At 64.7% G+C, this 51,987-nt stretch carries 55 protein-coding genes and 2 pseudogenes; 19 read left to right on the plus strand and 38 right to left on the minus strand.

The annotated features are described in order from the left end of the window. A partial coding sequence (locus AC1DOX_RS27280; protein ID WP_477112564.1) for a hypothetical protein occupies positions 1–485 on the minus strand: 485 nt, incomplete at its 3' end. 427 nt (positions 486–912) lie between these two features. Here AC1DOX_RS27280 and AC1DOX_RS27285 point away from each other — a divergent pair. Together AC1DOX_RS27285 and AC1DOX_RS27290 are read left to right on the plus strand one after the other, a co-directional pair. Continuing rightward, the gene (locus AC1DOX_RS27285; RefSeq protein ID WP_441622887.1) at positions 913–1,773 is read left to right on the plus strand and encodes a transglutaminase-like domain-containing protein; all 861 of its coding nucleotides are present in this window, start codon (positions 913–915) and stop codon (positions 1,771–1,773) included. A 79-nt stretch (positions 1,774–1,852) separates the two neighbouring features. Next, positions 1,853–2,104 carry a DUF1488 family protein gene (locus tag AC1DOX_RS27290; RefSeq protein ID WP_441622889.1) on the plus strand — a complete coding sequence of 84 codons (252 nt, stop codon included), beginning with the start codon at positions 1,853–1,855 and terminating at the stop codon, positions 2,102–2,104. A 7-nt stretch (positions 2,105–2,111) separates the two neighbouring features. On the opposite strand, the gene AC1DOX_RS27295 is transcribed toward AC1DOX_RS27290, so the two are convergent. From AC1DOX_RS27295 to AC1DOX_RS27305, 3 genes are all read right to left on the minus strand, one after another. Beyond that, entirely contained in the window at positions 2,112–7,619 is a 5,508-nt protein-coding gene (locus AC1DOX_RS27295; RefSeq protein ID WP_441622977.1) for a trifunctional serine/threonine-protein kinase/ATP-binding protein/sensor histidine kinase, read from the minus strand. A gap of 335 nt (positions 7,620–7,954) precedes the next feature. Continuing rightward, positions 7,955–8,131, minus strand: coding sequence for a hypothetical protein (locus AC1DOX_RS27300; RefSeq protein WP_441622891.1), 177 nt, complete (start codon positions 8,129–8,131; stop codon positions 7,955–7,957). Continuing rightward, on the minus strand, positions 8,128–9,165 hold the full coding sequence (locus tag AC1DOX_RS27305) for a LysR family transcriptional regulator (protein WP_441622893.1): 1,038 nt from the start codon (positions 9,163–9,165) through the stop codon (positions 8,128–8,130). The genes AC1DOX_RS27300 and AC1DOX_RS27305 overlap by 4 nt, the downstream gene beginning before the upstream one ends. 445 nt (positions 9,166–9,610) lie before the next feature. Here AC1DOX_RS27305 and AC1DOX_RS27310 point away from each other — a divergent pair, with 445 nt between their 5' ends. After that, positions 9,611–9,982, plus strand: a complete 372-nt coding sequence (locus AC1DOX_RS27310; protein WP_441622979.1) for a response regulator transcription factor — start codon at positions 9,611–9,613, stop codon at positions 9,980–9,982. Positions 9,983–10,027: 45 nt separating this feature from the next. On the opposite strand, the gene AC1DOX_RS27315 is transcribed toward AC1DOX_RS27310, so the two are convergent. The 6 genes from AC1DOX_RS27315 to AC1DOX_RS27340 all read right to left on the minus strand — a co-directional run bounded on the left by AC1DOX_RS27315 (position 10,028) and on the right by AC1DOX_RS27340 (position 15,907). After that, on the minus strand, positions 10,028–10,699 hold the full coding sequence (locus tag AC1DOX_RS27315; RefSeq protein WP_441622895.1) for a response regulator transcription factor: 672 nt from the start codon (positions 10,697–10,699) through the stop codon (positions 10,028–10,030). Positions 10,700–11,044: 345 nt separating this feature from the next. Beyond that, a complete protein-coding gene (locus AC1DOX_RS27320) occupies positions 11,045–11,500 on the minus strand; it encodes a nuclear transport factor 2 family protein (protein ID WP_441622897.1) in 456 nt (151 codons plus the stop codon). Between the two features lie 369 nt (positions 11,501–11,869). Beyond that, positions 11,870–12,967: a VWA domain-containing protein gene (locus tag AC1DOX_RS27325; protein ID WP_441622899.1), complete on the minus strand. Its 1,098-nt coding sequence runs from the start codon at positions 12,965–12,967 to the stop codon at positions 11,870–11,872. Beyond that, positions 12,964–13,962, minus strand: a complete 999-nt coding sequence (locus tag AC1DOX_RS27330; protein ID WP_441622901.1) for a DUF58 domain-containing protein — start codon at positions 13,960–13,962, stop codon at positions 12,964–12,966. The genes AC1DOX_RS27325 and AC1DOX_RS27330 overlap by 4 nt, the downstream gene beginning before the upstream one ends. Beyond that, complete coding sequence (locus AC1DOX_RS27335) at positions 13,940–14,953, minus strand: AAA family ATPase (protein WP_092137641.1); 1,014 nt, start codon at positions 14,951–14,953, stop codon at positions 13,940–13,942. The genes AC1DOX_RS27330 and AC1DOX_RS27335 overlap by 23 nt, the downstream gene beginning before the upstream one ends. Positions 14,954–14,965: 12 nt before the next feature. Continuing rightward, complete coding sequence (locus AC1DOX_RS27340; protein ID WP_441622903.1) at positions 14,966–15,907, minus strand: S1C family serine protease; 942 nt, start codon at positions 15,905–15,907, stop codon at positions 14,966–14,968. Positions 15,908–15,981: 74 nt separating this feature from the next. Here AC1DOX_RS27340 and AC1DOX_RS27345 point away from each other — a divergent pair, with 74 nt between their 5' ends. Beyond that, positions 15,982–17,046, plus strand: coding sequence for a VWA domain-containing protein (locus tag AC1DOX_RS27345; protein WP_441622905.1), 1,065 nt, complete (start codon positions 15,982–15,984; stop codon positions 17,044–17,046). Between the two features lie 64 nt (positions 17,047–17,110). Here AC1DOX_RS27345 and AC1DOX_RS27350 read toward each other — a convergent pair whose 3' ends face one another. Beyond that, complete coding sequence (locus tag AC1DOX_RS27350; protein WP_441622981.1) at positions 17,111–17,608, minus strand: hypothetical protein; 498 nt, start codon at positions 17,606–17,608, stop codon at positions 17,111–17,113. A 408-nt stretch (positions 17,609–18,016) separates the two neighbouring features. Here AC1DOX_RS27350 and AC1DOX_RS27355 point away from each other — a divergent pair, with 408 nt between their 5' ends. From AC1DOX_RS27355 to AC1DOX_RS27365, 3 genes are all read left to right on the plus strand, one after another. Continuing rightward, positions 18,017–18,760 carry an acetoacetate decarboxylase gene (locus AC1DOX_RS27355; protein ID WP_441622907.1) on the plus strand — a complete coding sequence of 248 codons (744 nt, stop codon included), beginning with the start codon at positions 18,017–18,019 and terminating at the stop codon, positions 18,758–18,760. A 56-nt stretch (positions 18,761–18,816) separates the two neighbouring features. Beyond that, complete coding sequence (locus tag AC1DOX_RS27360; protein WP_092137646.1) at positions 18,817–19,599, plus strand: 3-hydroxybutyrate dehydrogenase; 783 nt, start codon at positions 18,817–18,819, stop codon at positions 19,597–19,599. A 247-nt stretch (positions 19,600–19,846) separates the two neighbouring features. Beyond that, positions 19,847–21,073, plus strand: a complete 1,227-nt coding sequence (locus AC1DOX_RS27365; protein WP_441622910.1) for a DUF3734 domain-containing protein — start codon at positions 19,847–19,849, stop codon at positions 21,071–21,073. On the opposite strand, the gene AC1DOX_RS27370 is transcribed toward AC1DOX_RS27365, so the two are convergent. The 7 genes from AC1DOX_RS27370 to AC1DOX_RS27400 form a co-directional block, all read right to left on the minus strand. Then, a complete protein-coding gene (locus AC1DOX_RS27370; RefSeq protein WP_477112581.1) occupies positions 21,067–21,777 on the minus strand; it encodes a response regulator transcription factor in 711 nt (236 codons plus the stop codon). The two genes, AC1DOX_RS27365 and AC1DOX_RS27370, sit on opposite strands and share 7 nt — an antisense overlap. A 355-nt stretch (positions 21,778–22,132) precedes the next feature. Next, complete coding sequence (locus AC1DOX_RS27375) at positions 22,133–23,338, minus strand: NAD(P)/FAD-dependent oxidoreductase (protein ID WP_441622912.1); 1,206 nt, start codon at positions 23,336–23,338, stop codon at positions 22,133–22,135. Between the two features lie 67 nt (positions 23,339–23,405). Next, positions 23,406–23,807: a cupin domain-containing protein gene (locus tag AC1DOX_RS27380; protein WP_441622914.1), complete on the minus strand. Its 402-nt coding sequence runs from the start codon at positions 23,805–23,807 to the stop codon at positions 23,406–23,408. Between the two features lie 4 nt (positions 23,808–23,811). Beyond that, entirely contained in the window at positions 23,812–24,291 is a 480-nt protein-coding gene (locus AC1DOX_RS27385) for a carboxymuconolactone decarboxylase family protein (RefSeq protein ID WP_092137650.1), read from the minus strand. A gap of 523 nt (positions 24,292–24,814) precedes the next feature. Further along, positions 24,815–25,570, minus strand: coding sequence for an SDR family oxidoreductase (locus AC1DOX_RS27390; protein ID WP_441622917.1), 756 nt, complete (start codon positions 25,568–25,570; stop codon positions 24,815–24,817). Between the two features lie 194 nt (positions 25,571–25,764). Next, positions 25,765–26,835 carry a GlxA family transcriptional regulator gene (locus AC1DOX_RS27395; RefSeq protein WP_477101600.1) on the minus strand — a complete coding sequence of 357 codons (1,071 nt, stop codon included), beginning with the start codon at positions 26,833–26,835 and terminating at the stop codon, positions 25,765–25,767. After that, positions 26,741–27,448, minus strand: a complete 708-nt coding sequence (locus AC1DOX_RS27400; RefSeq protein WP_441622921.1) for a CBS domain-containing protein — start codon at positions 27,446–27,448, stop codon at positions 26,741–26,743. Before AC1DOX_RS27400 ends, AC1DOX_RS27395 begins: the two co-directional genes overlap by 95 nt. Before the next feature lie 201 nt (positions 27,449–27,649). Here AC1DOX_RS27400 and AC1DOX_RS27405 point away from each other — a divergent pair, with 201 nt between their 5' ends. Both AC1DOX_RS27405 and AC1DOX_RS27410 read left to right on the plus strand, forming a co-directional pair. Further along, a complete protein-coding gene (locus AC1DOX_RS27405) occupies positions 27,650–28,264 on the plus strand; it encodes a flavodoxin family protein (RefSeq protein ID WP_441622923.1) in 615 nt (204 codons plus the stop codon). 128 nt (positions 28,265–28,392) lie between these two features. Next, positions 28,393–29,070: a sensor histidine kinase gene (locus tag AC1DOX_RS27410; protein WP_441622925.1), complete on the plus strand. Its 678-nt coding sequence runs from the start codon at positions 28,393–28,395 to the stop codon at positions 29,068–29,070. Here the strand turns inward: AC1DOX_RS27410 and AC1DOX_RS27415 are convergent. Beyond that, entirely contained in the window at positions 29,040–30,758 is a 1,719-nt protein-coding gene (locus tag AC1DOX_RS27415; protein ID WP_441622927.1) for an FAD-dependent oxidoreductase, read from the minus strand. The two genes, AC1DOX_RS27410 and AC1DOX_RS27415, sit on opposite strands and share 31 nt — an antisense overlap. Before the next feature lie 238 nt (positions 30,759–30,996). On the opposite strand from AC1DOX_RS27415, the gene AC1DOX_RS27420 reads away from it, so the two are divergent. Next, positions 30,997–32,025, plus strand: a complete 1,029-nt coding sequence (locus AC1DOX_RS27420; RefSeq protein ID WP_441622985.1) for a LysR family transcriptional regulator — start codon at positions 30,997–30,999, stop codon at positions 32,023–32,025. A 25-nt stretch (positions 32,026–32,050) separates the two neighbouring features. On the opposite strand, the gene AC1DOX_RS27425 is transcribed toward AC1DOX_RS27420, so the two are convergent. Further along, positions 32,051–32,458: a cupin domain-containing protein gene (locus AC1DOX_RS27425; RefSeq protein ID WP_441622929.1), complete on the minus strand. Its 408-nt coding sequence runs from the start codon at positions 32,456–32,458 to the stop codon at positions 32,051–32,053. 159 nt (positions 32,459–32,617) lie between these two features. Here AC1DOX_RS27425 and AC1DOX_RS27430 point away from each other — a divergent pair, with 159 nt between their 5' ends. Beyond that, positions 32,618–32,830 carry a hypothetical protein gene (locus AC1DOX_RS27430; protein ID WP_441622931.1) on the plus strand — a complete coding sequence of 71 codons (213 nt, stop codon included), beginning with the start codon at positions 32,618–32,620 and terminating at the stop codon, positions 32,828–32,830. Further along, positions 32,806–32,982, plus strand: a pseudogene (locus AC1DOX_RS27435) (LuxR C-terminal-related transcriptional regulator); the annotation flags it as partial. The gene AC1DOX_RS27430 and the pseudogene AC1DOX_RS27435, both read left to right, overlap by 25 nt. Before the next feature lie 10 nt (positions 32,983–32,992). Here AC1DOX_RS27435 and AC1DOX_RS27440 read toward each other — a convergent pair. The 4 genes from AC1DOX_RS27440 to AC1DOX_RS27455 all read right to left on the minus strand — a co-directional run bounded on the left by AC1DOX_RS27440 (position 32,993) and on the right by AC1DOX_RS27455 (position 34,880). After that, complete coding sequence (locus AC1DOX_RS27440) at positions 32,993–33,496, minus strand: lecithin retinol acyltransferase family protein (protein ID WP_441622933.1); 504 nt, start codon at positions 33,494–33,496, stop codon at positions 32,993–32,995. Positions 33,497–33,542: 46 nt separating this feature from the next. Beyond that, positions 33,543–33,722 (minus strand): hypothetical protein, encoded by a 180-nt coding sequence (locus AC1DOX_RS27445; RefSeq protein ID WP_441622935.1) that lies wholly within the window; start codon positions 33,720–33,722, stop codon positions 33,543–33,545. Between the two features lie 89 nt (positions 33,723–33,811). After that, entirely contained in the window at positions 33,812–34,123 is a 312-nt protein-coding gene (locus AC1DOX_RS27450; RefSeq protein ID WP_441622937.1) for a hypothetical protein, read from the minus strand. Between the two features lie 424 nt (positions 34,124–34,547). Next, entirely contained in the window at positions 34,548–34,880 is a 333-nt protein-coding gene (locus AC1DOX_RS27455; RefSeq protein ID WP_441622939.1) for a DUF3331 domain-containing protein, read from the minus strand. A gap of 60 nt (positions 34,881–34,940) precedes the next feature. On the opposite strand from AC1DOX_RS27455, the pseudogene AC1DOX_RS27460 reads away from it, so the two are divergent. Next, positions 34,941–35,762, plus strand: a pseudogene (locus tag AC1DOX_RS27460) (alpha/beta fold hydrolase). A gap of 79 nt (positions 35,763–35,841) precedes the next feature. Here the strand turns inward: AC1DOX_RS27460 and AC1DOX_RS27465 are convergent. Then, positions 35,842–36,285: a PaaI family thioesterase gene (locus AC1DOX_RS27465; protein ID WP_441622941.1), complete on the minus strand. Its 444-nt coding sequence runs from the start codon at positions 36,283–36,285 to the stop codon at positions 35,842–35,844. Positions 36,286–36,526: 241 nt separating this feature from the next. Between AC1DOX_RS27465 and AC1DOX_RS27470 the strand changes: the two genes are divergently transcribed. Continuing rightward, positions 36,527–37,711 (plus strand): mechanosensitive ion channel family protein, encoded by a 1,185-nt coding sequence (locus AC1DOX_RS27470; RefSeq protein WP_477101601.1) that lies wholly within the window; start codon positions 36,527–36,529, stop codon positions 37,709–37,711. Between the two features lie 234 nt (positions 37,712–37,945). Here AC1DOX_RS27470 and AC1DOX_RS27475 read toward each other — a convergent pair whose 3' ends face one another. Together AC1DOX_RS27475 and AC1DOX_RS27480 are read right to left on the minus strand one after the other, a co-directional pair. Beyond that, on the minus strand, positions 37,946–38,203 hold the full coding sequence (locus AC1DOX_RS27475) for a hydroxyquinol 1,2-dioxygenase (RefSeq protein ID WP_441622945.1): 258 nt from the start codon (positions 38,201–38,203) through the stop codon (positions 37,946–37,948). 354 nt (positions 38,204–38,557) lie between these two features. After that, a complete protein-coding gene (locus AC1DOX_RS27480) occupies positions 38,558–39,001 on the minus strand; it encodes an Ohr family peroxiredoxin (RefSeq protein ID WP_441622947.1) in 444 nt (147 codons plus the stop codon). A 262-nt stretch (positions 39,002–39,263) separates the two neighbouring features. Between AC1DOX_RS27480 and AC1DOX_RS27485 the strand changes: the two genes are divergently transcribed. Then, positions 39,264–39,728: a MarR family winged helix-turn-helix transcriptional regulator gene (locus tag AC1DOX_RS27485; protein WP_441622949.1), complete on the plus strand. Its 465-nt coding sequence runs from the start codon at positions 39,264–39,266 to the stop codon at positions 39,726–39,728. 107 nt (positions 39,729–39,835) lie between these two features. Here the strand turns inward: AC1DOX_RS27485 and AC1DOX_RS27490 are convergent, their stop codons facing one another. Genes AC1DOX_RS27490 through AC1DOX_RS27500 form a run of 3 tightly spaced genes read right to left on the minus strand, consistent with a single transcriptional unit; the run spans position 39,836 to position 42,683 of the window. Beyond that, positions 39,836–40,825 carry a Bug family tripartite tricarboxylate transporter substrate binding protein gene (locus AC1DOX_RS27490; RefSeq protein ID WP_441622951.1) on the minus strand — a complete coding sequence of 330 codons (990 nt, stop codon included), beginning with the start codon at positions 40,823–40,825 and terminating at the stop codon, positions 39,836–39,838. A gap of 58 nt (positions 40,826–40,883) precedes the next feature. Continuing rightward, positions 40,884–41,870, minus strand: coding sequence for a tripartite tricarboxylate transporter substrate binding protein (locus AC1DOX_RS27495; protein ID WP_441622953.1), 987 nt, complete (start codon positions 41,868–41,870; stop codon positions 40,884–40,886). Positions 41,871–41,897: 27 nt separating this feature from the next. Next, complete coding sequence (locus AC1DOX_RS27500) at positions 41,898–42,683, minus strand: GntR family transcriptional regulator (protein WP_441622955.1); 786 nt, start codon at positions 42,681–42,683, stop codon at positions 41,898–41,900. A gap of 102 nt (positions 42,684–42,785) precedes the next feature. Between AC1DOX_RS27500 and AC1DOX_RS27505 the strand changes: the two genes are divergently transcribed. The 3 genes from AC1DOX_RS27505 to AC1DOX_RS27515 all read left to right on the plus strand — a co-directional run bounded on the left by AC1DOX_RS27505 (position 42,786) and on the right by AC1DOX_RS27515 (position 44,618). Then, entirely contained in the window at positions 42,786–43,643 is an 858-nt protein-coding gene (locus tag AC1DOX_RS27505) for an amidohydrolase family protein (protein WP_441622957.1), read from the plus strand. A gap of 54 nt (positions 43,644–43,697) precedes the next feature. After that, positions 43,698–44,021, plus strand: a complete 324-nt coding sequence (locus AC1DOX_RS27510; protein ID WP_441622959.1) for a response regulator transcription factor — start codon at positions 43,698–43,700, stop codon at positions 44,019–44,021. A 63-nt stretch (positions 44,022–44,084) separates the two neighbouring features. Beyond that, positions 44,085–44,618 carry a DUF3455 domain-containing protein gene (locus AC1DOX_RS27515; RefSeq protein ID WP_441622961.1) on the plus strand — a complete coding sequence of 178 codons (534 nt, stop codon included), beginning with the start codon at positions 44,085–44,087 and terminating at the stop codon, positions 44,616–44,618. Between the two features lie 15 nt (positions 44,619–44,633). Here AC1DOX_RS27515 and AC1DOX_RS27520 read toward each other — a convergent pair whose 3' ends face one another. From AC1DOX_RS27520 to AC1DOX_RS27550, 7 genes are all read right to left on the minus strand, one after another. Beyond that, the gene (locus AC1DOX_RS27520; protein WP_441622963.1) at positions 44,634–45,293 is read right to left on the minus strand and encodes a glutathione S-transferase family protein; all 660 of its coding nucleotides are present in this window, start codon (positions 45,291–45,293) and stop codon (positions 44,634–44,636) included. Between the two features lies 1 nt (position 45,294). Beyond that, positions 45,295–46,260, minus strand: a complete 966-nt coding sequence (locus AC1DOX_RS27525; protein ID WP_441622965.1) for a Bug family tripartite tricarboxylate transporter substrate binding protein — start codon at positions 46,258–46,260, stop codon at positions 45,295–45,297. A 108-nt stretch (positions 46,261–46,368) separates the two neighbouring features. After that, positions 46,369–47,301 carry an SMP-30/gluconolactonase/LRE family protein gene (locus tag AC1DOX_RS27530; RefSeq protein WP_441622987.1) on the minus strand — a complete coding sequence of 311 codons (933 nt, stop codon included), beginning with the start codon at positions 47,299–47,301 and terminating at the stop codon, positions 46,369–46,371. A 35-nt stretch (positions 47,302–47,336) separates the two neighbouring features. Next, positions 47,337–48,164, minus strand: coding sequence for an amidohydrolase family protein (locus AC1DOX_RS27535; protein ID WP_441622967.1), 828 nt, complete (start codon positions 48,162–48,164; stop codon positions 47,337–47,339). An 18-nt stretch (positions 48,165–48,182) separates the two neighbouring features. After that, complete coding sequence (locus AC1DOX_RS27540; RefSeq protein WP_441622969.1) at positions 48,183–49,208, minus strand: Bug family tripartite tricarboxylate transporter substrate binding protein; 1,026 nt, start codon at positions 49,206–49,208, stop codon at positions 48,183–48,185. Between the two features lie 55 nt (positions 49,209–49,263). Next, positions 49,264–50,067, minus strand: coding sequence for an SDR family NAD(P)-dependent oxidoreductase (locus AC1DOX_RS27545; protein ID WP_441622971.1), 804 nt, complete (start codon positions 50,065–50,067; stop codon positions 49,264–49,266). A gap of 24 nt (positions 50,068–50,091) precedes the next feature. Continuing rightward, a complete protein-coding gene (locus AC1DOX_RS27550) occupies positions 50,092–50,646 on the minus strand; it encodes a carboxymuconolactone decarboxylase family protein (protein WP_477101602.1) in 555 nt (184 codons plus the stop codon). Positions 50,647–50,832: 186 nt separating this feature from the next. On the opposite strand from AC1DOX_RS27550, the gene AC1DOX_RS27555 reads away from it, so the two are divergent. Beyond that, on the plus strand, positions 50,833–51,708 hold the full coding sequence (locus tag AC1DOX_RS27555; protein ID WP_441622975.1) for a LysR family transcriptional regulator: 876 nt from the start codon (positions 50,833–50,835) through the stop codon (positions 51,706–51,708). Positions 51,709–51,851: 143 nt separating this feature from the next. Here the strand turns inward: AC1DOX_RS27555 and AC1DOX_RS27560 are convergent. After that, the coding region (locus AC1DOX_RS27560; protein WP_477101656.1) for a DUF6429 family protein at positions 51,852–51,987 on the minus strand (136 nt) is incomplete at its 5' end.

Below are 51,987 nucleotides of genomic sequence, written 5' to 3' on the forward strand. Positions count from 1 at the left end.
TGTTCGTCCACGCTGACGCCACCTAGATCATGGACCGTCCGCCTGAGCAAGTCCCGGGACTTCGCATCGCAATTGGCGATCATCAGGATCTGTCCTGCCACCACCGGAAGCTTGCGGGCGGTCAGCTTGAGGCGCCGGACCCGTACACCCAGCAATCCGCCAATCCACCAGCCGATCACGCCGCCAAGCATGGTGCCGCCGAGCAGGGCAACCGCGCTTGCAGCCGGACCATGGAATGTTCCAAGGGTGAGCATCATGAACACGACCGCCACGGCACCGATGACAAATCCACCGATGGCGGCCTGCTCGCGATACGTGGTCTGGCCAATCTCGGCCCGGGGCAAGCCCTCGACCGGTTGATCATCGCGTTGAGCGAACCACGGTCCGTCACGCAGGGATGGTCCGTCGAACAGGTTGGCGAGTCGAGACAGCGTCAATCTCGCAGTGGCCACGTCATTTAACGTGAAATAAAGAAAAGTACGCATTGGGCTACCTCCCTCGTACAGGCGACCGCTACCACTTGCCCGTCAAAAGATGCTCAGGATGGTGCCGCAGGTCCCGTATCGCCAATACCGGACGATATTGCGGGATACTGCGGTAAACGGGCATGCCTGACCCGCGACCATGAGAAGTCTCTCGCCCGATGGGGCGATCTCATGACGCAAAGCTCAGGTACGTTACGGAGGGATGGGTCGAAGTGACTGGCAGCCAGGCGCAAACGCACATGCAGGGATGTCGTTGCATCTACCAGTCTAGGTGTCAACCCATGCAAATACCAGAACCCTTACCACACGGAGACTGCAATCCAGTCTCCGGGCTTTGTTCCTGCGTCAGTCAGTCGCGCTACACTGACAGCCACACCACCTCCCGGACTGGCGCATTTCCAGCTTCGATGTGGGCGGAGGCATCAATATGAACCGTCTACGATACGCGCTAAGGCTTTCCTATGACATCAAGGACGCCACCGCGGACTTTATCCTGAATATCGAGGCTGCCAGGACATCCCGACAGCATGTTGTCAACGAGCAATTGACGCTGCCACCGTCGATCGACGTCACCCGATATACGGACGCGACGCTGTGCAACCGGCTGCTGAGAATACGCGCGCCGGAGGGCAGCCTTTCGCTGAGCTATGAGGCCGTCGTGGACATCGACCATCGGCTGGACGACGGGGCGTTCCTGTCGGAGATACCGGTTGCGCAGATTCCCTTCGATGTGCTGCCCTACCTCGCCCCGAGCCGCTATTGCGAATCCGACCGGCTCATGGAATTTGCGATGCGGGAGTTCGGCGGCATGGAGCCTGGCTATTTCCGCGTATATGCGATCCGCGAGTGGGTGCGCAACCACGTGCGCTTTCTATCCCGCTCGACCAATGAACGCACGTCGGCGACAGACACGGTCGTCGAGCGAACGGGCGTATGCCGCGACTTTGCGCATCTGATGATCGCGATCTGCCGCGCGCTGAGCATTCCGGCCCGCATGTCCAGTAGTCTGGATTACGGCGCCGATCCCGAGATGGGGCTGCCGGATTTTCACGCGGTAGTCGAGGTGTACCTGTCAGGTCATTGGTATCTGTTCGACCCCTCGGGCGTATCCATTCCGACCGGGCTGTTGCGCATCGGCACGGGGCGGGATGCCGCGGATATCCCCTTTGCCGCGATCTTCGGCAAGGTCGAGCCCAAACGGCCCTTTATTGAAATTCAGGCATTGACGGACGCCGCCGCCGGCATTGGCATGCCGCTGTTCACCACCAAGGCGATTTCGACCTGGTGAAGCCGCCGGCATCGGTACCGTCGAGTCACCCATGCAACAACCCGCCGGGCACGGAATGCCCGGTTAGCCGAGGTGCAATATGACACTCACTTTTCCCAACCCGAGCCGCAGCTACGATGCGGCCAAACATTGTGTGTGGTTCTGGGGCTACGACAACGCGCGCGAGATCACGTTCCAGGTTGGCGATGACATGCTGGCCAGTCTTGACCCGGAAATGGGCCCGGCCGAGCGGGAAATGCTGGAAGCCTTCGACCGTCACCGCGACGAGATTCTCAATCTCGCCAGGACGCACTACACCGGCGGCAGCCAGAACTTGTACACGATCTCCTGAATGGCCATCACGAAGCAGCAACCGGATGGGCGAGCACGGTGAACTGAACGACCGCGCCGCGCGGCTGGTTCTCGCTGGCCCACAACTGGCCACCATGCGCGTCGATGATCGAACGGCAGATCGACAGGCCCATGCCCAGTCCGGTGGGCTTCGTGGTGTAGAAGGGCGCGAAAACGCGCTCGGCGCTGTTCGGCGCAAATCCCGGCCCCGTATCGCGCACTGCCACGAGCACGCAGCCAGCGTCGGCTTCCTCTGTGCTGATGAGCAACTCCCGTTCGCCGTCGCTGACGCCACGCATCGCCTCGATTGCGTTGACGATCAGGTTGAGCAGCACTTGCTGCAGTTCGACGCGATCGCCTTCGATGGATGGCAATCCATCCGCCAGTTGCGTCTGCACCGACGCGCCGCTCTTCGTGGCTTCTCCACGGGTGAGCTCGATTACCTCGCGGATCGCCCCGTTGATGTCCACCGGTTCCTTCCTTGGTGGCGCCTTTTTGATTAGCTGACGAATCCGGCCGAGCACGTCGGCCGCCCGATTGGCATCCTTGATGATCCGGCCGAGCACCTGCCCGACTTCGTCGACGTTGGGAGGCTGGGCGGCCAGCCAGCGCTGCGCGGCCTGGGCGTTGGTAACCGTCGCGGCGATCGGCTGGTTGACTTCGTGAGCGATCGACGCCGCCAGTTGCCCCATGGTTGCCACGCGGTTCGCGTGCGCCAGTTCCGTCTGCACCTCGCGATAGCGTTGCTCGCTATCGCGGATCTTGTCCTCGGCCTGCTTGCGCTCGGTCAGATCGAGCACGAAGGCGACGCCATTCTTCCGGCTCGCTTCGAACGTGGCCAAACCGACGATGACGGGCACGCGGCTGCCATCTTTCCGGATGTACTCCTTCTCGTAGGGCTGGGCGCGTCCCGTGCGCCGGACCTCCGCCAGTGCGTTTGCGCTGCCCTGACGGAATTCCTGCGGTGTCAGATCCCTCCAGCGCACGCGGCCTGAGACAAGATCCTCCCGCTCGTATCCCACCATCTGGAGGAATGCGTCATTGGCCTCGAGAATCTCACCACCGGCATGCCAAACGATGATCCCGATGATGTTGGCGTCGACGAGACGCTGGATTCGCGCTTCGCGCTCCGCGACGTCGCGATACAAGCGGGCATTTTCCAGCGAGATCGCGGCCTGCGACGCCACCAGCTTCAGCACGGCGATCCGGGCCGGGCTGAATACGCGATCACTCAGGTTGTTTTCGAGGTAGAGCGCACCGGTGAGCTTGGCCTGGTTCATCAATGGCAGGCAGAGAATGGAGCGGGCGCGATGCTCGCGAACGTAAGGGTCCGTGGCAAACGGCGGCTCGGCCGCCGCGTCGTCGAGAAACACGCTCTCCCGGGTGCGCAGGACGTGGTAGAGGATGGACTCCGGCAGCATCGCCGCGCTGACTGGTACATCGCGCAGCTGCAACTGGGTCGCGTCTCCGCCGGTTGTCGCTTCCGCCGCGATCCGTTGTTCGCCACCGTTCGACAGGATCAGCAGGCCCCGTTCGGCGCCGGCCTGTTCAATGGCCGTACGCATCACCATGTCGATCAGTTTTTCCAGGACGATCTCGCTCGAGGCGGCCTGCGACACCTTGATGACGGTTGCCAGGTCGAGGTGTTCCACGGGTGTCGCGATCGTGTTCGTCGGGCCGGGTGCGGTTTCTTCCGTCCTCAGGTACGGATACCGCTCCTCGAGCTGCCGCACCTTTCCATCGGCGCCCCAGCGCAGGTAGCCGTAGCGGGCGTCCTGCAAATACACGCGGGCGATCTTCTCCAGGCCGCGCGCCGCATAAAAGCGGGAGGCGAGCTCGCTGGCAAGGGCCTCGGTGTGGAAAAACCCGCTCTCCTGCGCCGATTGGATGGCCTGCTCATAGAGATGCTCGGCGTCGATCAGGCGGCGTTCGATGCGGGCGATCTCCGCGCCAAGCAGCGCCGCGTGATCCGCGAAATTCTCGGGGCAGTTCTCCGCCCAGAGCTGAAGCTGCCGGTGATGCGCCGCCAACGCCTCCAGGTGCTTCGTCCGCGCATCCGATTGGGGCGCATCGCACAATGCGGCGTGGAGCAGCGCGCTGTAGAAGTGATACTCGGCTTCCTCGAAGAATGAGGATGAGGTCCAGAGCAGCTGTTGTGCCTTCGATGCGGCATCCAGGGCCGTCGCATAGTCGCCGGCAAGATAGCGTGCCTGCAGTTTGCGGGTCCAGTACCAGCACTCGGCAAGCGCCAGGTCCGGGCTGGCCGCCAGGTGCTGTTCGGTGAGACGCTCGCTGAACTGTCCGTCGTCAAAGCAGCCGAATGTCGTCGTCAAGCCGCGCAGCGTGCGGATCACCGCGAGCTGCGTGCCGATGAAGTCGATGACCAGACCGAAGCGCACCCTTTCGGCGTAGGCCAGGCCGCGTTCGGCTTCGGCTTGCGCCGCGGGCAGCGGCTCGCCGCCAAAGAGTAGGTCGGAGACGAGGCTGTTGCCACAGTAAGCGCCATACGGGAGGTCACCGATCCGGTTTGCGGCGGCGAAAGCGCGGCTCAGCAGCGCGCGGCAATCCCGGACGGGTCTCAGCCAGCGCATGACGAAAATCGAGAAGCAGAGATACGTCTTGGCCTCGAAGCGCTTGAGGCCGCGTCGATCGACGAGGTCGCAGCCGAGCTGGCCGAACCGCAAGCCGGCCTGATAGTCGCCGAAACGCCGTCCAGCGACCCGACCGACATTGGCATAGAGCACGCATGACGCATCGCAGTTGCCGCGCTCCATGCTTAGGCTGACCGCCTTGCATATCGTCAGGCAAGCCAGGTTCGAATCTGTCTGCAAGGCTGGCGCGAAAAGCTTGCTTAGCGCCTCGACGGTCCCGAGGGAAGCCGCGTCCTCCATCAGCGGCAAATCGATGAGTTGCTCGATGTTGCGGTCCCCGAGCTGTGACCAGATTTGCTGGTATTCGCGCTGCACCGCGTCGTCGTCAGGATGCGGCGACCAGTCGATGCCGACATGCCGGAGGTAGGCGAGGCATACCGCGACTGCGCGGTCGCTCTGATCGAGAACCAGGCAGACATCCAGCTGCAGGCACGCGACGAGGGCCTTTTCCACCGTCGTGGTGGCGCGCTCCGACAGCGTCACCAGTCGCTCGTCCGCGGCCGCCAGCTGCCCCGTCAGGAACTCGCATTCGGCGCGGCTCAGCTGCAGGGCGAAGAGCAGCGCATGCCGGCGCTCCCAGCCATCGTCGCGCAGCAGCTGCGCCCCGGTGACGAGGTAGGCCAGCGCGGAGGCATAGGCGGTCGACGCCTTGGCGCGCTCGCCGGCGAGCAGGTTGAATTCGGCCAGCTGCTCCCGTTCGTCCTGTTCGGTGATCAGCGCGATGCAGCGATTGAGCTGGCCCACGATCTCGAAGATCGCTTCCCCGCGTTTTTCCGGGGGCGTCTGCGCGGCGAGCAGCCGCCCGATCCGCAGATGGGCCTTGGCGCGCGAGGTCTCGGGAATCAGGGAATAGGCGGCTTCATGGACGCGGTCGTGAACGAACGCGTAGTAGCCTTCCAGCCGCTCGACCAGTTCCTGGCGAACCGCTTCCCACAAATCCGCGTGGACCCTGGCCTCCGGAATGCCGAGAACGCTAGACAGGGTCGTGATCTCGGCGACGTTCCCCAGGCAGGCCAGCTGCTGCAGCGCCTGCTGCGTCTCGTCCGGCAGGCGGGCCAGCTTGCCGACCATCAGGTCCACGACGTTGTCGGTGTAACCCTTGGCATGGATGCGATCGGGGTCCCAGCACCAGTGCCGCACGTCGTGATCGAAGGTGAGCAAATCTTCTTCGACCAGCGCGTGAAGAAACTGGATCACGAAGAACGGATTGCCGGCGGTCTTGTCTTGCACCAGTTGCGCTAGGGGCTCGATGCGCTCTGGCTCGCAATGCAGCGCTTCCGCGATCAACTGCTTGATGTGCGCACCGGTGAGCGGCGCGAGCGTGATGGCATCGATCTTGACGCCCGCGTTCCGGATGGCCTGGAGCTTGCCCGTCAGCGGATGCGTGGCATCGACCTCGTTGTCGCGGTAGGCGCCGATCAGCATCAGGTGCCGCAGATCCGAGCCGGTCAGCAGATCCTCGAGCAGATCGAGCGTCGCCGCGTCAAGCCACTGCAGATCGTCGAGGAAGAGCGCGAGTGGATGTTCCTCCCGGGCAAATACCCCAATGAAACGCCGGAACATCTGCAGGAAACGACGTTGGGCCTGTTGCGGCTCAAGGTCCGGGACCGGTGGCGGCTCGCCGATGATGAGCTTCAGTTCGGGAATCAGATCGGTCATGAGCCGCGCGTTGGGGTCCAGCGCCTCCAGCAACGCGTCGCGCCAGCTGGCCAGTTCCGTGTCGCACTTGCCAAGAAGCGTCCGCACCAGGCTCTGAAACGCCTGCACCAGTGTCGAATAGGGGATGTTGCGCTTGTACTGGTCGAACTTGCCGGAGGCGAAGAGTCCTCGCGGTGGCACCAGCACCTTGTGCAACTCGTTGACGACGGAAGACTTGCCGATGCCGGAATAGCCGGAAACCAGTACCAGTTCCGGCGCGCTGTTCCCGACGATCCGATTGAACGCGGCGACCAGGGTGTGGACCTCGCGATCCCGCCCGTACAGCTTCTCGGGAATCAGCAGGCGGTCCGGCGTGCCGTGTTCGTCCAGGGTGAAGTCGTCGACGCAACGCTTGCGCTGCCAGTCCTCCAGGCAACGCCGCAGATCATGCTCGACCCCGGCGGCGGCCTGGTAGCGCTCCTCGGCCGTCTTGGCGAGCAGCTTCATGACGATATGCGACACCACGGCGGGCACGGACTGCACCCGCGCGTTGGGCGGCACCGGCTTCCGGGCGATATGGCAGTGGACCCATTCCATGGGGTCGGTGGCGGTAAACGGCAGCGCGCCGGTCAGCATCTGGTAGAGCGTGACGCCGAAGGCATAGAGGTCGCTGCGCGAATCGATCGAACGATTCATCCGGCCGGTCTGCTCGGGCGCCATATAGGCGAGCGTGCCGGCGATGGTCTCGAGCGGTGCGGGCGCCTGGCGCTCGCGCGGCAGCCGCGAGGCGAGACCGAATCCGGTGAGCCGCGCCTGTCCGTCGGCGCAGTTCACCAGGATATGGGTGGGCTTGAGGTCCTTGTGGACGAGGCCACGCTGGTGGAGCTTCGCCAGCGCCCCGGCGATGCCGACGGCGAGCTGCAGGAAATCTTCCATCGCCATGGGGGCGCCGAGCAGGCACGCGAGCGGCTCGCCTCCGGGATCATCGAGCACCAGTTGGGTCCGGCCGCCTTCGCGCACCAGCTTCAGCGGCCGCACCGCCCACGCGCCATCCAGCTCGTCCTTCAGGCCAATCTCGTGAGCGAGGCGCTCGAGGCTGGCGGGCAGGGGATGTTCGGCGGCAGGGCGCACCAGCAGGACGGAGAGGTCGCCACCTTCGCCCTGGCGCCGGTCTCGACAGAAAACGCGCTCGCCATCGTCCCACAGAATCTGGAGTCTGTTACCCATCGCCGCCGGAACCCTATGTAGGCCTTCGTTTGCCGCGCTGCGATCAGACCGCTGCCCGTCATCGGGTCGGACGCTATATTCGTCCACGTCATCCGGGCAGGGCACGCTCGCGAAAGCGATTTGCAACGCGGCATCTCCGCGATTACAAACGACTGCAGATGCAGGCTTTCCTAGCATATACCGCGGCGAGGGAGGCGCTATCGGGAGTGATTCGGAGGCACGTGGCGGGGTCGGCGCCGACGTGCGCCGAGCCGCGCCGATGGTGCCGGGGACGGTCAAGCGCCCCTTGAGGCACTGGACGGAGAGGGATGTCGCGTGAAATCGGGTCGGGTGGCCTAGTCGCCATCCGGCAATCCGGCCATCTCCGCCAGCCTGGCAACGCCTGCCTTCGCATGGATGAAGGGTTGCACCAGACGGAACACCAGGCCACCCGAGGCGGAATCGATCGCCACCAGGCTGCCGCGCAAGCCGAGCGTCGTGCCTGCGGCGCAGATCCACAAGACCAGGCTCATGCCGCGATCCTCTCCGCCGAAGTCTCGGCGTCGTCCGCATTGAATCCGGTCAGGTGGTTCAGGTCGAGCGCGCGGATCTGCTCGGTCATGAAGTCGATGAAGACGCGAATGCGCGTCGGCAGATGCTGGCGGCAGAGGTAGCAGATGTAGTGGCCGCGGTCGTCCGGCGCATGCCGGCACAGCGCCATGACGAGCTCATTGCGCGCGACGTAATCGCAGACCAGATGGGCCGGCAGTTGCGCGATGCCGCGACCATCCAGGACGGCCCTCAGCACCAGGTCCGCGTCGTTGAACGTCAACCTGGCGGTCGGCAGATACTTTCGCCCATGGCCGTCGACCTTGAACTCCCACTCGCGGACGCGACCGCCGGAGGATCTCTGGTTGATGCAGTCGTGTTCCCTCAGATCGTCCAGCGTGGCGGGCAGGCCCCGCTTTTCGACATAGGACCGGGACGCGCAGAGCGCCATCTGCATCGGCACCAACTGCTTCGCAATAATGCTAGAGTCCTCGATGCACCCGTCGCGAAACGCGACGTCGATCTGATCCCCGGCGAAATCCGCCGGCTTGTCGTCCAGAACCAGATCGACCGCGATTTCCGGGTAGGCCTCGGAGAACTTGAAGAGCAGCGGCGCCACCACCTTGCGTCCGAATCCAACCGTCGAGCAGACGCGAAGCGAGCCACGGGGTGGCCCATTGCGGAGATCCAGCATGTCGTTCATCGCCCCGACGATATGGGTCACGCCAAGATTGCAGTTCTCGAAGAACCGCTCGCCCTCGCGCGTCAGGCTGGTGGTCCGCGTCGTCCGGAGAAACAGGCGCGTGCTGAGCTGCGTCTCAAGCTTCTGAACATTTCGGGAGACCGCCGAGCGTCCGATCCCCAGCCGCTCCCCGGCTTTGGCGAAGCTGCCCTCGGTCGCCACCGCCATGAATGCGATGATCCCTGCGTAGCTCGTTGCGAAGCAGTTTGACAAAGCGTCAGCGCGATTTGCCGAGCCAGCGCGAAAGCCAGATTGCGAGGTATCCGAATGATCCATTGAAGACTCCCACTACCCACGTTTGCCACGGGACTGCGCGATGGCACCAGCCATGCAACAAGAGTAGGTGCGCGGGCACCCTGGGACCATTCTTCACACGGGTGGCACGGAACCCTACGTTGGCATCGAACGCTAATACAGGTGTATGACCCGCGGAGTGGGGGCGGCGCGCTTCAGGCAGGGATGGCCCGGCGCCTGGTTCCTGGCGCCGGGGCTCATATCAAAGTATGAGGTGATCGTTTCCGCGGACCTGCAAGCTGCATCTGGCACGCGCGGCCGTCGTGCAGGATTGGGCGATCCGGTCGCGGCGCGCCGATACGCCACTAATACGTTGGTATGATTCTTGGCCGCTGACAGGGGAATTACGCTGAGATCGTAGACATAGAGGCATGCGGTGGCGTTCTGGCTGCGTGCAGCCCCTTTCCTGACGATCGAGGTTGGTCTTTTGTGCTCCGCTCAGATAGTTTCGATTGTCGACGACGACGAGGCCGTCCGCCTCGCGACTGAGAGTCTCGTGCGCTCGTTCGGCCGGCAAACACGCCTGTTCGCATCGGCGGAGGAATTCCTGCAGTCGGGCTCCATCGCCGAGACGTCATGCCTGATCTCCGACGTCATGATGCCCGGCATGTCGGGAGTCGCCATGCACGACCGCATTCTGGAACTCGGATTCTTGCCGCCGACCATCTTCATCACGGCGTTTCCGACCGCGGAACTGATGGCGAAGGCGAAGGCGAACGGCGCGCTGGCGGTGCTCGAGAAGCCGGTGGATCCCGATGCCATCGCGCACTGGCTCAGCGTTGCGCTGGACCTGCCGTAGCGGATGAGGAAACCGGCCGGCGCCGCGCTCCCGGGGTGCCCGGTTTCAGGACTTCCGCGGCTGCGGATGGATGCCCAGTGACTCCGATTTCCTGACGAGATCCGCAACGGATCGCGCCGCCATCTTCTTCATCACCTGCCCACGGTGGATCTTCACGGTCACCTCGCTGATATGCATCTCGGAGGCAATCTGCTTGTTCATCAGGCCGGCCACGACGAACCCCAGCACTTCCCGTTCGCGCGGCGTCAGTGAATCGTAGCCAGCGCGAGTCGCCTCGTTCGATTGTTCGGCCGCAAGACGCTCGCCGTCGCGCGCCAGTGCATTGGCGACGGCGTCCAGCATGTCCTGGTCGCGAAACGGCTTGGCGAGGAAATCGACGGCCCCCGCCTTCATGGCCTTGACCGTCATCGCGATGTCGCCATGCCCGGTCATGAATACGATCGGCATGCGCACATCGCTCTTCGCAATCTGTTCCTGGAAGGCAAGGCCGCTTTCGCCGCGCAGCCTGACGTCCAGAATCAGGCAACTGGGCACGTTGTGCTTCGGGAAGGCAAGAAAGTCCTGCGACGATTCGAAGGTCTCCACATGTAGCCCGATCGAGCGCAGCAGGCCGCCCAGGGCCAGCCGAATGGACTCGTCGTCGTCAACAACATAGACGACGGGCTCCTTGCGGTCGCGAGGGCTCTGGGCCGAAGTCGACTGCGACAGCGAACTCATCTCGCCTCCTTACTCCCGACCGGCGGCGCATGCGGCCGGCATCGGGTCCGACAGATCACCCTAGCCATTGTAGGTGGTTTGAAATGTGCCTGACGGACGCCGCCGCGTCGCCAGGGCCGACGCCATCCGTGCTGCAAGAGGCAGAGCCCGGGGGGAGGTCATTCCTGTGGCGCGAACGCCTCACGTGCGCCATGATGGCGACGGTTCGGGCATCCGAAGGGTGCCGATACTGCCCTGAGGCTCGTTGCGTCAAATCGCATGACCAGGGGCGGTGGCTGCGGTTTTGTTGACCGGCTTGATGGATCGGGAAGCCCGCCCCTTGGGTTCACGCGCCGGTGAGTGCGCCTACTTGCCCTCTGCTCGTGTCACCTGCCACGCGACAACCTTCCAGCTTCCCTTCTGGTTGACCCAAACCACCGTTCTGCGGAGGTTGATCGGGCCAAATGGTTGTCCGCTGAGTGACCCTTTGAACGTGAGCAGCAAGTGAACGACCGCCGTATCGCCATACACCCGTATCGCTTTCTCCCGGACGTCAATGGACTCGTACTTCAGGGAGCCCGACTTGAGATCCGCGATGTCCTGATCCTTCGTGAACAGCTTGCCGTTGCCGTGGACGATCGTGGCATCGTCGGCGTAATACTTCTGGTAGAAGCTGCTGTCCCCTTTCAGATTGGCCTGGATCATCTCATCGGACAGTACGGAGATTTGCTGCTCGACATTACCGCCTTGCGCTGACGCGAGCGGTGTGGTCAATAGCCAGGCCGAGAACAACGCCGATGCAACGAGATTGGCGGTTCGCATGGGAATGCTCCTTGGAGTGCGTTGGGACGGCGGTTATTTTTCTGCCTGCGCTGTCAACGGCCATTCGGGCGCCAGGAGATGGCGACGTGAACATCCCGCGTGTTTGCGCCGCTTTATCGGAGGGGGCGGGTCGTATCGCGAGCCGCCATGTATGGCGCCGCCACGCTGCCGTGTATGTGCGCTGTCGCACATAGCGCGGGCGTGTGGAACCGGATTTGCCTGAGGCCGTTGCGGATTCGCGAGCTGCCGTCGAAACAGGGTACGGGGGGGGCGGGGGGGACGGGAGGTACGGGAGGTACGGGAGGTACGGGAGGTACGGGAGGTACGGGCAGCGACCCGGAGTGAAAGATGTGGTCGGATCGGCGTTGTCTACACCACGCGCCCGAACCACCACAGCGACAGCAGCCCTGCACAGGTCGCCAGCAGCGCGCCCAGCGCGGCGAAGAGCGCGGTGATTTCGACCTGGTCGCGCTTGTCGAACGCCAGCCTTGCGTTCAGCGCGCGGTACACCTTCGTCAGCCTGGTGGCATCCTCGAGACGAAAGTACTCGGCGCCGGTTGCGTCGGCGACTTGCTTCAATACCTTCTCGTCCAGCTTGACGCGAGACGACCAGCCGTCGGCCGACAGCACGACGCCTTCAGGCGTGCCGACGCCCACGGTATAGATGCGCACGCCATGCGTGGCGGCAAGTTGCGCCGCCTGCATCGCGCCCGGGCCGGCGTTGTTTTCGCCATCGGAGAACAGGACGATCACACCGGAGGCGTAGGAGCCGGGCGTCACGCTGTCTTCGCTGCCGGCGGCGTCAAGGCCGCCGGTCACGCCACCGGCCGCCTTGCCGGATGCCTCGGGTTTTTTGGGCGGCGTGTCGTCGTTCATGAGGCGCTCTGCGTCGTTGCCCACCTGTGGCAGCAGCGTCGTGAGCGCGATAAGCAGGCCGTTGCCCAGGGCGGTGCCGCCTTGCGGCTGCAGACGGTCGATCGCCGTGGCCACGTCTTCCTTTCTGCGGCTCGGGATCTGCGCCAGGGCGGCCGTGCCGGCCATCGCGACGACCCCCACGTTGACGCCCGCGGGCTGTGCGTCCAGCAAGACTTTGGCTGCCTGCTGGGCGGCGCGGATGCGGCTGGGCTGGACATCCTGCGCTCGCATGCTGCCGGACAGGTCGATGACCAGGATCACGGTTTCGATGCGCGAGGGCAACATCATCACGGCCTGCGGACGGGCGATGGCGAAGATCAACGCGGTCAGCGCCAGCAAGGTCAGCGCGGGTGACACGTGGCGGCGCCAGTTCGCGCCGCCACGGGTGCCGAGGCCGACGGACTTCAGGGCGGGATAGTGCACCGCAGCGCGCCGCCGGCGGGCATCCAGCCATACATAGCCGGCGGTCAGCATCAGCACGATCGTCAGTAACCACAACATGTCTGGCCACAGGAAGCTGAAGACGGGCAGTCGGCTCATCGCATCGATCATGCGGCCCCCTTGACGGCGCCTTGCCGGTGACGGCGCTCACGGGCGAAGTGCAACAGTGCCAGATCCAGGCGGGCGTAGGTCGACAGCGTCAGGCAATCCACGCCGGCCCGCGTAAATCCCAGGCGGAGTTCGGCCTCGCGCGCCTCGGCGGCGGCAGCGAAGCGCTTCCTGAAGGCCGGATCGTGCGTGTCCACGAACATCTGCTCTCCGGATTCGGCATCCTGCAGCACGACCAGGCCCAGGTCGGGCAGCGCCATCTCCAGGGGATCGACCAGCCGCACGGCGATGACCTCGTGACGCCGGGCCAGCATGGCGAGCGACGCTTGCCAACCCGGGACGCTGATGAAGTCGGAGACAACGAACAGCACCGACCGTCGTTTCGCGACCGCCCGTGCCCGCTCCAGCAAGTCGCGCAACCGGGTGTCGCCCGGAGAAGCGGCCGGCGTGGCATGGATGCGGTCGATCAGGTGCAGCAACTGGCGGCGTCCCGAGCGCGCGGGCACCACGGACGCGGTCATGTCTGCCGCCCCGCTATAGAGCACCGCGCCAACCCGGTTGCCATAGCGCATCAGCAGGCTCGCCATGACGGTGGTGAAGTCGCTCAGCAGGTCGCGCTTGCGCACGTCGCCGGAGCCGAAATCGACCGATCCGCTCAGGTCCAGCAGGAACCACGCGTAGACCTCGCGGTCTTCCTGGAACTCGCGCACGTGCGGCGTCTGCAGCCGTGCCGTCACGTTCCAGTCGATGTGACGCACGTCGTCGCCGGGGCAATATTCGCGCAGGTCGGCAAGGTCCAGCCCAAAGCCGCGGAACAGCGTGCGATAGTCGCCCTGCAGCAGACCGTCGAGGCGGCGGACCACCGTCCATTCCAGGCGGCGCAACAAGGCCTCGGTCCGGCTTGCGCCGACGCCGGCCAGCGCCGCCCTGGCCGGCGGGCCGTCGGGTGCGGCGGCGTCCGGCCCGGGCCGACGCCTAGCGCGCAGTCGCCCGAACATGGGATTCCAGTGGCCGCTCGGGCACCGGCAGGGCCTGCAGGATGCGGGTGACGAGCTGGTCGGGTGTCACGCCGTCGGACATCGCCTCATAGGAGAGTGCCAGGCGATGGCGCAAGACATCGGGCACGAGGTCGATCACATCGTCGGGCAGGGCATAGTCCCGGGCGCGCAGGAACGCCAGGGCGCGCGCGCCTTCGATCAGGCCGATGGTGGCGCGGGGGCTGGCACCGAAGGAAATGTAGCGATCCAGATCGGCCAGTTCGTAGGCGCCCGGCTTGCGGGTAGCGGCCACCAGACGCGCCGCGTACTGGATCAGGCCCGGATCGACGTAGACCTTGCGGCATTCTTCCTGCAGGCCTGCCAGCTGCGCGGGCGTGGCGATCGGGCTGACGCTGATCCGGGGGCCGGTGACGCGGTTGACGATGACGACCTCCTCTTCCTCGCTGGGGTATCCCACCAGCACCTTCATCATGAAGCGGTCGACCTGCGCCTCGGGCAGCGGATAAGTGCCTTCGGTCTCTATCGGATTCTGCGTGGCCATGACGAGGAACGGCGTGGGCACCGGATGGCTCTCGCCGGCGATGGTGACCTGCCGCTCCTGCATGACTTCCAGCAGTGCGCTCTGCACCTTGGCGGGCGCCCGGTTGATTTCGTCGGCCAGCAACAGGTTGGCGAAGACCGGCCCCCGCACCGTGGAGAACTCGCCCGTGCCCTGGTGATACATGCGCGTGCCGATCAGGTCGGCCGGCAGGAGATCGGGCGTGAACTGGATGCGCTTGAAGGACCCACTCATGGTCCTGGCCAGGGTGTTGACGGTCAGCGTCTTGGCCAGGCCCGGCACGCCTTCCACCAGCAAGTGCCCCCCGGCAAGGATGGCCACCAGCACCCGTTCGAGAAAGTGGTCCTGCCCGACCACCACGCGTTTCACCTCGTACAGCAGGCGTTCCATCAGGTTGGCGCTGTCCACAGCGCCTCTGGCTTGGTCGTTCATGGGCCTCCGCGACTAGAAAGGTGAAGATCCGACGGAACTGCCGGCGCTTTCGATCGTGATGGCAAAGCCAATGCCGACGAAGGTGCCGCTCTTGTTGGGATTGAGGATGGCGGTGACGATGCCCACCACCTCGCCATTCATGTTCACCAGCGGTCCGCCGGAGTTGCCTGGATTGACGGCGGCATCGAACTGGATGAGTTTGTCCAGGTTCTGCTTCTTGTCTGGCGAAATGTATTCACGGTCGAGTCCGGACACCACGCCGGCGGACACCGACGGCCCGATGCCGAACGGAAAGCCGACCGCGACGACCTCGGTGCCGGGCGCGAGGTCCTTGCTGGAGCCGAGCGTCGCCGCCGGCAGGTCGTCGGGAATGGACTTGGCCTGGATGATGGCGAGGTCTTTCTCCGGGATTGCCTGCAGCACCGACGCTTCGGACGTGGACCCGTCGTGGAACCGGATCTCCAGGCGTCGGGCGTCGGCGATGACATGGTAATTGGTGATGACGATGCCGTTTTCCGTCACGACCACGCCCGAGCCGATGTGGCGCGCTTCGGGCTTGCCCCCGGGCGGGTCCCGGGCGGCGGGGGGCTCCTTGCCGCCGGGCGGATCGGCCGTGCCGAATTCGTCGCGCGGGAAGGCTCGGGCTGGCGGGGGGGATTTGGGCGGTGTGGCAGAGGGATCACGCCTGTTTTTGGGGGAGGGCGCCGGCTCCGCCGTCTTTTCCACGGGCGTGAAGCTGCGGATTTCCACCACCGATTCGCGAATCGCCTCGGCCGCCCGGGCGGTGCGCGACGGCAGGTTCCGGGTTTGCAGCGTGTGCATCACGGCCGCGTCGATGTCTCGTTGCGTGAGGGGGCGTGGCGTTGGCCGCAACAGCCAGGCGGAACCCGCCCCCGCGGCGAAGACCATCGCGACTGCCACCGAGGCCCATCCGTAGATCGTCACCCGTTTCATCGCCGCTCCCGAGGTCCCGTCCCGCCTTAAAAAATACAGTACCATCCTCTTACCCACGCGCCAAGGAGCAGGGCATGCAGTTTCTCTGGCCGCAAATGCTCTGGCTGCTGCTCGCGCTCCCTCTGCTGGCAGCCGCTTATCTGTACGTGATTGCGCGGCGCAAGAAAGGCGCGCTGCTTTATGCCAGCCTGGCACTGCCCCGCGCGGCCCTGGGTGCCCGCCAACGGCTGCGGCGCCACATCCCACCCCTGATCTTCCTGTTCGCGCTGGCCGCCGCCCTGCTGGCCTGCGCGCGCCCCAGCGCCACCGTCACCCTGCCGGCCGATTCGGTCACCCTGGTACTGGCGATGGACACCTCCCGCAGCATGGAGGCGACCGACGTGCCGCCCACGCGGATCAGCGCCGCCCAACAGGCCGCCCGGGACCTGATCGTCGGGCTGCCGGCCAACGTGCGCCTGGGTATTGTCTCCTTTGCCTCCACGGCAACCGTGGTGCTGCCCCCCACCAACAATCGGCACGATATGCTGGATGCGATCGAGCGTTTTCAGCTCCAGCGCGGCACGGCAACGGGCAGCGGACTGATCCAGTCGCTGGCAGTGTTGTTTCCCGACGATGGCATTGATCTGGAGGCGATACTGTTCAGCAGCACGTCGGCCCGTACCGAGCGTGGCGCCACATCGCTCGACGACGTCGCCGCGGCCGACGCCGTGCGCAAACGGGAGCGGGAGCGGCAGGCGGTGGAGCCCGGCTCCTATCGGCACGGTGCGGTGATCCTGCTCAGCGATGGCCGCCGCACCACTGGCCCGGACCCGTCGGAAGCCGCGCACATGGCCGCCGAGCGCGGCGTGCGGGTCTATACGGTGGGCTTTGGTTCCACGCAGGGCGGGGTTGGCGGCGAATCAAGCCTGTCTTACTTCATGCAGCTCGATGAACCGGCCTTGCGCGCGGTAGCGACGATCACGGGCGGGGAGTACTTCCAGGCGGGCTCGGCCGCCGACCTGAGCCAGGTGTATCGCCAGCTCAGCGCCCGCTTCGCGCTCGAGCGCAAGGAGACCGAGCTGGGTGCCCTGTTTTCGGTGGCTTCGGTCCTGCTGCTGGTGGTGGCGTGCGCGCTCTCGATGTTGTGGTTCCGGCGGTGACGGCAATCTGGCCGGTGACGAAAGCGGCACCTCGGGTGGCCGGAAACAGCCCGGCGCGCGCGATCTAGCGAATCTTGCCGAAGCCCTCGGCTGCCCACCGGCTGGCGCTCTCCCGTGTCAGGCGAAAGTCCGGTCGCACATTGACGGTAGCGAGAATGTCGCCCAACGGCCCGGTGGCCGTGAGCGTGCCGAATGGCTCGAATTCGTCCGGCGTGATGGCAAGCCTGACGGTTATCACCTCGGACTCGACTTCGACGGTGACCTGCTTGTTGAGTTGCGCGTGCAGCTGCTGCTCGTGCCGGCGGATGACCTCGGAGGCCGTCTTCACCAGGGTCTGGTGCGCGGTGGCATCGAGCGGCTTCGGATCGACCTTGTTTCTGCCCATGGTCCATGGACCGACCAGCGCGGGCTCCGCGCTTCCCTCCCGGATCATCTCGACGGCCCAGCCCTCGCCATCCTCGTTCTTGATCACCCTGGCGGTCCAGCCTTTGTCTCGCCAGAGACGAGGTTCATGAGTCGGGTCGGAGTCGCTCTCCGAAAGCGTGTTGTCGATGTGAGGCATGAAAATCGCTATCCAATCATTCAGTTCGTGATCGCCGCGGCTGCCACCGGACAGGAAGGGCAACAGGCCTCGGGAGGGGACAGCGAGGATACCGTAAGTGGCTGCCTCCGGCACCCTTCGCAGGATTGGCATGCCATCGCGGCCACCTGCATCGCGAGTCGAGCCCCGTTCATCCCTTCGCGGCACGCGCTAAGCCTCAAGCATGATGGCCTTGACTTCCGGTATGACGCCCGGCGCCGCAATAGCCCGGAATCCCTTGCCAGATCGCGTGCGAGCCCACTGATACCCATGTGTGATGGATTTAGCCTGATCGGCCTCCGAGAATGAGTCGGGTCGAGTCGTGACGAATCGCTGTCATGGGGGCAGCGGAATCGCGGCACGGTATCGCCTTCAGGAGCCTCAAGCACCATGGACGTCCAGACCATCCGGGAGCGCGCGTATGCCACGCCCCTCGTCAACCCGGCCTACCCGATGGGGCCGTATCGATTCCTGCAGCGGGAGTACTTTGTCATCTCGTACCGTACCGATCCCGACCTGCTGCGCGCCGTGGTGCCGGAGCCGCTGGAGATTGCCGAACCGGTGGTGCATTACGAATTCATCCGCATGCCGGATTCGACGGGATTCGGGGACTACACCGAATCCGGGCAGGTGATTCCAGTGATGTACCAGGGGCGGCGCGGCAACTATACGCATGCCATGTTCCTCGACGACCATCCGCCGCTCGCTGCCGGGCGGGAGCTGTGGGGCTTCCCGAAGAAGCTGGCAAGTCCCCGGCTCGCCGTCGAGACCGACACGCTCCTGGGCACGCTCGACTACGGTCCGGTCCGGGTGGCGACTGGCACGATGGGATACAAGCATCGGTGCATCGACAAGACCCAGGTTCGCGATGCGCTGGCGAATACCCCCAACTACTTGCTCAAGATCATCCCGCACGTCGACGGCTCCGCCCGCATCTGCGAGCTGGTTTGCTATTTCCTGAAGGACGTCGACGTCAAGGGCGCATGGAGCGGCCCGGCCGCGCTGTCGCTGTTTCCGCACGCGCTGGCACCGGTTGCATCGCTCCCCGTCCTCGAAGTCATTGGTGCGAAGCACTACGTCGCCGACCTGACCCTGGGTCTGGGCGAGGTCGTCTTCGACTACCTGCAGCAGTGACGAAGATTCCGCATCGCATTGAATCCCCCAATTCCATCAACTCGTGGAGAACAAGAATGAAGCTTCAAGGTAAATCGGCCATCGTGACTGGCGCCGCCAGCGGCATTGGCAAGGCGATCGCGGAACTGCTGGCCAGCGAAGGCGCGGCCGTTGCCGTGGCCGACCTGAACTTGGACGCCGCGCGCAAGGTCGCGGACGGCATCGAGACCCGTGGTGGCCTGGCAATGGGCGTGGCCATGGACGTCACGGACGAGGACGCCGTCGAACGCGCGACCGAGGAAGTGGCAAACCGGTTCGGCGGTGTCGACATCCTGGTGTCCAACGCGGGCATCCAGATTGTCAATCCGGTGCACGAGTACAGCTTTGCCGATTGGAAGCGCATGCAGGCCATCCACCTGGACGGCGCGTTCCTGACTACGCGCGCGGCGCTCAAGCATATGTACCGCGACGGGCGGGGCGGCACCATCATCTACATGGGCTCCGTTCACTCCCATGAAGCGTCACCGCTCAAATGCGCATACGTCGCCGCCAAGCATGGGCTGCTTGGCCTTGCACGGGTGGTGGCCAAGGAGGGCGGCGAGCACAACGTCCGCTCGCATGTCATCTGCCCCGGTTTTGTCCGCACGCCGCTGGTCGACAAGCAGATCCCGGAACAGGCCCGCGAGCTCGGCATCAGCGAGGAAGAAGTGGTGCGTCGCGTGATGCTGGGAGGCACTGTCGATGGCGTCTTCACCACGGTCGAGGACGTCGCGCAAACGGCGCTGTTCCTGAGTGCGTTTCCTTCCGCCGCACTGACCGGGCAGTCGTTCGTAGTCAGTCACGGCTGGTACATGCAATAAGAGGTCGTTAAAAAAAGATCCTGGCGTCGTTGCGCGGCCTTGCCGTACCAGGTGTACTGTCTGCGGCCGCGCCCTTGCAGGGCGCGCATGCGCTGGCAGGCGCATGCCGCTACGCAGGCGGATCGCGTGCGATCAGAAACCCCTGCTTCGCCCTAGCCAGGACCGCTTCGTTTCATTTTTAAACAACCTCTAAGCGCGTCATCGCCGCCCTGGGGCGGCACGCGCATCGACAAAACCAGGAGCGAACATGTTTCACGAAAGGCAGGACTTGCAGGGCACCTCCGGCGCGGCGACGGCAAAGACCGAAATCGATCGCGGCTACGCGGTATGCGCGCTGGTGCTGCAGGGTGGCGGAGCCCTGGGTTCCTATCAGGCGGGTGTCTACCAGGGGATGGCCGAGGCCGGCATCGAGCCGAACTGGATCGCGGGCATTTCCATTGGCGCGTTGAATGCGGCAATCATCGCCGGCAACGCGCCGGAGCATCGTGTCGAGAGACTGCGCCAGTTCTGGGAGCATATCTGCGGGCAACCCTGGCTTCCCAGCCTGGTCCCGTATGACATGATCGCGGAGGGCGCGCAGCACTGGCCGGACCCGCTCCGCATCTGGTTCGATGGCATCGAGGCGGCGCGCGCGCTGGTCGAGGGACAACGTGGCTTCTTCTCTCCGCGCGCCTGGCACGCGCCATTCGGCCATCCGACGGGACCGGCAAGCGCGAGCTACTACGATACGACGCCGCTGAAAGCCACGCTCGAGCGCTTTGCCGATTTCGACCGCATCAATCACCCTTCGGAGATGCGCGTGTCGGTGGGCGCCGTGAACGTGCGCACGGGAAATTTCGTCTACTTCGACAATACGAAGATCAGGCTTCGTGCCGAGCATTTCATGGCGTCAGGCGCGCTGCCGCCCGGCTTTCCCGCGGTGGAAATCGATGGCGAATTCTATTGGGATGGCGGTTTGGTCTCCAACACCCCGCTGACGGCCATCTTGCGGGAACAGCCCAGGCGCAGCGCGCTGATCTTCCAGGTGGACCTGTGGAGCGCGCGTGGGCCGGTGCCGGAGAATCTCCTGGGCGTGGCGGCGCGGCAGAAGGATGTCCAGTACTCCAGTCGCACGCGCACCATCACGGACTATATGAGCGAGCAGCAGAACTTCCGTCGGATGCTCGGCGACGTGATGGCGCTGGTCCCGCCCGCCCAGCGAAAGAGCGAAGCCTATCAACGCGCGGCGGAATGCGCCTGCGACGCCCGCAGGAATGTCATCCAGCTAATCTACCGCGACAAATCGTTCGAAGGCAGCGCCAAGGACTTCCAGTTCGGGCCGTTGACCATGAACGAACACTGGACCAGCGGGCTGGACGATATGCGCGGGACGCTCCTGCACCCGGAATGGTTTGCGATGCCATCGCATGAAAATCCGTTCGTCACGCACGACATTCACCGCAAGCAACGCGAGCACCGCGAGAGCCATCAGTAACTGAGCATGGACGGCTGCACCGCGCCGATGCCGTGGCGCGGTGCGACGAATGTTCCAGCGCGTTGAGGCGAGAGGTCGAGCTCGAGTGCCATCTTGACGAGGTCGGCAAACGTGCGTGCCGCCATCTTGCGCATGGCATTGCCCCGGTGGATCTTGATGGTGACCTCGCTGATGCCGATCTTGCCGGCGATCTGCTTGTTCATGAGCCCCGAGGCCGCCAGCATCATCACTTCGCGCTCACGGTCGCTGAGCGAGGCAAAGCGGGCGCGCAGGTCATCACCACACTGCAGCGCATCGCGCTTGCTGCGGTCCACCGCAATCGCTGCCGCAACGGCATCGAGCAGGTCCTGATCGCGGAAGGGCTTGGTCAGGAAGTCCATCGCGCCTGCCTTCATGGCCTTTACCGTCATTTCAATATCGCCATAGCCCGTGATGAAGACCACGGGCAGGCAGACGCCGCGCCGGTTCAGCTCGCGCTGGACATCCAGTCCGTTGGCGCCCTTCAACCGGACGTCGAGAATCGCGCATCCCGGGACATCCTCGATTCGCGTTGCCAGGAACGCCTCGGCCGAAAGGAAGGAGCGGGATCGCATGCCCACCGAGCGCAACAGGTCCGCCAGGGCTTCGTTCATGCTCGGATCGTCATCGACGATATACACCAGGGGTTCGATGGCCTCGCCGTTGTGATAGGGCTTCGATGACATGGGCTTCACGGTTTGCTCCGGTTCGTGGCGCGGTGCCATCTGCGCAGCATGAGGGGGGGTGGATGGGTAACACTCATCTCGCTCATCGGTGGCGGGCGCGTGCATCGGGATATTCCGGAAGCCAGTCTAGACAGCTGCGGAACGCCGGACAAGACACGTGGAGGGGAAGCGGCGTTTCCTTGCGCGCATCAATCGACGCGGTCGCCGGATGCGGACGCGTAGGAGGATGCGTGTGGGGATGCGTGTGGGGATACGTGTGCGGATACGTGTGGGGTTGCGTAGAGGTAAAGCAGAAAAAAACCGGCGCCCCCACGGGAGGGAGGGGCGCCGGTCAAGGGAGGTGAGGAACGGTTTGTTAGTACGTGATATTCGGATTACCGGCGGCCAGGGCCTGCTCCCGATCGGCTGCGGGCGGATAGATCCACTGTGTATTGATCAACAGCTTGCGCTCCTTGCCCTCGGCGTGCGTCAGCTTGACCTGCCTGTCCCAGCCTTCGGTATAGACCGCGCCCCATGCGCCCAGATCAAGGCAGGTGGCGTAGAACGGCTGGCGGTATTCGATCGTCGGCAATCCCAGCAGATCGGCGGCAACGTTGTGGCCCGCGAATCGCCCCATGAACAGCGCGTGCTGGCACGACATGAGCGAGTAGTGGTCTTCGTCATCGGTGAGTGCCCGCACGACATCGCCGGCGCCGAACACATTCTTGGCGCCAATCACGCGAAGGTCGGGGGTCACGTCCAGGCGACCCTGGCGATCGAGCTGGGGCGAGATCTGCGACGTCAGGCTGCTGGCGACCATGCCGCCGGTCCAGATCACGGTGCCGGCGTCGATACGTTCCCCGGTGGCAGTGACCACGCCGGTGGCGTCGACGGAGACGACTCCCGCACCCACGCGGGTTTCGATGCCAAGGTGCTCCAGCGCCTCGAGAATGGCCGGGCGCGGACCGGGTCCGAGATCCGGGCCGATGGCGTCGGAACGTTCGATGACAACGATGCGCGGACGTACGCTGTTGCCGAGGATGGATCGGAGGCGCTCCGGCAGTTCCGTTGCCACCTCCAGCCCGGTGAAGCCGCCGCCGACCACCACGAAGGTATTGCGCGCGGCGGTGTCCGGCTGCGATGCCAGGCCTTCCAGATGCTTGCGCAGCTTGACGGCGTCATCGATCTGATCGACCGCGAATGCGTGCTCCGCCAGACCGGGAAGCGGCGGCCGGAACAGGCGGCTGCCGCTGGTCAGTACCAGGCGGTCGTAGCTGACGGACTGCTTCTCGCCGGCTGTCGTGGTGATCTCCACGCTATGGTCAGTGGGATGGATGCAATCGACCGTGCCTTCAATGAACTTGACATCAACGGCGTCCAGCAGCGGCAGGAACGGTACTGCCATGTTCTCGGGGCTCGCTTCGTGCAGACGGGGCCGTACGTGGAGTTCCGGTTTGGGCGAGACCAGGGTGATTTCCACGTTCGAGCTGGCGTGACTCTCCATATCGAGCACGCGCGCTGCACCCAGCGCCGACCATAGTCCGGCAAATCCGCCGCCGATAATCAGGATTCTTCGCGTCATAGCAGTTACCTCATGGGATTGGCTTGAAACTTCGATACTGTCGGCCTCCGGAGAGGCCGGCGGCTGGTTACTTCACTGGCGTCAGGATCGGCGCGCCCTTGTTCTTGATCAGAAGCACGATGAACTTGGCCGGCTTCGTGGTGCTGGCGTTTCGTCCGACGGTATGGATGTCGTTGGGGCCTTCGTGGAATGTGTCGCCCGGCTTGAGCACGACTTCCTTGCCACCCTTGACGCCCATGATGATGCTGCCTTCGAGCACGTAGATGAACCCGTGCGCGTCATGGCGATGCACTGGATCGACGGCACCGGGCGGATAGTCGACGGCGATCATCTGCACTTCCTTGCCGGGATACTCGGGCAAGGGCTCCGTCGTCAGCAGCGTGACGTTTGCCTCGGGCGCGGCCACGGCCGGCGCGGCGGTCATCAGGCACGACAGCGCGATGGCGGCGGCGGGAAAGAAAGTCTTCATGACGTTATTCCAGGTTGGCCTTGTCGAGCCCGAACGCCTTGTCCGACGAACCGGGCACCATCCGGAACGCCACGTTCAGGCGGTTCCAGCCGTTGATCGACATCACGAGGAAAGTGAGATCCGTCAGCTCTTTCTCGGAGAACTGGGTGCGAACGCGGTCATAGATCTCGTCCGGCACGCCGTGGGCGGGAATGTTGGTCAGGACTTCGGTCCACGCCAGCGCGGCGCGCTCACGCGGGGAGAACAGCGTCGACTCGCGCCAGATCGCGACATGGTGCAGGCGCAGTTCGCGCTCGCCATGGATCTTGGCCTGCTTGATGTGCATGTCGAGGCAGAACCCACAGCCATTGAGCTGCGAGGCGCGAATCTCGACGAGACCACGGATGGACTCCTCGATCGGGCCATTCTGGAGCAGCATGCTGAATTCCAGATACTTCTTGAACAACTCCGGGGATTGCTGAAGGTAGTTGAGGCGTTGTGTCATGTTCTCTCCTGATGAGCGGGCGGTCGTCGAATTGACAGGACCTGCGTTGGACGATTTGCCGCGGGAACCGCCTGGACAGAATCGTAGACGTCGACGCAGTGTGCCGGTAGTACCGCCAAGGTGCGCACTCTGTTGTCGCATCGGCACCAATCACGGAGCGATGGATGATCGCGTCATGACGTCGGTGCGAATGCCTGCGATTGGCGAGTCCTCGATACCGATTCGGTGCACGGAATCCACAAGACCGCGATGCGGTCGCGCCGCGGGGTCTCCCTTGCGGGCGGGCTTCAAGATGGGGAGTCAGCAGGGCGCAGTCGCTTTCCGAGCGAAGCCACCAGGAAAGCGTCGTGGGCGGGACGAGCAACGACCGTGCTCGCAAGAACACGGTCGCCTGTCTCGCCGACTTGGTCAGTCGGCAATCGTCACGATGCTGTGTATCCCTTGCCGGGCCATCTTTGCATTCGGACGTCAGTGTTCGGCATGGCGATCAAGTTCCTGGGCGGCATGCCGTCCGCCCTCCACGCTATGACTTTTGGGCCTGGGCAAGCCATGCATCAAGGGTGACGCGTCCCAGCCGGGCGATGCCTTCCGGTACGAGCGTGCCTTCCTGAAGGTCCGCGCCGAAATAGCGGGACGTGGGGTCCGCCACGACCGTCCGGGCATCGCCAATCCCCTTGAGGTAGCGTTGCACGAGGGTGCTCATCTGGAATCGTTCCGGCCCGGCGATCTCCACGATGCCGTTGACCGGCGCGGCTATGGCGGAATCGGCCACGGCGTGCGCGACGTCATCCGAGGCGATGGGCTGGATCAGCGCGGGAGAGAGCCGCACCGTGGTGTCGCCATCCGCGCCGGAATGCGCGATGCCGCCGAGGAACTCCAGAAACTGCGTCGAGCGGACGATCGTGTAGGGAATGCCAGCTTCGCGGATCAGCGCTTCCTGCGCGATCTTGGCGCGGAAGTAGCCGCTCTGCGCGAGCTTGTCGGTGCCCACCACGGACAGCGCGACATGGTGGCCAACACCCGCGGCTTCCTCGGCGGCTGCCAGGTTGCGGCCCGACGTCTCGAAGAAATTCAGGACGGCGGTGTCTTCGAAGGAAGGCGAGTTGGCGACATCGACCACCACCTGCGCGCCCGTGAGCGCTTCCGCCAGGCCTTCACCCGTCAGGGCGTTGACGCCCGTTTGTGGAGACGCCGCGACGACGTCATGCCCCTGCGCCGCAAGCCGCGCCACGACCTTCTTGCCAATGAGCCCGGTACCGCCGATAACCACGATCTTCATGATGCATCTCCGCTGTGGAAGGTGGAACAACACAGCGCCAATGCTAGGGAACAGCGCAACCGTGCACCAGACCGATGCGGGACGCACGGTGTTTCTCGTTTGGCACCAATCCGGGCGCTGTTGCGCGCGACAGGCAACCGGCTTGCCGTGGACGGCGGAGAAATGGGAGGTGGTTTGGCTGGGAAGGGTGCCTTCTAGCGGATGAGCCTTGCGCGGAATTCGCTGGGTGAGAGCCCAAAGTGGCGTTGAAAGGTCACCCGCATCCGTTCTTCGGTGCCAAAGCCGCACTCCTGGGCGATCTGGTCGACCGGTCGATGCGGGTCCTGGAGCAATCGCCGGGCCGCCTCCACCCGGAAGTGCTCGACGCCCTTGGCTGGCGTGCGGCCGGTCTTCTGCTTGTAAACCCGGGCGAAATTCCGTGGGCTCATCCCGACGTAATCGGCAAGCTGTTCGACGGAGAGTGCTTCCTTGGACAGGTTCTGGACGATCCAAAGGTGCAGGCTCTCGAAAACCGGCACCTGCCGGCTCTGCGTGATCAGGATCTCGCTCAACTGGGGCTGCGCGCCCGGCCGCTTCATGAACACGGCAAGTTCCTTTGCGGTGTTCAGGGCGATCTCATGACCGTAGTCGGCCTCCACCATGGCGAGTGCAAGATCGATGCCGGTCGTGACGCCGGCCGAGGTCCACAGGTTCCGTTGCTGCACGAAGATCGCTTCGGGGTCCAGGTCCACCGTGGGAAACAGGGCGCGAAACCGATCGTGCATGGCCCAGTGGGTCGTCGCGCGCAGGCCGTCCAGCAGGCCCGCGTACCCCAGCAGGAAGGCGCCGCTACAGACGGAGGCGACACGCCGCACCTTGCCCGATGTGGTGCGCAGCCAGTCGATCAACGCTGCGGAGTTCTGCGCCACCCGGATGATCTCCGGAGAGCCCGGGACAATGACGGTATCGATCATTCGCGTGTCGAAGGATTCGAGTGCCAGGGTCTGCATCGTGGTGCCTTCCACTGACGGCACGGCTCCGCCGGACACGCTGACGGTCAGGCAGCAATAGCCGGCCAGGCCGCGTGCGCGGGCGTAGTTCGAGGCCGCCCAGAACACGGTCTGCGGCCCCGCGAGATCGAGGAGGCTGACGTCCGGATATGCCACGAAAAGCACATTACGCGGCATGTCGTCAATGGTCCCTGAGGCGAGAGGGGTAGGAGTCGATGCCATGGCAAGGATCGGGAAAATCGGCCGATGGTATGTCATCCCCATATTCTGGCGCAAGGGCGTGTCCGCGCTGCATGGCGGCCGTCGTGCGCCGCATGCCAGAGATCGCCAGCGCGAGGGCCTGACTTTCCACGATGCCAAGGTAAGCACCGTTGCGCGTCACCACAAACGGGTCCGGGGAGGTGCGATGCCGCTCGCGCGCGAGTGCCCGGGCGAGCTCCGCCACGTTGGTATCGACAGAGAGTGTGTTCGGTGCGCGTGAAACAAACAGCATGCAGTTTTCCCGGCCAATCGACGCGCGATAGCACGGCAGCCGCACCACGTCGGCGATCAGGTTCCAGCAGATGATGCCGATCGGCATTTCGTCGGCCAGCACGGCGATCGCCGTGGCGGGGGGATGGTCCGCAAAGATCCGGAGGGCGTCGCCCAGGCATTGGGTGTGCCGGACGCCCGGGATGCGGCGCACGACGGCGTCGAGGAGGAATGCGCCATCGAAGCCGCGCGTCGGTTTCACATGCAGAGTGCTTTCACTCATCGCCGCACCGCAGGCATGGCGTTGTGCCGATGTGCTGACAGATCGAGGTCGTGAGCTATCTTCATGGGTCTGGGCGTGCGCGATGCGCGGTAACGAACCGGACGCAAGTGTAGAGAGGCCCACTGCGAGGGACAAGACGGCTTGCGTCGCGGCGGCGTTTCCACTTACGCACCAATCGCCGCCCAGGGGCTGCGCGGCGCGCCATGAGGCGCTGGCGGTCTGGCAGAAAATCTGGGATCACTGTCATTTACGGCGCAAAAGGCTCTCACTAAGATCGGAGCGGGTCGGCAAGTGTAGGGTTCGCGGCCGGCATTAACTCGAATGTGGGATTCTTGAATGAGCAATGCAGTTCGCGTCGCGGTGATCTATCACAGCGGCTATGGCCACACGCGCAAACAGGCGGAAGCCGTGTGTAACGGTGCAGCAAGCGTATCGGGGGTGGAGAGCCTCCTGATCCCGGTGGAGGACATCGGCGCGCATTGGGCCGGCCTGGAATCGGCCGACGCGATCATCTTCGGCACCCCGACTTACATGGGCAGCGCCTCGGCGCAGTTCAAGGCATTCATGGATGCGTCGTCGCGGACGGTGTTTGCGACGGGCGCGTGGAAGGACAAGATCGCGGCCGGTTTCACCAACGCGGCGTCGCGCTCCGGTGACAAGCTGAACACGTTGCAGCAGCTGTCGATCTTTGCCGCGCAACTGGGGATGCACTGGGTCAACCTTGGCCTGCCGCCCGGACACAACAGCTCGACCTCGCACGAGGACACCTTGAACCGCCACAGCTATTTCCTCGGTGCGGCGGCCCAGTCCGACGCGGACACCAGCGCCGACGCCGGTGCAACGCCCGCCGATCTCAGGACGTCAGCCCACCTTGGCGCGCGGGTTGCCGCGGTGGCGCTGCAAATGGCGGCCGGGCGCGCGGCGCTGGCGCAGCACGCCCAGGCGGCATAGCGATGCGCGGCGCGGAAGACGCGGCATCGCTATCCGTCGCCAGCGAAGCATTCGAATCGGAAGCTGCGCGGCGTGAGTTGGTGCATGCTAACCGGCTTGCCTTGCTTGGCAGGTCCGTCGCGACAATCGTGCATGAAGCGCTGCAGCCCGTCGCCTCGGTGGCGACGCGGGGTCAGGCCGCGCTGCGATGGCTGAGGCGGGACTCACCGGACGTGCCGGCGGCCATCGTGGCGCTGGAGGCGCTCGTCGAGAATGCGCTGCGCGCGGGCGCGGTGCTGACCGAAGTCAGGTCGATGGCATCGCCGACGGCAAAGCCACGGCAGCCTCTGTCGATCCTCACGATGCTGCGCGACACCCTTCAATGGCTCGACCAGGAGCTCCGGCAGAACCAGGTCACGGTATGGGTGGATGCGCCCGGTGACGACGTGTTCGTCTTGGGCGAGCGGGTGCCCCTCCAGCAGGTGCTGGCAAACCTGGTGATCAACGGCATCGAGGCCATGACGGGCAATGCAGCCGCGACGCGGCATCTGTCCATCGACCTGTCGGTCGAAGGATCGCACGCGGTGATCGCCGTCAGCGATTCGGGTTGCGGCTTCGATGCCGCAGCCGCATCGCGCCTGTTCGATGCGTTCTACACGACCAAGCGCGACGGCATGGGAATCGGATTGGCGACTTGCCGCCGCATCGTGACGGACCATGAAGGCAGCCTCGCGGCCGAGCGCCGGCCGGAAGGCGGCGCCCGGTTCGTGGTCCGCCTGCCGTGCATGACGGCGCGTCACGCCGCGTGCTGCGCCGCCGCGAGGTAGCTGTGGATCTGCGTGACGACCGCCGCGCCTTCGCCAACCGCGGTGGCGACGCGTTTGGTCGAACCCGATCTGACATCGCCAATCGCAAAGACGCCGGGTATGCGGGTTTCCAGGGCGTGTGTCGACGATTCGGCATGCCGGCCTGTGAGCACGAAGCCTTTTTCGTCCACGCCAATCTCGCAGTCGCCCAGCCACGCGGTATTGGGCTCCGCACCGGTGAACAGGAAGACATGCTGAATCTGCATCATCCTTTGCGTACCCGTATCGCGATGACGCAGCGCGACGGCCGTCAGATTCGCTTCGCCCATCAACGCGACCAACTCTGTGCGGGCGTGGACGGTGATGTTGGGCTGCGCGGCAATGCGGTCGATCAGATACCGCGACATGGTCTGCTCCAGACCCGGTCCGCGAATCACGATATGAACATGTGCGGCCTGGGTGCCCAGGAAGACAGCGGCCTGCCCGGCGGAGTTTCCGCCACCCACCAGCACCACTTCCTGCTTCGCGCACAGCTTGCCTTCCACCGGCGACGCCCAGTAGTAGATGCCCCGGCCCTCGAATTCCGACCGACGGGGAATCGGCGGGCGACGGTAAGCCGCGCCGCTCGCGATGATCACCGTACGCGACTGGATCGTCTCGCCGTCCCGGGTCCGCAGGTGATGCACCGCGCCGCACTCAAGCTGCGTGATCTCGACGGGAATCGCGAAGTACGCACCGAACTTCTGCGCTTGCGCAAAGGCGTTGGAGGCCAGCGCATGGCCCGAGATGCCCGCGGGAAACCCCAGGTAGTTCTCGATGCGGGCGCTGGCGCCGGCCTGGCCGCCGGGAGACAGCGCATCGAGAACGATCACGCGCAGGCCTTCCGATGCCGCATAAACGGCGGCAGCCAGACCCGCAGGGCCCGCGCCGATGATCGCGACGTCATAGACCTGGTCGCCATCGAGTTCGGGTAGCAGGCCAAGGCAGGCAATCAGCTGCGCGGTATCCGGGCGCCGCAGGATGGATCCGTTTTGGCAAATCACCAGGGGCAGATCGACTTGGCTCGAATCGAATTTGCGAAGCACGCTGGCCGCATCGTCGTCGGTGTCGATGTCGAGGACCGAATGGGGATAGTTGTTGCGTCGCAGGAAAGCCTGCAGTTCAAGCATTCTGGGCTCGCTGCCATGGCCGACCAGCGCCGGGCCGCGCCCGCGCTGAATCAGTGCCGCGCGGCGCAGGATCAGCGCCTGCATGATCACCTCGCCCAGCGTGGCTTCCGCCACCACCAGCGCCCGCAGGCGCTCCGGGGGCACCACCACGGCGCGGACATCCTCCATCGCAATGCCGTCCACGAGCTCGGGCTTGCCGGAAAGCTGTCCGATCTCGGCAAGGAAGTTTCCCGCGCGATGCTCGACGATCAGCGTGCTGTCGCGAATGCCGTCGCGCTGCACCACGCGGATGCGCCCCTCGATCACCAGAATCAGGCCGCGGGCTGGGTCGCCGGTGCGCACCACGAGTTCGCCGGCACGCCATGTGCTCTCGGTGCCGAAGGCGGAAACCCGTGCGATGTCGGCGGCATCCAGGTGCGGATACATCTGCTGCCGTTGCAACGCCACGGCCGGTGCGACAGGCGTGTTGCCGGAGGCACCGTCCTGCGTGCGAGGGTCGGATGGGGAGTGGGGCGGATGTCCGGCGGCGAGGGTTTCCATGGCTTCGAAAAACGGTGATGTTCGTGCGACGCAGCGTAGCAGTCCCCGTCCCGCAGCTCACTCATGCGCAAGGAGGTATCGCTAGCACTTAGGTATGGCTGCGGACGGCAAGGCCGACTGCAGGAAAAAGCGCCGGAATCACCCGAATCGCCGGGAGCGTGTGAGAGCGGTCTGTCGGGCATCGCCGCAGCGCGCACGACGCCCGGTCGTGTATGAAAATGAGCGGAAAACATCAGATATGAATCAAGCTGACGCATCGCAAGGTGGATTTCGCCTCAGTTTGCCGAATCGCGCCGACGCGCTGTCCACTAGCTTTGCCGCGAGCTACGCGGGCATCATGGCATTCATGGCGGTTGCCAGTGAAGGGAGCTTTGCCAAGGCCGGCGAGCGCCTGGGCATCGGCCGCTCGGCGGTGAGCCGGAACGTCCAGAAGCTCGAGGCGCAATTGAGTACCCGGTTGTTCCTGCGCACCACGCGCACCACGCAGCTGACCCGGGAAGGACAACGCTTCTACGATAACTGCCACCTGGGCGTGACGCATATCGTGGAGGCCATGAACGACATGCTGGAGCTTCGCCAAGGGCCGCCACGCGGCATGCTCCGCATCAGCGCGACGGTGGGCTTCGGCAGGAAGGTTGTCGCCCCGTTGCTGTCGGACTTCGTGGCGGCCTACCCTGAAATCGGCGTCGATCTGCTGCTGGACGACCGGCTGACCGATTTCGCGTCCGAGCAGATCGACGTGGCGTTTCGCAATGGCCGCATCGAGGATTCCAGCATCATTGCCAAGCAGTTGATTCCGATGCAGATGGCGCTTTGCGCCGCGCCCTCCTATGTGAAGGCGCGCGGACTACCGCATACGCTGGAGGACCTGAGCCTGCACGAGTGCATCAATTTCCGCTTTGCAAGTGGCAGGGTGTTCGAATGGGAGTTCAAGGTCGATGGACACCTGCGCAAGTACCTTCCGGCGGCGCGTCTGACCTTCAACGATTCAGAACTGGTCTTGCGGGCGGTGCTGCAGGGGCATGGCATTGCACAGTTGCCCGCCTATCTGGTCTGCGACCACATCGCGGCCGAGGAACTCGTGATGGCCCTGGCGCGGCATGCGCCCGACGACCGTGGTCATTACATTTGCTACCTTAGCCGGCAGCACCTGCCGGCCCGTATCCGCGTCTTCATCGATTTCATGACGGAGAAAATCCGCGCCGGCAATCTGCAGTGCCTGAGCGATTTCTATAGTGAGGCGCCGGTAGCGGAAATGGCCGCCTGAATCCGAGTCCGGTGTCGTCGACGCGTTATTTCACAGGCACCAGAACCGGCGCGTCCTTGTCCTTCAGCAACAGCACCAGGAACTTCGCCGGCTTGGTCTTGCTGGCGTTGCGGCCGACCACATGGACATCGTCCGGCCCTTCGTAGAAGGTTTGCCCCGGCTTCAGGGTCACCTCCTTGCCACCCTTCACCTGCATGACGACCGTGCCTTCCAGCACGTAGATGAAACCGTGCGCGTTGTGACGATGGACCGGGTCCGCGCCACCGGGCGGGTAGGTGACGGTGATCATCAGCGCTTCCTTGCCCGGATAGTCTGCCAGTATCTGGGTCATCAGCGGCGTGACCGAGATCTCGGGTGCCGCCATCGCCGGCTGGGCAAGCGGGACGCATGCCAGCAGGAGCGTCAGGAGGGTGCGTTTTGTCAGGGCAGGCATGGGCGGTCCTCCGCAGGCGTGCGTGGATGATCCGACAGCGATGGATACCGCCGTCGCCGTGTGTTTCATCATAGGTGGAACAAGGCCGCGTGGCGACCTTGCGCAGAGGAAGACCTGGATCACGGATGGAGCCCCACGCGCCGGCATAGGGGAGGCAATGTGCAGACATTTGACGCGCCGTGGTGCGGCACCAGCCGCATCGCCCTGCGCTTTGCGGCCGCCGGTGGCCATTGCCTGGCTATCGACCTGTTCTCCGGAAGTCATGGCGTCGAACACGTCGTCACGCCGGATGAGACGGTGATGGAGCGCCGCAGCGATATGAAGCAGGACGATCGCGAACAGCAGGAATGGCGCTGGTGGTGCGCGGCCTGATGAACAAGCAGATCGCCGCCGAAATGGGCCTGAGCGAGATCACCGTGAGGATCCATCGCGGGCAGGCGATGAAGAAGATGGGTTCGCGATCCCTGGCGGATTTCGTGCTCAAGGCCGAAGCGCTTGGCGTGACCTCAGGACTTTCCTCCTAAGCGGCGCGATTCACACGCCGGAACAAGCCTGCATGGCGAAATCATGCATGCCGCACAGCGTCAGCACGATGCCGAAGGCAGTGCGCAGCGCCGCGACGGGATCGCGCAGGCAGCGACGGACCTGGCCACTGTAGCTGCAGCCCGTCAGGCACCACATGCAAAGATGCTCGCAGTTATTCGTCAGCAGGCGATAGCGGCATTCCCCAATCCGTGACCGCGCGCGCCGGATCGTCTCCATGGCGCCAAACCGAGGCCGCGTGGGAAGCATCCAGAGCGTGTGCCCGGCCGCGAAGCGCGACAGCGGGATCTCTTCCACCGGGCCAAAGCGCCACGCGCTGACCAGGCCTGCGTAGTGCACGACCTTGCCGCCGCCGACATAGATGCCATGATGCCAATAGCCCCCGCGCGCGATCGCCAGATGTGCTGCGAGCGGCGGCTCTTGCTCGACTGGCAGCAGGTCAAGGTGACGGTCATGTCCGTGGGTGGTGCACACGGTGGAGAGGCGTGGGTCCATGACAGATCTCGGCGGTATGCGTGCGACGGGAGAACGGGCGGATGCCTTAGAACGGCGCCCACATGGCGACAGCGGTGGCCATCGCGCAGGTGGTGGCGCACAGCCCGAGCCAGGCCATGAACAGCAAAAGCTGGCGGCGGGATTCACGCGAGTCGTGCGAGTCACGCGTGTCGTGCGTATGGCCTCGCAAGTTGATCCGGGGGAAGTAAGGGGTATTGCTGTTCATGACGGCCTCGCACTGTTGGGCGGACGTTCGGAGGATCGCGATGGATCTGTTGCCGGGTGGCGTGCATTCATGCCACCCGGGCACTTGCTTCAGACCCGGGAGGCGCCATCGTCGCCAGGGGTCGCCGACACGCCGTTCAGGTCGCGTCCGGCGATGCGCAGGCTGGCGGGTTGCGACGCATCGCGGGTCTTGTCGTGCGCGCCGTCCAGGAAGACGTCGTGTTGGCCCAGGCGGGCGCCATCGGTATAGACATCTCGCGCCGAATTGACGTTGAAGTTGTAGCCATAGCGGTCGCCGACTTCGGGGCTGGTGCGCGGGCCGGCCGCGTGGGCCAACTGGGCGCCGAGCGCGCTGGCGGCGATCAGGGTGGTGGCGAAGAGGCGTTGGGTACGTGAGCTCATGATCATTCTCCTGGTGTGAGGACGAGGTCTTTGCGGGATGTTCTTGCGCTGACCTGTTCCGGGTGGGGCGGGGCGGATAGTGCCGCTCACCTTGGTTACCAGAGTAGGTTTGACGCCTGCCGGGCGCAGTTGTACGTGAGGTCTTCGCCGCTAGCGCATTCGTAGCAGGGACTCATCCTTTGGTTTAATCAGACGCATACCCGTAGCCAACGCGACGCCGGGATGTGATCGATAAAGCCGTCAGGTGGTGCGCGGCGCGGCCATGCGCCGACACGGGTCCGGCGCGGGGCGCTTGCGCGCCGGCAAGTCGATAGCGGTGGCTGCGGTGCGACCTGCCGATGCCTAGGACGGACGCGAGCCCCGACGGACGTCGTCCGGTCGGGGCTCAGGCTTCGGAGGCGGTATGGAGCGTGTCAGCGGGGAATCAGGCTTCGACAGCGGTGTGGAGCATGTCAGCCAGGATCATGGCATCCGCATTGCGCGGCTTCGGGCGGCAAGCGCGCGGCTTGTAGATGGCGTCACCGGGGGCGATGGCGCGCCCGCTCATCGCGCAAAGACCCGCGGAACGCGCCACGGCCTGGCTCCATTCCTGGTCTCCATAGCAGCCGCGCGTGGCATCGCGCCAGGCGATCACGACGGTCCCGGGGCCGGGGCGATCGATGATGGTGATCGACGCGGCGTGGTGCTCGCTCCCGGACCCTGGCGTAGTCGGCGCGCTGCGCGAAGCCTGATCAGCCTGACGCGTCGACGCGATCATGTTGATTCCAACATACCTCCCGATGGACGGTTCTGTTAGTCGATAGCAAGGAGTTTGGTAATGACGACGTTGAAACTACGAGATGGTAGGCAACTGTTCTACAAGGATTGGGGCGTCGGTCAACCGGTGGTTTTCTCGCACGGGTGGCCGCTGAATGCCGACGCGTGGGATGCCTAGATGCTATACCTGGCCGAACGCGGTTATCGCGTGATTGCGCACGACAGGCGCGGTCACGGTCGATCGGATCAGCCATGGAACGGTAACGACATGGATTTCTATGCCGATGACCTGGCTGAACTGATTCAGTTTCTCGATCTGAAGGGAGCCGTCCTGGTGGGGCATTCGACGGGGGGAGGCGAGGTGGCGCGTTACATCGGCCGGCATGGAACCGCGCGCGTGAGAAAGGCCGTACTGATCGCCGCGGTGCCGCCGTTGATGTTGAAAACGCCGGAAAATCCGAAAGACCTGCCGCTCTCGGTCTTCGATGAAATCCGCAAGGGCGTCGTCGATAATCGGTCCCAGTTCTTCAAGGATCTGGCGACGCCGTTCTTCGGCTTCAATCGGGATGGCGCGACACCCTCCCAGGGGACAATCGACTGGTTCTGGTATGCGGGGATGCAATGCTCGATCAAGGGCGCCTACGACTGCATCAAGGCATTCTCGGAAACGGACTTTACCGAGGATCTCAGGAAAATGGACGTCCCGACCCTTGTGTTGCAAGGCGACGCAGACCAGATCGTTCCGATCGAGGACTCGGGCAAGCTATCGGCCAGGATCGTCCCGGATGGCGCCCTGAAGGTCTACCCGGGCGCGCCGCATGGCATGTGTACGACCCATGCCAGCCAGGTCAATGCCGACCTTCTCGCGTTTATCCAGAAATAAGCCTGATGCTGCAAGACCGTCGCGGCAGGCGTCAGACACGCCTGTTCTGCGACGGCGAAGGGTACCGACCGCAGCCGCATTATTTCTCGGCTTTCCCGTGCATGACCATAATGGTCTGTTGCATTAGGGCGCACAGCGTTTCCTTACCGTCCTTGACAGCGAAGACCTCTGCCTGGGTCACAATCAACGTCCTTCCCGGGCGAACAACCTTGCCCCTGGCGATCAGCAAGTCGCCGTCCGCTGGTGCGACAAGGTTCATCTTGTATTCGACGGTCAGTACGGAAGCACTGGCTGGCACCACGGTCATTGCCGCATAACCAGCGGCCGAGTCCGCGATCATTCCCACCACGCCGCCATGTACAAAGCCATGCTGCTGCTCAATGCCGTCCCAGTGTGGCACATGGATTTCGGTGCGCCCGTGCTCGACGACCGGCAAGGTTGCCCGAATCAGATGCATGGCACTTTGTCGGTCGAAACTGGCACTGACATAGTCGACAAAGTCCGGATTGGAAAAACGAGTCATCGCACCTCCAGGCTCGATGGGAAATGGAGAATGGGTTTTCGCATTGTGGCACGGGAGTGCCCGCAGGCGATTTGGCGCAATGACGCGGTGCGGGATTCTCCCAACTAAAAGATAAAAGATTCCGGATTCGCCGGCGGTATCGGCCTGCCACTACAATACCGTCTGACGTGAACAGGCTGCCCCGGCTGCCCTGCCGCAGGATGCCGCTCGACCGATGCTGTGAGGATCTATGTTCAAAGACATGTTCCGCATCGTGGATGGACCGAATGGAGAGCATCAGCTCTATGTCCATACTGACAGTCTCCTTTTGGCAATCTTGCTTGTCACTGCGCTGCTATTGGCGATTGTGCTGGCGAGCGTCGTCTGTTACTACATTACCCGCACGATTCTTCTGTGGGCCGTCGGCCGGCTCGCGCGTGGCGAGCATCGTAAATGGCTGCGCGCGGCCGCGCAGCGCAAGGTATTCCATCGGCTTGCGCCGATTGTGCCGGCCTACATCATCTATCTCTCGGCGCCGCTTCTGAAAGGGATCTCGTTCCCGGTCATATCCGTCATGGGCACGCCGGTCGCAGCGCTCGCGGCATGCTTCATCGTATTCGCGGCGCTACGGGCGGCCTTTGCCTTTCTCGCCAGTATCGAAGACCGCTACGGCCATTTTCCGCACGCGAGCGAGCGGCCGATCAAGAGCTTCCTGCAGATCGCCACGATCGTCCTGTATCTCGTGGCCTTTATTGCGATCGTGTCGCTGCTGCTGGATCGTTCTCCAACTTACTTTCTCACGGGCGTGAGCGCGATGACTGCGCTGCTCATTATCGTGTTTCGGGATTCGCTGCTGGGTTTCGTCGCGAGTATCCAGCTGGCTGCGTATGACATGCTGCGGATTGGCGACTGGATCGAGGTGCCCGGGTATGTTGCCGACGGCGTGGTTGTCGACATTTCGCTCAATACCATCAAGGTGCAGAACTTCGACAAGACAATCGTGACCTTGCCGAGTTATGTGCTATTGACCAACGGCGTCAAGAACTGGCGGGGCATGGTGGAATCGGGAGGGCGACGCGTGAGGCACGCCATTCCACTCGATGCGGACAGCGTCAGGTTTTCGGATGACAAGCTGCTTGACGACCTGACGCACTGCAAGGAATTGCTGATGCCGGTCAGTGCGGTGTGGAATGGTCAGCGGCTGACCAACCTGGGCATGCTGCGCATGTATATGGTCGGCTATTTCCGCCAGCACCCGGCGGTGCGGAGCGATATGCCCTTGGTGGTCCGGCATATGCAATCGACCAGCCAGGGTTTGCCGCTCGAGGTCCTTCTGTTTATCAATGACACGCAGTGGGAATCGTACGAGCAAATTCAATCGGACCTGTTCGATCACGTCTACGGCGTGCTGCCCGTATTCGGCTTGCGCGTTTGGCAGAAGCGCTAGCGCAAGTCACGGTGCGGCGCGCCGGGGCGGAGATCCGGGGCAGAGATCCGGGCCGGTTCATCGGACGCATCCGCGAATGCCAAGTGCCCTGACTTCGGGGGGATGAGTCCCATCCCCCGGGGTGCAGGCGTGCGGTGATGCTCCCCTGAACCCTTGTGCGGCCTGTTACAGGCTGCGGTTTATCTACTGCGGCCGCGCAGGATGCGCGACTGGTTCATTCGCCGATGTGGCGCGTCAGGCGATGCTGGACAAGGTGCGGGCGCCATCGGAATAGGCATCCACGTTGCGCGCGCCGTCCGTGTAGGGGCTGCGCGGTTCCTGCACCGAGCGGGCACCGTCGGTATAGGGGCTACGCGGCTCCTGCACGGAGCGGGCGCCGTCGGTAAACGGGTCGCGGGCACCGTTGTGGCCCAGTCCGGCGGCCTGCGCACCGGCAGCGGCGGCGGCGAGGGCGAGGGCGAATACAAATCGCTTGGCGATGTTGCAGGTCATGATGAATTTCCTTAAAAGGTTGTGGTGTGAAAAGTGCTCCAGAGGGCGCCTTGTCGATGCGCGCCACCGTGTACGGGATGTATTTAAGTCGAGCGATGTATCGCGCCCGTAGTCCGAGAGCGCCATTCGTGTCAGGGCGCGTATCGGTGTGGCTGCGGGATACAAACGCGTACAAAAATCATGCGGAAAGAGCAGCGGCGGAGTGCCTGTCGCATTGGATGGGCACGGCGAAGGAGCAAGTCAGGTACCCGGACAACCCCTCGTTTTCGGCATTCCTGCCGAAAACGAGGGGCGGCACGGCGCGGCTGGTCCGACGCGTCAGGGCGAATGCGAACCAGCCACGCCGCCCATCACTTACGTGCGGACGCTCAGCGCGACGTCGATGTTGCCGCGCGTGGCCTTCGAGTACGGGCACATTTCGTCGGCAGCGTGCGCGATCTTCTCGGCGACGTCTTGCGCCACGCCCGGCAGGGTGAGCTGGATCCGGGCCTGCAGGAAGTACTCGTTACCGGTCATGCCCAGATCCACCTCGATATCGACGGCCGCGTCGTGCGGAACCTGTACCTTGGCCGACTTGGCAGCCAGCCCGACGGCGGCGGTGTAGCAAGCCGACCATGCGCCTGCGAACAGTTGCTCCGCGGTCGGGTGCGACTGAACGGCGTCGAAGGAGTATTCCGGGCTGTTGGCGTTGCCGGGCGTCGTGAGATGGATATCGAGTTGCTCGTGCGAAGCGCCGTCCTGGCGGCTCGCAGTCGTGTGGGTCTTGCCGGTGAACAGAACTTTCTGGATCTTGGACATGGAGGGTTTCCTTGTGGTTTGGAGGGGTGTCTTTAAGATCGGACACGATTCAATCGCATGCGATGGAAAGCATGATGGTTCACGGACGAACCGAAGTCAAGGAGTTTTTTCGCGGCGCCCCCAGATCGCGGTGAGGCGCCTGATGTGACGTCCTCCATACCGGCGTGGCGTTGCCTGCCCGCGTGGCATGGCGGTTACGATTAGCTCGCATCCGATGTATGCTGTCTTGATCAACGGACTTCGCCCAGCGAGAGGGATACCAATGAAATCGACAGCGAAGCGGGCCGATCCCGCAGACGTGAAACTAGCCGACTTCCTGTGCTTTGCGGTCTACTCGACCAACCTGGCATTCGGCAAGCTCTACCGGCCGATCCTCGATGAACTCGGCCTCACCTACACCCAGTACGTCACGATCATTGCGCTGTGGGAGCAGGACGATCAAACCGTCGGCGGGCTCGGGGAGACGCTCTTTCTGGAATCGAATACGCTCACGCCGATCCTCAAGAAGCTCGAGGCGATGGGCTATGTCGAGCGCGTGCGCGACCCGGCCAACGAACGCCAGGTGCGGGTCAGCCTGACGAAGAGTGGGCGGCGCCTGCGTGAGAAGGCGTTCAGTGTCAGCCTGATGGATGCCTGCGGCCTCACGCCACAGGGATTTTCGAAGCTGCAGAAGGAGATCGTCACGCTGCGCGACAACCTCGTGAAGTCTGTGCGCAGCGAGGCGTGAACCGAAGCGGTCCTGGCCAGACGCACGGCCGCAGACAGCACGAGTGGTAAAGCACGACGAGTGTGGCAACCCCGGCAGCGACGCCGGGAATTTCTCCAGGCGCCTGCTTAGTCAGGCTTGATGCCCGCTCGCGCCACAATCGGTTTCCAGCGTTGCTGTTCCTGCGCGATGAACCGGGCGAATTCCTCCGGCGTGCTGCCTGCCACGAGGGCGGCGTCCGCGCTCAGCCGTTCGACCGACGACGGGCTGCGGATCGCCTTGACCGTCGCGTCGCCAAGCTTGGCCGCAGCGGCGGGCGGCAGCGATGCGGGCGCGAGCAGCCCGTACCATTGCGTCATCTCGAAGCCCGCATAGCCTTGCTCCGCCACGGTTGGCACGTCCGGCAACTGCGGAATGCGCTGGGCGGTACCGGTCGCGATACAACGCACCTTGCCCGTCTTGATGAACTGAATGATCGCCGGAGCGCCCACGGCCGCCGCATCGAGTCGCCCGGAGAGAAGATCGGTGATCTGCGGACCGCTGCCGCGATAGGGCACGTGCGTAATGAAAGTGCCCGTCGTGGCCTTGAGATACTCGAATGCCAGATGGCCGGCGCTGCCGTTGCCGGCGGAGCCATAGTTCAGCTTGCCCGGCTTGCTCTTGGCAAGTGCCACGAATTCCTTCAGGTTCTTCGCCGGCACGTCCGGATGAACCACGTACAGGCTGGGCACCTTGGAGAGCAGCGAGATCGCGCGGAAATCCTTGACCGGGTCGTAGGGGAGCTTGGGGAAAATGTAGGGATTGACGGCCAGCGTGCCGATATGGCCCAGGATCAGCGTGTGATTGTCATCCGCGCGTGCCACTTCCCCCATGGCGATATTGCCTGCGCCGCCCGGCTTGTTCTCCACGAACACCGACACGCCCAGCAACTTCGTCAGTTCGGCGGCCGTCGACCGCGCCACGATCTCGGAACTGCCGCCGGGTGCAAAGGGTACGACCAGCCGAATCGGCTTGCTCGGCCAGGCCTGGGCACGGACCAGCGACGGCGCCAGCGCACTGGCGCCCAGTGCGGCCGTGTATTTCAGCATGTCACGGCGGTTGGGGTTGAACGGGGTCATGATCGTCTCCGGGAGTTGTGGTGTGGCGATAGGTGTGGCAATGGCGATGCGGGACGCATCATTCAGGCTTGACGTTGCCGTCCTTGATGACCTTGCCCCACAGTTTTGTCTGGGTGTCGATGTAGCGCGCGGCCTCGGCAGGCGGGGCGGCTACCACCTCGCCGCCCAGTTCGGTCACGCGCTGCCTGATCTCAGGGCTGTTCATGACCTTCTGCAAGGCGTCGGACAGCTTGGCGACGATGGCCTCCGGCGTCGCCGCGGGAAGAAACGCCGCGTTCCATTCATAGACCTCGTAGCCCGCCACGCCGGCCTCCTGCATGGTGGGCACGGCGGGCAGCGCGGCCGTGCGCGTGTGGCTGGTGACGGCCAGCGGCTTCAGCTTGCCGGCCTTGATGTGCTGCAGGCTGGAGGCCACGTTGGCAAAGAAGAGCGGCACCTGTCCGGCGATGACGTCGGTCATGGCCGGGCCGCCACCTTTGTACGGCACGTGCAGCAGGTCCACGCCGGCGCGCTGCTCGAACAGCACCCCCGACAGATGCTGTGCGGAGCCATTGCCGGAAGACGCAAACGCGATGGAACCCGGCTTCTGCTTCGCCATGGCGAGAACGTCCTTGACGTTGCCGGCCGGGAAGGCGGACGTGGCGACCAGCACATTGGGATAGCGCGCCAGCACGCCGATCGCCTTGAAGGCCTTGCCGGGGTCGTAGGGCAGGCGTGGATAGAGGCTGGGATTGACCGCGTAGGAGGACGCATCGACCATCAGCGTGTAGCCGTCGGGCGCCGCCTTGGCGACATAGGCCGCGCCGATTTGTCCGCCGGCCCCCGGGCGGTTCTCCACGATGACCGATTGCCCCAGCTCGCGTCCCAGGCCTGGCGCGATCAGCCGGGCCATCAGATCCGCGCCGCCGCCTGGCGGGTAGGTCACCACGATGGTGATGGTTCGCGTCGGCCACTGGGCTGCGGACTCGGCGGCCTGCGCGAGGGCGGGTTGCAGCACGAGGCTCGCCACACCGGCAGCCGCCGCCATTGTTTTCAGGGAATGCATGAGGTTATCTCCGTGGATCCTGTCCGGTTATCGAAGGTCGGCGGTATAGCGGAATGCGAAGGCGTCGCCGCGAGTCAGTCGGTATTCGACGCAGTTTCCCTGGAGGTCGAAGGCCTGCCGTGTGACCAGCGCGCAAGGGTGCCCATCGGGCAAATCGAGCCGCTTCGCCTCGTCGGTGGCGAGCAGGCGGAAGGTCACCTCGTCGACCGCGCGATGGACGGTGATGCCGCATTGGCGGGCCAGCAGCGGATAGAGCAGCTCGCCCCACTCCGCCACGGGCAGGGCTTGCAGCGCCTCGCAACGCGGCAGCGGCAGCCAGATGGACTCGAGCAGGCGCGGCCGCTCATCCAGCCAGCGGCGCCGCGAGATCGCCAGGCCCCGCGCGCCGGCCGCCAGCCCGAACCTCGCCGCCAGGCCCTTGTCGAGCCGTACACTGCGACATGACAGGATTTCCGAGCGCGGGATGACCGTCGCGCCCGCCTGGGCGGGATCCGTATGGGCCGCATCCGCATCGCTATCAGACCGGAAGCGGAAGAACCGCATCATGCTGGCCCCGGCGAGGCCCGTGCGCACGAAGGTCCCTTTGCCTTGCACGCGTTCCAGCAAGCCGTCCTGGACCAGCACGGCAATGGCCTGCCGGATCGTCCCGAGCGCGATGCCGAATTCACTGGCCAGGGTGCTTTCCGCCGGGATCGCCTTGCCGGGCGACCAGGTGCCTGACACGATCTTCTGCTGCAATTGCGCCGCAATCTGGCCGTAGCGACTCAGCCCGGCAGGGGTTGATGGCGCCTGAAGCAAGTCGTTGTCGCGCATCTGGACTCCGTGTTAGATTCAGCTCCTATAGAGGACTAGATTACCCGGTGAGGCCGCCGTTGCCATATCCGGGCTTACCCGCAGCAGGGAAAGGGGCCGACCATGACTCAGAAAGCACCACCGGTGGTGGATTGCCACTTCCACGTGTTCGATGCGGACGTCGCCGTGGCGTCGGCGCGCTACCGGCCGCCGTACGCGGCGCGCCTGGAGGACTGGCGCGGCTTTGCCGCCTCGATCGGTGACGCCTATGGCGTGGTGGTCCAGACCAGCTTCCTCGGTACGGACAATTCGGCGCTGCTTGCCGCACTGGGCTCCATGCCGGAGCGGCTGAGAGGCGTCGCCGTGGTGGATCCGACGGTTGACGATGCGGAACTGGCCACCCTGCACGACGCAGGCGTCAGGGGTATCCGGCTGAACCTGTATGGGGATGCCGACTGGCAGCGCATTGGCACCGCACCCTGGCGCACGCTGTTTGCAAGGATTGGCACGCTGGGGTGGCACGTCGAGCTGCACACCGGCAATGGCGAGGGCGCCGCCGTACTGGCGACACTCGATACGGCACTGGGCCGGCTCCCGGTGCCGGTCGTGCTGGACCACTTTGGCCGGCCGGGCGCCGTCGGCATTGACGATGCAGTGTTTGACATGGCCGAGGCAGTGCAACAGCGCCGGCAGGTATGGGTGAAGATCAGCGCACCGTACCGGCTCCCCGCAGGGCTGGACTGGCAGATGATCGCGGAGAAGTGGGTGGAGGTCGCAGGCCAGGACCGGCTGATCCTCGGGAGCGACTGGCCGTGGACCAACCATGAGTCATCCAGGCGCGCGAACGAGTGCCGGGCGCTCTTCAGTTGGCCGGACGCGCAGCGCGCGGACCACCGGGCCACGCCATGCGGCACGTTTGCCGATGCCTTGCGATGGGAGAACGCGGCCGTTCTTTACGGATTCCGCATCGGGCGGCGCTGACGGCCAGCAGCGGCGCATGTCGGCGCGTGTCGCGTCGAACGCGTGAAGCGATGGATGCGTTCCACACCAGGGTCAATTCGAGCGACATGCCTATCATGGAAGCAGTGGCAGCATGCGGACGAGGCTCGACCTTGTCGATTACCTTGCGGCGCCGCAGCAAACGTCGTCAGTAGCAATCCGGAGCGCTCGCTGAGCCCGCGGGAACTCGAGGTGGTTCGGCTCTACGTCAACGGTATGACGATGACGGAAGTGGCGCGCCACCCGCATTGCAGCGTGAATACCGTCAGCACGCAGAAGGGCAGCGCCATGCGCGAGCTGGGACTGTCGAGGGATGCCGCGCTGTTCGACTATGCAGTGGAGCACGGCATGCGCGGCTAGGAGGTCGCCTCGAAAAGATCCCCTGACACAACTATGCTGTCATGGCACAGGCAAGGAGGCCATATGTCGTCAGATTCCCGCGTTGGGTGCGCAGTGCGTGGCGGCGTCGTCGCCATCGGCATGGCGAGTCTTGTGGTTTCCTGTGCGTCGATCAACACGACGGCGCCGCCTGAACTCCGGCCCGCCGATGCAGGACGGACGGTGGCCGTCATGCACGCGATCGGGGTGCAGATCTACGTGTGCAAGCGGGCGCCGGATGGTCGCTTGCTGTGGACGTTCAAGGCGCCCGAGGCAACCCTGCGCGATGAGGCCACCAGAGTGGTCATCAAGCACTACGCCGGGCCGACCTGGGAAGCGCCGGACGGCAGCAAGGTGACCGGCAAGGTGTTGCAGCAAGCGGCCAATACACGAGATCCGAATAGCATTCCGCTCTTGCTATTGCAGGCAACGAGCACTGGCGGCGCGGGCTTGTTCAGGTCTGTGCGCTACGTGCAGCGCTTGAATACGCAAGGCGGCCTGGCGCTCCCGCCGACGTGCACGCAGGAGGGGCAGGAAGATCGCATGCCCTATCAGGCCGACTACGTATTTATCGAATAGCCCCGGGCTGCGCGCTCACGCGGATATCGGCGGCATCGTCTGTTGCATCGATTCCCGCTGGTTGAAGGCTGCAAACCACTGCGCGAGCCTGGGCGCTTCCGTCCGCCAGTTCCTTTCCGCAAACCGAAAATCCAGATAGCCCAGCGCACACGCGATGGCGATATGCCCCAGTGTGACGGGCGCAACGGACAGCGATGCCGCATCGTCATCGAGCATGGCCAGCGTGGCGACGGATTTCGCATCCCACGCCGCCAGGATCTCCGGCGATTGTTGTGCCGCCGGGCGCAACCGCTCGTTCCGCCACAGCACCAGCAGATCGGTCAGCCCGTGCCCCATCCCATGCCAGCGCAGCGCCTGCAATCGCGCGGTGCGGTCGGCGGGGGCCAGCGCGGAGTCGCTCGCCAGGTGTTCGCAGATCAGCGTGGAGTCCGTCAGCACGCTGCCATCCGCCAGCATCAGCGTCGGGATCTTGTTCAGGGGATTGGCGCGCATGACGCCGCCGTTGCATCCGGTCATGGCGACGACGGCATCGATCCGATGGACGTCCGCGGCCAGACCGAGCTCATGCAGGGTCACCATGACACGCCGCACGAACGGCGAGCGCGGCGACCAATAGAGGTTCATCCGGCCAGCGACCGGTTCCGGCGACGAGGTGGGGGGCGTCATTGTCGGCATGTCATTCTCCATGGATGTTGTGGTCCTTGACGACGCGGCCCCATTTGGCGGCGTCCGCGCGAATCAGGCTGGCGAATTCGGCGGCGCTCCCCGGCGCCGGCACCAGTCCGAGCTGCTCCAGGTTCTTGCGCACCTCGGGGGTGCCGAGCGTGCGGCGCAGCGCCTCGTTCACGCGCTTCACCACATCGGGCGGCGTGCCGGCCGGCCCCATCATGCCGTACCAGTTGCTGGCTTCCACGTTGGCAATGCCGAGTTCGCCGAGCGTCGGCACGTCCGGCAGGAATGACAGCCGCCTGGGCGCAGCTACGCCGATGGGTTTCAGGCGCTTGCTGGTGATGAAGGGCATGAGGCCGGATGCGTCGCCGAAGAACGCGTCGACCTGGCCGCCCAGCGTATCGGTGATGGCCGGCGCGGCGCCCTTGTAGGCGACGTGCAGGAAGTTGACGCGCGTCGCGACCTTGAAGAGTTCAATCGTCATATGCGGCATGCTGCCGACGCCCGTGGAGGCCAGGCTGGGTGGCTTGGCCGCCTGCTGGGCCTGCTTGACGAAGGCGGCGGCGGTGGCGACCGGTGCATCGGGTTTGACCACGAGGACTTCCGGCGTATTCACGACCATCGAGATCGGCGTCAGGTCCTTCTGCGGGTTGTAGGGCAGGCTGGCATACAGCGACGGGTTGATCACGATGGCGCCGGCGCTAGTCAGGAACAGCACGGAGCCGTCGGTCGGCGATTTGGCAACGAAGCTCGCGGCGATGGCGCCATTCGCGCCCGGGCGATTATCGATGACAACGGTCTGCTGGAGTTCCTGTTCCAGCTGGCGCGAGATGGCGCGGGCCAGCGTATCCGCGGGGCCGCCTGCCGGAAACGCGACGACCAGCCGGATGACCGGCGCGGCGTGGGCGAGGGAGGTGAATGCCAGCGACATCAGTGCCGCGGCAAGAAACGGGGTGCGCCATCGGTTAAGCAAGGTGGTCTCCTGATTGGTGGTTGCAAGGGACGGCCGCGCGCGTCCGCGCTTGCCGCCACGCCGGTGATTTCAGCGCGGGGCAGGCGCGGGGCAGCGCGTGGGTTGGGCCTAGCCGCCGGCCGCGCCCTGGGTGTTGACGTATAGCGAGTAGATCGACGTGCACGACGCCATGAACAGGCGATTGCGGTGACGTCCGCCGAAGCAGAGGTTGGCGCAGCGCTCGGGCAGCGAGATATGGCCAATCGCCTCGCCTTGCGGAGAAAACACGCGCACGCCATCGAGCTCCGGCGTGCCCATGCCCCAGCCGCACCACAGGTTTCCGTCCACATCGACGCGAAAGCCATCCGGCGTGCCGGGGCCGGCGTCGACCAGCACGCGCGATTCCGTCAGCCGGCTGCCGCTGGTGTCCACGCTGAACGCCCGGATGCGCCGTGGCCGCGCGCGCGACTCGATCACGTAGAGCGTACGTTCGTCTGGCGAGAAGGCCAGGCCGTTGGGACCGCTGATATCGTCGGCCACCACGGTGGCGGTGCCGGTATTCGGATCCAGCCGATAGACGCGCTCCGGCAGTTCGGCCTCGGCGCGCTCGCCCTGGTAGTAGCCGGCAATGCCGAAGGGCGGATCGGTAAACCAGATCGAACCGTCTGACTTGACCACCACATCATTGGGCGAGTTGAGGCGCTTGCCTTCGAAGCGATCCATCAGCACCGTGACGCTGCCGTCGTACTCGGTGCGGGTAATGCGGCGTCCGCCGTGCTCGCACGTGATCAGCCGGCCCTGACGGTCGCGCGTATTGCCGTTGGCGTGATCGGAAGGCCCACGGAACACACTGACCGCACCGGTCTCTTCTTCCCACTTCATGATGCGGTTGTTGGGGATGTCGCTCCATAGCAGGTAGCGGCCATCGCCAAACCAGACTGGTCCTTCATTCCAGCGGCCACCGGTGGCAATGCGCTCGACGGCGGCCAGAACCAGCCTGTATTTTTCGAATTCCGGTTGCAGCACCTGGACGGCCTCGTCCGGGTAGCGGCGAATCGGCATGCGGTCGCTGAGATCCACGATGCGGGCTCCTTTCTTCAGGCGTACAGGCGTGCGGGGTTATGGACCAGCACGGCGTCGGTGGTAGCGGCATCGCCGCACAGGGCGCGAATCCACGCCAGCAGCCAGGATTCGTTCGGACGCGGGTACTGGATGTTCGGATGCGGCCAGTCGGTACCCCAGATCGCGCGCGCCGGGGCGATGTCGAGCAGCCGCCGCGCAACCCGCACGGCCGAGGGATAGGGCACGATGCCGTCGGTGATGCGATCCGGGCCGGACAGCTTGATCCAGAGGTGCGGCAGCGCCAGGAATTCCTCCAGCGCGGCGAAGGCGGGGTAGGAAATCCCGTCGCTGGCGTTGACGCGGGCCATGTGGTCGATGACGAGCGGAATATTCAGCGGCGCCAGCGCCCGGAGGGCGTTCACCACATCCGGCAATTGCCCGTGCAGCAGCGCGTGCCAGCCATAGGGGCGGATACGTTCGAGCACGGCGCGCATGCGGCCCGGATCGGCCGGTCCGCCAAGATGGGACATCAGGCCAAGGCGGATACCGCGTACGCCGCGCGCGTGCATATCAACCAGGCGCGCTTCGTCGATCTCGGGATCGATGGTGGCAATGCCACGGTAGGTGCCATGGCTGTCGTCGAGCGCGGCGAGCAGTGCGTCGTGGTCATCGCCATAGCACGCGCCCTGCACGATGACGCCGTGGGCAATGCCCAGCGCCGCATGCAACGCGCGGATCTCGCTGAACGGCGCCGCCGGTGGCGCGTAGATGGGATCGGGCGGCAGCGGGAATCTCGCGTACGGCCCGAAGATATGAAAATGGCAATCCCAGATGCCGGACGCGCCGGTGGTGTCGACTTGCATGGTGGTCGGTTGTCGGTGTCAGTCGGAGCGTGCGCCGGTTTCCTTGACCACGCGCGTCCAGCGCGCGTACTCGGTCCGGATCAGCTTGCCGTAGTCGGCGGGCGTGCCGCCGGTCGGCTCGGCGCCCTGGGCGTGCAGCGCGGCGAGGGTTTCGGGGTCTTTCAGCAAGGCTGCCACCTCCTGGTTGATCCGCGTGGCGATGGCCGACGGCAGACCGCGCGGCGCGACGATGCCTTGCCACGTGCCGGAATCGAAGCCGGGCGTGATGGTCTCCGCCAGCGTCGGCGTATCGGGCAGCACGGAGACGCGCCGCTGCGTCGTGGCGGCAATCGCGCGCAGCTTGCCGTCCTTGATGAACGGCAGCACGGCATTGAGGCTGCCGGACATCATGAAGTCCAGCCGCCCCGACAGCAGGTCCGGCAGCGCCGCCGCATTGCCCTTGTAGGGGATGTGATTGAACTGCGTGCCGGTGCGGGCCGCAAACAGCACGCTGGTCAGATGGTCGATCGTGCCGTTGCCGGACGAACCGAAGTTCAACTGGCCCGGCCTGGCCTTGAGCAACGCCAGAAAGTCCTGCGGCGTCCTGGCCGGCGACGCGGCATTGACGATCACGACCAGCGGCACCGTGGCGACATAGGCCACTGGCGTGAAGATCTCGGTGGGATTGAGCGCAGGCTTCTGGAACAGCGCGGGCGAGATGGCGATCGACGAGCTGTTGTAGAGCAGCGTATAGCCGTCGGCCGGCGATTTCGCGACTTGTTCCGAGGCGATGTTGCCGCCGGCACCTGGACGGTTCTCCACCACCACCTGCTGGCCGAGGCGGTCGCCCAGCTTGCGGGCGATCACGCGCGCGATGATGTCCGTGGGGCCGCCCGGCGAGAACGCCACCACCAGACGGACCGGCTTGTCCGGATAGGCGGCGGCGCGCGCGACGGCGGGCAGGCCCGCGCTGGCCGCCAGCACGGCCATCTGGACCATCAGGGCCATCACGGCCGTCGTATGGCCACGTCGACCCGGGCGGGCCGTGGATGTCTTGGATGCCATGGCGGCGTTGTCTCCCCTGTGTGTTTTATCGGTGCGGCCTGTGGTCAGCGGCAGCTCAGTCGCAACGCACGCTCATGCCGCCGTCGACGATGATCTCAGTTCCGGTGACGAAGCGCGCTTCGTCGGAGGCCAGAAACAGCGCTGCGTTGGCGGTGTCGCGGCCGTCGCCCATGAAGCCGAGCGGAATGCGGGCCTGGCGCTGGGCCAACAGCGCGTCGACGTTGCCGCCCGCGCGCTGGCCCGCCAGACGTGCCTCCACCATCGGCGTATGCATCTGGCCCGGAATCACCGTGTTCACGCGGATGTTCTTCTTCGCGTACTCCACCGCGACCACGCGCGAGAACTGGATCACGGCTGCCTTGGCCGATGCATAGCCGACCTGGGCCGCTCCGGTCCAGCGGATGCCGGACGTCGACGCCGTATTGACGATGGCCCCGCCGCCTTGCGCTTCCATATACGGCAGCACGGACTTGCACGTCAGGAAGACGCTCTTCAGGTTGAAGTCCAGTTGCGCGTCCCAGACTTCCTCGCTGAGATCCACCGGACCGCCCTTGGCGGAGCCCCCGACATTGTTGACGAGGATGTCGACACGGCCGAAGCGCGCAATGCAGGCTTCGACCATCGCGGCCACGGCCTTCGCGTCGGTGACGTCGCAGGTGTAGGGCTCCACTTCGCCCTGCACGCCGCGCACGCGGGCCAGCGTTTCTTCCATGGCGGCGGCATGCTTGTCGACGGCGAAGATCTTCGCGCCTTCTTCCGCAAAGCGCACGGCCACGGCGCGGCCGTTGCCCCAGCCCGGACCCACGCAGCCCGCGCCGGTCACGATGACAACTTTTCCGTCGAGTCTTCTGGACGACATGTTTCTGTTCCTTCAGCTTGAGAGTCAGAGTGCGACGAGTTCCGGCGCCGTGCCTTCGGGCGGGACCACTTCGAAGGCGTTGATGGTCATGGAAATCAGTGTGTAGTAGCCGGCCAGGCCGACGAGGTCCACCACGCTGTCCTGACCGAGCACGGCGACGGCGCGCTGGTAGAGCGCATCGGGGATCTTGCGGGTGGTGTCCAGGCTCTGCATCACGGCATGGACGACGGCTTCGTCTTCGTGCGCAAAGCGCGGAATCTGGCCGGTACGGATGGCCTCGACCACGTCGGCGTCAACGCCGGCTTTCAGTGCCAGTGGCTTGTGCGCAAACCATTCGTACTCGGCGCTCCAGGCCCGCGCCATGCAGAGAATGGCGAGCTCCGATAGCCGGGGCGACAGCGACGAGTCGTAGCGGCAATACTGACCCAGCGCCTGTGCGGTGGCCGCCAGTTGCGGCCGTTGCAGCCAGACTGCCAGCGGTCCGCGCACGCCGCCACGGGGGCCGGCGGCGATGGTGTCGTAGACGGTGCGCTGGGCGGGCGTCATGGCCTCCACGGCCAGGGCGGGAATACGGGGCATCAGCCTGTCTCCAATCTTTGTTATGGGTGCGGTGTCATGCTGCGTCGCAGCGTGACCACGCCACGAATGCAGCCATTGTGCGGACGGTGCGTTTGTAGCGTCCAATATATTTTTTGGAACAGACTCATTCCAAATTAGAATTACTGGCTGCGCCGTGGCTGACGGCGTTTTCAACCGGAGCGCCCGATGGAAATCCGAGAACTGCGCATGTTCGTGGCGCTGGCCGAGGAGCTGCACTTTGGCCGTGCGGCGGAGCGCCTGCGCATTTCGCAGCCGCCATTGACCAAGCACATCCAGCAGCTGGAGGCACGGCTGGGCGTGATGCTGTTCGACCGCAACAAGCGCAGCGTGCGCCTGACGCCGGCCGGTGCGGCGCTAGTGCAGGAGGCGCGCCGTATCCTGAACCAGGCGGAAGTCGCCATGCAGGTCGTACGCCGGGCGGAGCAGGGCGAAACGGGCACGCTGCGCATCGGATTTGTCGCGGCGGTGGTCTATATCGGCATCGAGAAGCTGTTTGCGCGGCTGCACCGCGAGCTGGTGGGCGTGGACACCGTCTGGGAAGAGATGGGGTCCTCGGAGCAGGTGGAGGCGCTGCGCAACGACCGCATCGACCTGGGCTTTGCGCAGGTGCCGATGGGCGTGGGCGAGATGTCGGCGCATCAGGTGGCGCGCGTGCCGCTGGCGGCGGCGCTCCCGGCGGATCATCCGCTGGCCGGCCGGTCAAGGATCGATCCCGCCGCGCTGGCCGACGAGCCGTTTATCGTGATTCCGCGCGAGAGCGCCCCCGGATACTTCGACCTGACCGCGGCCACCTGCCTGCAGGCGGGCTTCAGTCCGAATTTTCGCCACTATGCCAAGCACCTGCTGTCGGTGGTCAGCCTGGTGGCACTCGGGCGCGGGGTAGCGCTGGTGCCGCGCACACTGGCGGTGGCGGCCATTCCGGGCGTGGTGCTCAAGCCGCTGACGGGCGCCCCGGCGCACGCGCAGTATTCGGCGATCTGGCATCCGGGCAATCCGTCGCCGGTGTTGGCGCGGGCGTTGAAACTACTCGGCGTTCCATAGGGAATTGGAGGTTGCTTCAAAATGAAGCGAGCGGTCCTGGCTAGACGCGCGGCCGCAGACAGTACAAGTGGTACGGCCAGCGAATGTGGCTAACCCGACAACGACGCCAGGATCCTTCTGAAACAACCTCCTAGTGTTGTGAGTTAGAAATTCATTTCATTATTGCCTTGTCCGCCTGCCGCGACGAAATGGCGCATGAAAAGGCGTTCCGATTCGCGCAATCCTTCCTCGGTGAGGATGACTGATTTCGCCTTGTTCACAGGGTCGGCAATGAGACCT

This window comes from Cupriavidus sp. 01L415 (assembly GCF_056400065.1).

Excerpts from the sequence above, each read along its gene's own strand:
- AC1DOX_RS27285 (WP_441622887.1), top strand. The coding sequence starts at position 913 with ATGAACCGTCTACGATACGCGCTAAGGCTTTCCTATGACATCAAGGAC.
- AC1DOX_RS27290 (WP_441622889.1), top strand. The coding sequence starts at position 1,853 with ATGACACTCACTTTTCCCAACCCGAGCCGCAGCTACGATGCGGCCAAA.
- AC1DOX_RS27295 (WP_441622977.1), bottom strand. The coding sequence starts at position 7,619 with ATGGGTAACAGACTCCAGATTCTGTGGGACGATGGCGAGCGCGTTTTC.
- AC1DOX_RS27300 (WP_441622891.1), bottom strand. The coding sequence starts at position 8,131 with ATGAGCCTGGTCTTGTGGATCTGCGCCGCAGGCACGACGCTCGGCTTG.
- AC1DOX_RS27305 (WP_441622893.1), bottom strand. The coding sequence starts at position 9,165 with ATGGATCATTCGGATACCTCGCAATCTGGCTTTCGCGCTGGCTCGGCA.
- AC1DOX_RS27315 (WP_441622895.1), bottom strand. The coding sequence starts at position 10,699 with ATGAGTTCGCTGTCGCAGTCGACTTCGGCCCAGAGCCCTCGCGACCGC.
- AC1DOX_RS27320 (WP_441622897.1), bottom strand. The coding sequence starts at position 11,500 with ATGCGAACCGCCAATCTCGTTGCATCGGCGTTGTTCTCGGCCTGGCTA.
- AC1DOX_RS27325 (WP_441622899.1), bottom strand. The coding sequence starts at position 12,967 with ATGATCGATGCGATGAGCCGACTGCCCGTCTTCAGCTTCCTGTGGCCA.
- AC1DOX_RS27330 (WP_441622901.1), bottom strand. The coding sequence starts at position 13,962 with ATGTTCGGGCGACTGCGCGCTAGGCGTCGGCCCGGGCCGGACGCCGCC.
- AC1DOX_RS27335 (WP_092137641.1), bottom strand. The coding sequence starts at position 14,953 with ATGAACGACCAAGCCAGAGGCGCTGTGGACAGCGCCAACCTGATGGAA.
- AC1DOX_RS27340 (WP_441622903.1), bottom strand. The coding sequence starts at position 15,907 with ATGAAACGGGTGACGATCTACGGATGGGCCTCGGTGGCAGTCGCGATG.
- AC1DOX_RS27345 (WP_441622905.1), top strand. The coding sequence starts at position 15,982 with ATGCAGTTTCTCTGGCCGCAAATGCTCTGGCTGCTGCTCGCGCTCCCT.
- AC1DOX_RS27350 (WP_441622981.1), bottom strand. The coding sequence starts at position 17,608 with ATGCCTCACATCGACAACACGCTTTCGGAGAGCGACTCCGACCCGACT.
- AC1DOX_RS27355 (WP_441622907.1), top strand. The coding sequence starts at position 18,017 with ATGGACGTCCAGACCATCCGGGAGCGCGCGTATGCCACGCCCCTCGTC.
- AC1DOX_RS27360 (WP_092137646.1), top strand. The coding sequence starts at position 18,817 with ATGAAGCTTCAAGGTAAATCGGCCATCGTGACTGGCGCCGCCAGCGGC.
- AC1DOX_RS27365 (WP_441622910.1), top strand. The coding sequence starts at position 19,847 with ATGTTTCACGAAAGGCAGGACTTGCAGGGCACCTCCGGCGCGGCGACG.
- AC1DOX_RS27370 (WP_477112581.1), bottom strand. The coding sequence starts at position 21,777 with ATGTCATCGAAGCCCTATCACAACGGCGAGGCCATCGAACCCCTGGTG.
- AC1DOX_RS27375 (WP_441622912.1), bottom strand. The coding sequence starts at position 23,338 with ATGACGCGAAGAATCCTGATTATCGGCGGCGGATTTGCCGGACTATGG.
- AC1DOX_RS27380 (WP_441622914.1), bottom strand. The coding sequence starts at position 23,807 with ATGAAGACTTTCTTTCCCGCCGCCGCCATCGCGCTGTCGTGCCTGATG.
- AC1DOX_RS27385 (WP_092137650.1), bottom strand. The coding sequence starts at position 24,291 with ATGACACAACGCCTCAACTACCTTCAGCAATCCCCGGAGTTGTTCAAG.
- AC1DOX_RS27390 (WP_441622917.1), bottom strand. The coding sequence starts at position 25,570 with ATGAAGATCGTGGTTATCGGCGGTACCGGGCTCATTGGCAAGAAGGTC.
- AC1DOX_RS27405 (WP_441622923.1), top strand. The coding sequence starts at position 27,650 with ATGAGCAATGCAGTTCGCGTCGCGGTGATCTATCACAGCGGCTATGGC.
- AC1DOX_RS27415 (WP_441622927.1), bottom strand. The coding sequence starts at position 30,758 with ATGGAAACCCTCGCCGCCGGACATCCGCCCCACTCCCCATCCGACCCT.
- AC1DOX_RS27420 (WP_441622985.1), top strand. The coding sequence starts at position 30,997 with ATGAATCAAGCTGACGCATCGCAAGGTGGATTTCGCCTCAGTTTGCCG.
- AC1DOX_RS27425 (WP_441622929.1), bottom strand. The coding sequence starts at position 32,458 with ATGCCTGCCCTGACAAAACGCACCCTCCTGACGCTCCTGCTGGCATGC.
- AC1DOX_RS27440 (WP_441622933.1), bottom strand. The coding sequence starts at position 33,496 with ATGGACCCACGCCTCTCCACCGTGTGCACCACCCACGGACATGACCGT.
- AC1DOX_RS27445 (WP_441622935.1), bottom strand. The coding sequence starts at position 33,722 with ATGAACAGCAATACCCCTTACTTCCCCCGGATCAACTTGCGAGGCCAT.
- AC1DOX_RS27450 (WP_441622937.1), bottom strand. The coding sequence starts at position 34,123 with ATGAGCTCACGTACCCAACGCCTCTTCGCCACCACCCTGATCGCCGCC.
- AC1DOX_RS27455 (WP_441622939.1), bottom strand. The coding sequence starts at position 34,880 with ATGATCGCGTCGACGCGTCAGGCTGATCAGGCTTCGCGCAGCGCGCCG.
- AC1DOX_RS27465 (WP_441622941.1), bottom strand. The coding sequence starts at position 36,285 with ATGACTCGTTTTTCCAATCCGGACTTTGTCGACTATGTCAGTGCCAGT.
- AC1DOX_RS27470 (WP_477101601.1), top strand. The coding sequence starts at position 36,527 with ATGTTCCGCATCGTGGATGGACCGAATGGAGAGCATCAGCTCTATGTC.
- AC1DOX_RS27475 (WP_441622945.1), bottom strand. The coding sequence starts at position 38,203 with ATGACCTGCAACATCGCCAAGCGATTTGTATTCGCCCTCGCCCTCGCC.
- AC1DOX_RS27480 (WP_441622947.1), bottom strand. The coding sequence starts at position 39,001 with ATGTCCAAGATCCAGAAAGTTCTGTTCACCGGCAAGACCCACACGACT.
- AC1DOX_RS27485 (WP_441622949.1), top strand. The coding sequence starts at position 39,264 with ATGAAATCGACAGCGAAGCGGGCCGATCCCGCAGACGTGAAACTAGCC.
- AC1DOX_RS27490 (WP_441622951.1), bottom strand. The coding sequence starts at position 40,825 with ATGACCCCGTTCAACCCCAACCGCCGTGACATGCTGAAATACACGGCC.
- AC1DOX_RS27495 (WP_441622953.1), bottom strand. The coding sequence starts at position 41,870 with ATGCATTCCCTGAAAACAATGGCGGCGGCTGCCGGTGTGGCGAGCCTC.
- AC1DOX_RS27500 (WP_441622955.1), bottom strand. The coding sequence starts at position 42,683 with ATGCGCGACAACGACTTGCTTCAGGCGCCATCAACCCCTGCCGGGCTG.
- AC1DOX_RS27505 (WP_441622957.1), top strand. The coding sequence starts at position 42,786 with ATGACTCAGAAAGCACCACCGGTGGTGGATTGCCACTTCCACGTGTTC.
- AC1DOX_RS27510 (WP_441622959.1), top strand. The coding sequence starts at position 43,698 with ATGCGTTCCACACCAGGGTCAATTCGAGCGACATGCCTATCATGGAAG.
- AC1DOX_RS27515 (WP_441622961.1), top strand. The coding sequence starts at position 44,085 with ATGTCGTCAGATTCCCGCGTTGGGTGCGCAGTGCGTGGCGGCGTCGTC.
- AC1DOX_RS27520 (WP_441622963.1), bottom strand. The coding sequence starts at position 45,293 with ATGCCGACAATGACGCCCCCCACCTCGTCGCCGGAACCGGTCGCTGGC.
- AC1DOX_RS27530 (WP_441622987.1), bottom strand. The coding sequence starts at position 47,301 with ATGCCGATTCGCCGCTACCCGGACGAGGCCGTCCAGGTGCTGCAACCG.
- AC1DOX_RS27535 (WP_441622967.1), bottom strand. The coding sequence starts at position 48,164 with ATGCAAGTCGACACCACCGGCGCGTCCGGCATCTGGGATTGCCATTTT.
- AC1DOX_RS27540 (WP_441622969.1), bottom strand. The coding sequence starts at position 49,208 with ATGGCATCCAAGACATCCACGGCCCGCCCGGGTCGACGTGGCCATACG.
- AC1DOX_RS27545 (WP_441622971.1), bottom strand. The coding sequence starts at position 50,067 with ATGTCGTCCAGAAGACTCGACGGAAAAGTTGTCATCGTGACCGGCGCG.
- AC1DOX_RS27550 (WP_477101602.1), bottom strand. The coding sequence starts at position 50,646 with ATGCCCCGTATTCCCGCCCTGGCCGTGGAGGCCATGACGCCCGCCCAG.
- AC1DOX_RS27555 (WP_441622975.1), top strand. The coding sequence starts at position 50,833 with ATGGAAATCCGAGAACTGCGCATGTTCGTGGCGCTGGCCGAGGAGCTG.